Annotated in this window: 51 protein-coding genes and 1 pseudogene; 25 read left to right on the top strand and 27 right to left on the bottom strand. The window is 74.9% G+C overall.

From position 1 onward, the window contains the following. Positions 1-17 precede the first annotated feature (17 nt). A complete protein-coding gene (locus ABZ793_RS20445; protein ID WP_357459596.1) occupies positions 18-923 on the bottom strand; it encodes a Gfo/Idh/MocA family oxidoreductase in 906 nt (301 codons plus the stop codon). A gap of 186 nt (positions 924-1109) precedes the next feature. Here ABZ793_RS20445 and ABZ793_RS20440 point away from each other — a divergent pair, with 186 nt between their 5' ends. After that, entirely contained in the window at positions 1110-1505 is a 396-nt protein-coding gene (locus ABZ793_RS20440; RefSeq protein WP_350703661.1) for a hypothetical protein, read from the top strand. Next, entirely contained in the window at positions 1498-1917 is a 420-nt protein-coding gene (locus tag ABZ793_RS20435; protein ID WP_357459465.1) for a hypothetical protein, read from the top strand. Before ABZ793_RS20440 ends, ABZ793_RS20435 begins: the two co-directional genes overlap by 8 nt. A 42-nt stretch (positions 1918-1959) precedes the next feature. On the opposite strand, the gene fabG is transcribed toward ABZ793_RS20435, so the two are convergent. Then, positions 1960-2718 carry a 3-oxoacyl-ACP reductase FabG gene (gene fabG, locus ABZ793_RS20430; protein WP_357459463.1) on the bottom strand — a complete coding sequence of 253 codons (759 nt, stop codon included), beginning with the start codon at positions 2716-2718 and terminating at the stop codon, positions 1960-1962. A gap of 143 nt (positions 2719-2861) precedes the next feature. Between fabG and ABZ793_RS20425 the strand changes: the two genes are divergently transcribed. Beyond that, a complete protein-coding gene (locus tag ABZ793_RS20425; protein ID WP_357459460.1) occupies positions 2862-4451 on the top strand; it encodes a DUF4139 domain-containing protein in 1590 nt (529 codons plus the stop codon). Positions 4452-4500: 49 nt separating this feature from the next. Here ABZ793_RS20425 and ABZ793_RS20420 read toward each other — a convergent pair whose 3' ends face one another. Further along, positions 4501-6153, bottom strand: coding sequence for an alpha-amylase family protein (locus ABZ793_RS20420; RefSeq protein ID WP_357459458.1), 1653 nt, complete (start codon positions 6151-6153; stop codon positions 4501-4503). 88 nt (positions 6154-6241) lie between these two features. Here ABZ793_RS20420 and ABZ793_RS20415 point away from each other — a divergent pair, with 88 nt between their 5' ends. Both ABZ793_RS20415 and ABZ793_RS20410 read left to right on the top strand, forming a co-directional pair. Continuing rightward, positions 6242-6844, top strand: coding sequence for a DUF1349 domain-containing protein (locus tag ABZ793_RS20415; protein WP_357459455.1), 603 nt, complete (start codon positions 6242-6244; stop codon positions 6842-6844). A gap of 88 nt (positions 6845-6932) precedes the next feature. Next, complete coding sequence (locus ABZ793_RS20410; RefSeq protein ID WP_357459452.1) at positions 6933-7604, top strand: DedA family protein; 672 nt, start codon at positions 6933-6935, stop codon at positions 7602-7604. A 9-nt stretch (positions 7605-7613) separates the two neighbouring features. Here the strand turns inward: ABZ793_RS20410 and ABZ793_RS20405 are convergent, their stop codons facing one another. The 4 genes from ABZ793_RS20405 to ABZ793_RS20390 all read right to left on the bottom strand — a co-directional run bounded on the left by ABZ793_RS20405 (position 7614) and on the right by ABZ793_RS20390 (position 11745). Next, positions 7614-8990, bottom strand: coding sequence for a cellulose binding domain-containing protein (locus ABZ793_RS20405; protein ID WP_357459449.1), 1377 nt, complete (start codon positions 8988-8990; stop codon positions 7614-7616). A 130-nt stretch (positions 8991-9120) separates the two neighbouring features. Next, complete coding sequence (locus tag ABZ793_RS20400; protein ID WP_357459446.1) at positions 9121-10533, bottom strand: carbohydrate-binding protein; 1413 nt, start codon at positions 10531-10533, stop codon at positions 9121-9123. 72 nt (positions 10534-10605) lie between these two features. Next, positions 10606-11355 carry a membrane protein insertase YidC gene (locus ABZ793_RS20395; RefSeq protein WP_357459443.1) on the bottom strand — a complete coding sequence of 250 codons (750 nt, stop codon included), beginning with the start codon at positions 11353-11355 and terminating at the stop codon, positions 10606-10608. A 96-nt stretch (positions 11356-11451) separates the two neighbouring features. Next, entirely contained in the window at positions 11452-11745 is a 294-nt protein-coding gene (locus tag ABZ793_RS20390; protein ID WP_357459441.1) for a DUF6412 domain-containing protein, read from the bottom strand. Between the two features lie 315 nt (positions 11746-12060). Between ABZ793_RS20390 and ABZ793_RS20385 the strand changes: the two genes are divergently transcribed. The 6 genes from ABZ793_RS20385 to ABZ793_RS20360 all read left to right on the top strand — a co-directional run bounded on the left by ABZ793_RS20385 (position 12061) and on the right by ABZ793_RS20360 (position 18306). Continuing rightward, complete coding sequence (locus tag ABZ793_RS20385) at positions 12061-12528, top strand: hypothetical protein (protein WP_357459438.1); 468 nt, start codon at positions 12061-12063, stop codon at positions 12526-12528. A gap of 38 nt (positions 12529-12566) precedes the next feature. Next, a complete protein-coding gene (locus ABZ793_RS20380; protein WP_357459593.1) occupies positions 12567-12914 on the top strand; it encodes a hypothetical protein in 348 nt (115 codons plus the stop codon). Between the two features lie 249 nt (positions 12915-13163). Then, positions 13164-14312, top strand: coding sequence for a glutamate--cysteine ligase (locus tag ABZ793_RS20375; RefSeq protein WP_357459435.1), 1149 nt, complete (start codon positions 13164-13166; stop codon positions 14310-14312). A 13-nt stretch (positions 14313-14325) separates the two neighbouring features. Beyond that, positions 14326-15705, top strand: coding sequence for an FAD-dependent oxidoreductase (locus ABZ793_RS20370; protein WP_357459433.1), 1380 nt, complete (start codon positions 14326-14328; stop codon positions 15703-15705). Between the two features lie 137 nt (positions 15706-15842). Further along, positions 15843-17264 carry a WGR domain-containing protein gene (locus ABZ793_RS20365; RefSeq protein ID WP_357459430.1) on the top strand — a complete coding sequence of 474 codons (1422 nt, stop codon included), beginning with the start codon at positions 15843-15845 and terminating at the stop codon, positions 17262-17264. A 145-nt stretch (positions 17265-17409) separates the two neighbouring features. Then, complete coding sequence (locus ABZ793_RS20360; protein ID WP_357459427.1) at positions 17410-18306, top strand: aminoglycoside phosphotransferase family protein; 897 nt, start codon at positions 17410-17412, stop codon at positions 18304-18306. A gap of 12 nt (positions 18307-18318) precedes the next feature. On the opposite strand, the gene ABZ793_RS20355 is transcribed toward ABZ793_RS20360, so the two are convergent. Then, positions 18319-19128, bottom strand: a complete 810-nt coding sequence (locus ABZ793_RS20355; RefSeq protein WP_357459424.1) for a DNA-formamidopyrimidine glycosylase family protein — start codon at positions 19126-19128, stop codon at positions 18319-18321. Between the two features lie 138 nt (positions 19129-19266). Here ABZ793_RS20355 and ABZ793_RS20350 point away from each other — a divergent pair, with 138 nt between their 5' ends. The 3 genes from ABZ793_RS20350 to rocD all read left to right on the top strand — a co-directional run bounded on the left by ABZ793_RS20350 (position 19267) and on the right by rocD (position 22490). After that, a complete protein-coding gene (locus ABZ793_RS20350) occupies positions 19267-20064 on the top strand; it encodes a UbiA family prenyltransferase (protein ID WP_357459421.1) in 798 nt (265 codons plus the stop codon). A 399-nt stretch (positions 20065-20463) separates the two neighbouring features. Further along, positions 20464-21279 (top strand): dimethylargininase, encoded by an 816-nt coding sequence (gene ddaH / locus ABZ793_RS20345; RefSeq protein ID WP_357459589.1) that lies wholly within the window; start codon positions 20464-20466, stop codon positions 21277-21279. Then, complete coding sequence (gene rocD, locus ABZ793_RS20340) at positions 21276-22490, top strand: ornithine--oxo-acid transaminase (RefSeq protein ID WP_357459417.1); 1215 nt, start codon at positions 21276-21278, stop codon at positions 22488-22490. The genes ddaH and rocD overlap by 4 nt, the downstream gene beginning before the upstream one ends. 61 nt (positions 22491-22551) lie before the next feature. Here rocD and ABZ793_RS20335 read toward each other — a convergent pair whose 3' ends face one another. Further along, complete coding sequence (locus ABZ793_RS20335; protein WP_357459414.1) at positions 22552-23697, bottom strand: FHA domain-containing protein; 1146 nt, start codon at positions 23695-23697, stop codon at positions 22552-22554. Then, positions 23694-23987, bottom strand: a complete 294-nt coding sequence (locus tag ABZ793_RS20330; protein WP_357459411.1) for a 4a-hydroxytetrahydrobiopterin dehydratase — start codon at positions 23985-23987, stop codon at positions 23694-23696. The genes ABZ793_RS20335 and ABZ793_RS20330 overlap by 4 nt, the downstream gene beginning before the upstream one ends. A 185-nt stretch (positions 23988-24172) precedes the next feature. Here ABZ793_RS20330 and ABZ793_RS20325 point away from each other — a divergent pair, with 185 nt between their 5' ends. Then, entirely contained in the window at positions 24173-24940 is a 768-nt protein-coding gene (locus ABZ793_RS20325; RefSeq protein WP_357459409.1) for a hypothetical protein, read from the top strand. A 56-nt stretch (positions 24941-24996) separates the two neighbouring features. Here the strand turns inward: ABZ793_RS20325 and ABZ793_RS20320 are convergent, their stop codons facing one another. From ABZ793_RS20320 to ABZ793_RS20255, 14 genes and pseudogenes are all read right to left on the bottom strand, one after another. Beyond that, positions 24997-26046 carry an acyl-CoA desaturase gene (locus tag ABZ793_RS20320; protein ID WP_357459407.1) on the bottom strand — a complete coding sequence of 350 codons (1050 nt, stop codon included), beginning with the start codon at positions 26044-26046 and terminating at the stop codon, positions 24997-24999. A gap of 153 nt (positions 26047-26199) precedes the next feature. Beyond that, the gene (locus ABZ793_RS20315; RefSeq protein WP_357459404.1) at positions 26200-29934 is read right to left on the bottom strand and encodes a hypothetical protein; all 3735 of its coding nucleotides are present in this window, start codon (positions 29932-29934) and stop codon (positions 26200-26202) included. A gap of 47 nt (positions 29935-29981) precedes the next feature. Beyond that, a complete protein-coding gene (gene cutA, locus ABZ793_RS20310) occupies positions 29982-30302 on the bottom strand; it encodes a divalent-cation tolerance protein CutA (RefSeq protein WP_350703705.1) in 321 nt (106 codons plus the stop codon). 9 nt (positions 30303-30311) lie between these two features. Further along, entirely contained in the window at positions 30312-31328 is a 1017-nt protein-coding gene (locus tag ABZ793_RS20305; RefSeq protein ID WP_357459401.1) for a 1-acyl-sn-glycerol-3-phosphate acyltransferase, read from the bottom strand. Further along, complete coding sequence (locus tag ABZ793_RS20300) at positions 31328-32161, bottom strand: patatin-like phospholipase family protein (RefSeq protein WP_357459398.1); 834 nt, start codon at positions 32159-32161, stop codon at positions 31328-31330. The genes ABZ793_RS20305 and ABZ793_RS20300 overlap by 1 nt, the downstream gene beginning before the upstream one ends. Positions 32162-32285: 124 nt before the next feature. Beyond that, complete coding sequence (locus ABZ793_RS20295) at positions 32286-33347, bottom strand: glycosyltransferase family 4 protein (protein ID WP_357459587.1); 1062 nt, start codon at positions 33345-33347, stop codon at positions 32286-32288. A gap of 187 nt (positions 33348-33534) precedes the next feature. Beyond that, on the bottom strand, positions 33535-34206 hold the full coding sequence (locus tag ABZ793_RS20290) for a BON domain-containing protein (protein WP_357459394.1): 672 nt from the start codon (positions 34204-34206) through the stop codon (positions 33535-33537). A 173-nt stretch (positions 34207-34379) separates the two neighbouring features. Beyond that, positions 34380-36086: a trypsin-like peptidase domain-containing protein gene (locus ABZ793_RS20285; protein ID WP_357459391.1), complete on the bottom strand. Its 1707-nt coding sequence runs from the start codon at positions 36084-36086 to the stop codon at positions 34380-34382. Positions 36087-36148: 62 nt separating this feature from the next. Next, on the bottom strand, positions 36149-37708 hold the full coding sequence (locus tag ABZ793_RS20280) for a HAMP domain-containing sensor histidine kinase (RefSeq protein WP_357459388.1): 1560 nt from the start codon (positions 37706-37708) through the stop codon (positions 36149-36151). Next, positions 37705-38406, bottom strand: a complete 702-nt coding sequence (locus ABZ793_RS20275) for a response regulator transcription factor (RefSeq protein ID WP_091103329.1) — start codon at positions 38404-38406, stop codon at positions 37705-37707. Before ABZ793_RS20275 ends, ABZ793_RS20280 begins: the two co-directional genes overlap by 4 nt. A gap of 75 nt (positions 38407-38481) precedes the next feature. Further along, complete coding sequence (locus tag ABZ793_RS20270) at positions 38482-39099, bottom strand: PadR family transcriptional regulator (RefSeq protein ID WP_357459385.1); 618 nt, start codon at positions 39097-39099, stop codon at positions 38482-38484. Next, positions 39096-39926, bottom strand: coding sequence for a DUF4097 family beta strand repeat-containing protein (locus ABZ793_RS20265; protein WP_357459383.1), 831 nt, complete (start codon positions 39924-39926; stop codon positions 39096-39098). The genes ABZ793_RS20270 and ABZ793_RS20265 overlap by 4 nt, the downstream gene beginning before the upstream one ends. 360 nt (positions 39927-40286) lie before the next feature. Then, positions 40287-41108, bottom strand: a pseudogene (locus ABZ793_RS20260) (lysophospholipid acyltransferase family protein); the annotation flags it as partial. Then, entirely contained in the window at positions 41105-41878 is a 774-nt protein-coding gene (locus ABZ793_RS20255; protein ID WP_357459381.1) for a GNAT family N-acyltransferase, read from the bottom strand. The pseudogene ABZ793_RS20260 and the gene ABZ793_RS20255, both read right to left, overlap by 4 nt. 161 nt (positions 41879-42039) lie before the next feature. On the opposite strand from ABZ793_RS20255, the gene ABZ793_RS20250 reads away from it, so the two are divergent. The 7 genes from ABZ793_RS20250 to ABZ793_RS20220 all read left to right on the top strand — a co-directional run bounded on the left by ABZ793_RS20250 (position 42040) and on the right by ABZ793_RS20220 (position 52433). Then, entirely contained in the window at positions 42040-42702 is a 663-nt protein-coding gene (locus tag ABZ793_RS20250) for a hypothetical protein (RefSeq protein ID WP_357459379.1), read from the top strand. 131 nt (positions 42703-42833) lie between these two features. Continuing rightward, on the top strand, positions 42834-43769 hold the full coding sequence (locus tag ABZ793_RS20245; RefSeq protein WP_357459376.1) for an ABC transporter ATP-binding protein: 936 nt from the start codon (positions 42834-42836) through the stop codon (positions 43767-43769). Beyond that, positions 43766-44578 (top strand): ABC transporter permease, encoded by an 813-nt coding sequence (locus tag ABZ793_RS20240; protein WP_357459374.1) that lies wholly within the window; start codon positions 43766-43768, stop codon positions 44576-44578. Before ABZ793_RS20245 ends, ABZ793_RS20240 begins: the two co-directional genes overlap by 4 nt. Positions 44579-44860: 282 nt before the next feature. Continuing rightward, positions 44861-48598: a multifunctional oxoglutarate decarboxylase/oxoglutarate dehydrogenase thiamine pyrophosphate-binding subunit/dihydrolipoyllysine-residue succinyltransferase subunit gene (locus tag ABZ793_RS20235; RefSeq protein WP_357459371.1), complete on the top strand. Its 3738-nt coding sequence runs from the start codon at positions 44861-44863 to the stop codon at positions 48596-48598. A gap of 137 nt (positions 48599-48735) precedes the next feature. Continuing rightward, positions 48736-48915, top strand: coding sequence for a DUF6104 family protein (locus ABZ793_RS20230; protein ID WP_350680287.1), 180 nt, complete (start codon positions 48736-48738; stop codon positions 48913-48915). A gap of 141 nt (positions 48916-49056) precedes the next feature. Next, positions 49057-51126, top strand: a complete 2070-nt coding sequence (gene pta / locus ABZ793_RS20225) for a phosphate acetyltransferase (protein ID WP_357459368.1) — start codon at positions 49057-49059, stop codon at positions 51124-51126. A gap of 188 nt (positions 51127-51314) precedes the next feature. Continuing rightward, the gene (locus ABZ793_RS20220; RefSeq protein WP_357459365.1) at positions 51315-52433 is read left to right on the top strand and encodes an acetate kinase; all 1119 of its coding nucleotides are present in this window, start codon (positions 51315-51317) and stop codon (positions 52431-52433) included. 14 nt (positions 52434-52447) lie between these two features. On the opposite strand, the gene ABZ793_RS20215 is transcribed toward ABZ793_RS20220, so the two are convergent. Then, positions 52448-52618, bottom strand: a complete 171-nt coding sequence (locus tag ABZ793_RS20215) for a hypothetical protein (protein ID WP_357459362.1) — start codon at positions 52616-52618, stop codon at positions 52448-52450. Positions 52619-52774: 156 nt separating this feature from the next. On the opposite strand from ABZ793_RS20215, the gene ABZ793_RS20210 reads away from it, so the two are divergent. The 3 genes from ABZ793_RS20210 (at position 52775) to ABZ793_RS20200 (ending at position 55489) form a co-directional block, all read left to right on the top strand. Further along, positions 52775-53665, top strand: coding sequence for an alpha/beta hydrolase (locus ABZ793_RS20210; RefSeq protein WP_357459359.1), 891 nt, complete (start codon positions 52775-52777; stop codon positions 53663-53665). An 82-nt stretch (positions 53666-53747) separates the two neighbouring features. Next, complete coding sequence (locus ABZ793_RS20205) at positions 53748-54287, top strand: aminoglycoside adenylyltransferase (protein ID WP_357459356.1); 540 nt, start codon at positions 53748-53750, stop codon at positions 54285-54287. A 233-nt stretch (positions 54288-54520) separates the two neighbouring features. Next, complete coding sequence (locus ABZ793_RS20200) at positions 54521-55489, top strand: chlorophyllase (protein WP_357459354.1); 969 nt, start codon at positions 54521-54523, stop codon at positions 55487-55489. A gap of 48 nt (positions 55490-55537) precedes the next feature. Here ABZ793_RS20200 and ABZ793_RS20195 read toward each other — a convergent pair whose 3' ends face one another. After that, a complete protein-coding gene (locus ABZ793_RS20195) occupies positions 55538-56500 on the bottom strand; it encodes a zinc-binding dehydrogenase (RefSeq protein ID WP_357459352.1) in 963 nt (320 codons plus the stop codon). Between the two features lie 103 nt (positions 56501-56603). After that, the coding region (locus tag ABZ793_RS20190) for an NAD-dependent malic enzyme (protein ID WP_357459349.1) at positions 56604-57291 on the bottom strand (688 nt) is incomplete at its 5' end.

The following is a 57291-nucleotide window of genomic DNA, read 5'->3' as shown; positions in this document are numbered from 1 at the left end:
GGTCGACGGTGCGGCCCTCAACCCGGGAGGTCGACGGTGCGGCCCTCGGCGCGGGCGGTCTCGGCGGCGGCGAGCACGGCGACGACCTCGCGGCCGAAGCGCACGTCGCAGCGGTGGTCCCGGGTGCCCGACCCGATCTCCTCCAGCAACTGGTCGATCGCCACCCCCAACGCGGTGGCCGAGTCGCCCTCGCCGGCCGGGACGGTCTCGATGCCGTTCTCGCCGTAGAAGACGAACTCCCGGCTCACCGCCTCGGGCGGGGCGTCCAGGGTCAGCGAGATCGTGCTCGTCGCTCCCCCGTCGTGGGTGAGCAGCAGGTGGACGAGCCCGCGCGGCCCGTCCATCGCGGCGACCCGGGTGACCCGGCCGAGCACCGGCAGGATGACCGACAGCGCGTGCGGGCCGATGTCCCAGAGCGCGCCGTGCTGCCGCCGCCAGGGCGAGGCGCCGTACGGGCTGCTCGGCTGGAAGATCGAGCCGAACCGGACCGCCTTCGCGGTGTGCCACCCGCCGACGGCGGCGGTCGAGGCCAGGAAGGCGGCGATGTCCGGCTGGTAGCGGCCGGTGAAGAAGACCACCGAGGCGACGCCGGCCGCCTGCGCGGCGTCGACCACCCGGTCGGCGTCGGCGACGCTCAACGCGAGCGGCTTGTCCAGCAGCAGGTGCCGACCGGCGGCGGCCGCGCGGACCGCGATGTCAGCCTGGATGTCCGGCGGGAGGGCCACCGCGACCGCGTCGCAGGCGTCGAGCAGCGCGTCGACGTCGGTGAACGCCGGCGCCCCGTAGCGGTCGGCCAGGCCGGCGGCCTTGCGCGGGTCGCGGCCCCACACCCCGGCGATCGTGGCCCCCGGGTGCGCGTGCAGCGCCGCGCCGTGCGTCTCCGCCGCCCAGTGACCGGTGCCGAACAACCCGAACCGCACCACGAGAACCCCCACCGTCGTCGTCGCGCCACGGCAGCACCCCGCGGCCCCGGTCCACGCTAGTCGCCCGCCCCGGCGCCCGCCGGCGTGACCGGGCCTATTCCGGGTGTCCGGGGCGGCGGGTGGCGGGGTGTACTACGCGGGTTAGTAGGCTGTGCCGGTGACCGAACCGAGCCCCGGGTGGCCCCGATGACCAGCGCAGCCTCGGCCGGTTCGCCGGTGGACGGGCTCCTCGCGACCGCCTCGATCGTGCTCTCGCTCCTCGTCGCCGCCTGGGCCCTGGTGGCGACGCTGCGCCATCGCGCGCCGGACCGGGTGCAGTTCGCCGGTCTGGCGCTGCTGGAGGCGGCGCTGCTCGTGCTCGCGGTGGTGGCGGGGGTCGCCCTCGGCGGCGGCGAGCGCCCCGGGGAGCCGGGGGCCTTCTTCGGCTACCTGGCGACGCTGGTCTGCCTGCCGCCGCTGGCCTGGGTGCTGGCCCGGATGGAGCCGACCCGCTGGGGCTCGGCCATCGTCTGCGCGGTCTGCCTGGTCACGCCGGTGGTCGTCGTGCGGCTGCAACAGACGTGGGAGGTGCTGGGTGGCTGAGGTGCGGGCCCCGGAACGGACGCGGACCAACGCCGGCCCGGGTCGGCTGCTGATCGCGGTCTACCTGCTCTTCGCGATCGCCGCCACCAGCCGCGCCGGCCTCCAGATCGCCACGAGGTTCGACGAGGCCCCGGTGGCGTACCTGCTCTCGGCGCTCGCCGCGGCCATCTACATCGTCGCGGCGGTGGGGCTGGCGCGCGCGGGTGCCGCCGGCCGGCGCGTCGCCCTGGCGTGCTGCACGGTGGAACTGGCCGGGGTGCTCGGCGTCGGCATCCTCAGCGTGGCCGACCCGGAGCTGTTCCCGGACGAGACGGTCTGGTCGCGGTTCGGCAGCGGGTACGGCTACATCCCGCTGGTCCTGCCGGTGCTCGGCCTGCTCTGGCTCTGGCGCACCCGCACCGCCCGCACCTGACCCACCCCGCCTCGCCGGACGGGGTGGGACGTGGGGGCGCGGTCAGTCCTTGGGGCCGCCGGCGACGTAGATGACCTGGCCGGAGACGAAGGACGCTCCCTCGCTGACCAGGAACGAGATGGTGTGCGCGACGTCCTCCGGCCGGCCGGGGCGGCGGACCGGGATCTCCGCCGCGGCGTGCTTCTGGAGGTCGTCGAAGTCGACCTTCATCCGGGCGGCGGTGGCGGCGGTCATGTCGGTGACGATGAAGCCGGGCGCGACCGCGTTGACGGTCACCCCGAACGGGCCCAGCTCGATGGCGAGCGTCTTGGTGAAGCCCTGGAGGCCGGCCTTCGCGGCGGAGTAGTTCGCCTGGCCCCGGTTGCCCAGCGCGGAGGTGCTGGAGAGGTTGACGATCCGGCCCCACTTCTGCTCGACCATGTGCTTCTGGGCCGCCTGGCTGAACAGGAACGCGCCGCGCAGGTGCACGCCCATGACCGTGTCCCAGTCGGTGTCGCTCATCTTGAACAGCAGGTTGTCGCGCAGCACGCCGGCGTTGTTCACCAGCACGGTCGGCGCGCCCAGCCCGGCGGCGACCCGCTCCACGGCCGCCTCGACCTGGGCCCGGTCGGACACGTCGGCGCCGACGCCGAGCGCCCGGCCACCGGCGGCGGCGATCGCGTCCACCGTGTCCTTGGTCGCCGACTCGTCGATGTCGACCACCGCGACCGCGAGGCCGTCGGCGGCCAGCCGGCGGGCGGTGGCCGCCCCGATCCCCCGCGCCGCCCCCGTGACGATGGCGACGCGCTGCTCCTCCGACATGCCTACCTCCCGGTAACTTCCGCTCGATCGGAGGAGCTTAACCCAGGCGTACGGCGTGCCGGCCGGGCGCGGGACGCCGGTCCTGCCGACACCCCGCCGCGGCCTGCCGGGGTTACGAGCACGGTTCGGCTACCGTCGCCGCCGTGAACGCAGTGGAGATCGAAGCACCCGTCGTCGGTGTCACCGTCTACCCGGACCGGGCCCGGGTCACCCGCCGGGGCAGCACCCGGCTGGCCGCCGGCGAACACCGCGTACGTGTCGCACCGTTGCCGCTGGGCCTGCGGCGGGACTCGGTACGGGTCGGCGGCCGGGGTGCGGTCACCGTGCTCGGCGTGGACGTGACGACGTGGCGGCAGGCACGCAGCACCGACGGACAGGTCCGCGAGCTGGAGCAGCGGAGCCGCGAGCTGGCCGACGAGCTGGCCGAGGTCGACGACGCGGACGAGATCGAGGCGCAGCGGGGGCAGTTCATCGGCCGGCTGGCCGAGCGGGCCGGCGGCACGTACGCCCGCGCGTTGGCCTCCGGTGACGCCGCCCCGACCGACGTCGCCAGCTTCGCCGACTCGGTGGCCGGCCAGCTCGCCGACTCCCGCAGCCGCCGGCGCGGGTTGGCCCGGCGACGTGCCGACCTGACCGAGGAGCTGGCGGCCGTCGAGCGGCAGTTGGCGGCGGCGAACGGCAAGCGGGAACCGGACCGGCTGGCCGCCGAGGTGACCGTGGCGGTGGACGCCGACGACGCCGAGCTGGACCTGGAGCTGACCTACCTGGTCGACGGGGCCCGCTGGCAGCCCTCCTACGACCTGCGGCTGGTCGACGACACCATGACCGTCACCTGGTTCGGCCTGGTCAGCCAGGACACCGGCGAGGACTGGCCGGAGTGCGAACTCCAGCTCTCGACCGCCCGCCCGGCAGCGGCGACCGGCGTACCCGAACTGTCGCCCTGGTATCTCGACCGGGTCCGGCAGGTACCGCGGATGCCCATGTCGGCGGCGAGCTTCGGCGCGCTGCCGCCACCGCCGGCGCCCGGCGCGGCACCGGCCGCCGCGGGTGGTACGGCCCGGTCCGCCCCGCCGCGCCCCACGGTGCGGGAGAGCGTGGCCACGGTCGAGCAGGGGGTCACCGCCGCCACGTACCGGCCGGCCCGCCCGGTCGCGGTGCCGGCGGACGGCAGCGCGCACCGGGCCACCATCGCCGTGCTGGAGCTGCCGGCCCGGCTGGACCACGTGACCGCGCCGGTCCGCGCGGCCGAGGCGCACCTGCGTGCGACGGTCCGCAACACCTCGGCACACACGCTGCTCCCCGGCCCGGCGGCGGTCTTCCACGGCGCCGACTTCGTCGCGGCCACCCAACTGTCGACGTGGTCGCCCGGCGAGGAGACCGAACTGGCGCTCGGGGTGGACGACCGGGTACGGGTGGAGCGGAAGCTGGGCCGGCGCGCCGACACCCGGGCCACGCTCGGCTCGACCCGGCGACGGGAGGTGGAGTACCGGATCAGCGTCGCCAACCACACGCCCCAGACGGCGACGGTGGAGGTACGCGACCAGCTTCCGGTGTCCCGCGACGAGGCGGTGGTCGTCCGGGAAGCCACGGTCGTCCCGCCGCCGGCCGAGCGTACCGAGCTGGGCGAGCTGACCTGGCGGCTGCGGCTCGGGCCGGGCGAGAGCGGCGAGATCACCATGGGCTTCCGGGTCGAACTCGCCAAGGGGGTCGAACTGGCCGGCTGGCGGGAGTGACCGGTCGTCCGCCGAGGTGGGGTGGACGACCGGTCGACATGGGGCCGGGCTACAGGCCGCGGCCCCGGCAGAGGCGGATCCACCGGTAGCCGTGGCCGGCCAGCTTGAGGCGGTCCAGCTTGCCGACCCCGCCGTAGTTGCGGTCGGCGAGGACGTCGACGGGGAGGTCCGCCTCCGGCTCCAGCGTGCTCAGGTCCACCTCGGCGTCGCAGGTGCCGAGGTTGTGCAGGAAGACCATCGTCCCGGTCCGCCCGTCGGCCCGGTGCGCCAGCACGCCCGGCGGCATCGCCACGTCGATGTGCGTGGTCGAGCCGGAGCCCACCTCGGGGGCCTCGCGGAGCGTACGGATCATCCGCTCGAACCAGGCGAGCAACGACCTGGGGTCGCTGCGCTGGGCGGTCACGTTGACCTTCTCGTAGCCGAATTCACCCTTGTCGACCACCGGGCGGACCAGCTTCTCCGGGTCGGCGGTGGAGAAGCCGGCGTTCGGCTGGTACGACCACTGCATCGGGGTGCGGATCGCCTCCCGGCCGGGCAACGACAGGTCCTCCCCCATGCCGATCTCCTCGCCGTAGCGCAGCACCGGCGTGCCGCGCAGCGAGAACTGGAGCGAGTACGCCAGCTCGATGCGCCGGCGGTCGTTGCCGAGCATCGGGGCGAGCCGGCGGCGGATGCCCCGGTCGTAGATGCGCATGTTCTCGTCGGGGCCGAACTCCGCGTACACCTGGTTGCGCTGTTCGGCGGTGAGCCGGGACAGGTCGATCTCGTCGTGGTTGCGCAGGAACGTGGCCCACTGCCCGCCCTCGGGCAGCGCGGGGGTGTCCCGCAGCGCCTCGATGATCGGCTCCGGGTCCTGCCGGGCCAGGGCCAGCATCAGCCGCCCGTTGAGCATGAAGTCGAAGAGCATGTGCAGGCGGTTCGCCGAGCCGCCGGCGTCGGCGAAGAAGGTCGGCAGCTGGTCGGGCTCCACGTTGGCCTCGGCGAGCAGAACGGCGTCGCCCCGGCGCCACTGCACGTGCTGGCGCAGCTCGGTGAGGAAGTCGAAATCCTTCGGGGAGTTCGGGTTGCCCGCCTCGGTCAGCTCGATGATGAACGGCACGGCGTCCATCCGGAAGCCGGAGACGCCGAGCTGGAGCCAGAACGAGACGATCTTCTTGATCTCCTCGCGCACCTTCGGGTTGGCGAAGTTGAGGTCCGGCTGGAACTTGTAGAACCGGTGGTAGAACCAGGCCTTGGCGGTCCGGTCGTAGGTCCAGGTCTCGTTCTGCTCGCCGGGGAAGACCATGCCCTGGTGGCGGTCGTCCGGCTCGTGGTCGGACCAGACGTACCAGTCGCGGTACGGCGAGTCCGGCGAGGAGCGGGCGGACTGGAACCAGGGGTGCTCGTCCGAGGTGTGGTTCACGACCAGGTCGATGATCACCCGGATGCCGCGGTTCTGCGCCTGGTGCAGCAGCTCCGCGAAGTCGCCGAGGGTGCCGAAGCGGGGGTCGACGTTGTAGAAGTCGGTGGCGTCGTAGCCGTCGTCGCGGTTGGGCGACGGGTGGACGGGGTGCAGCCAGAGGCAGGTGACGCCCAGCCGGGCGAGGTAGTCGAGTCGGCCGATCAGGCCCCGGATGTCGCCGACGCCGTCGCCGTCGGAGTCCGCGTACGTGTCGATGTCGAGGCAGTAGACGACGGCCTCGGAGTACCACCTGTCAGCCATGCCGACCTAATGTCTCCGATCCCCGCGTCCGGCAAACGCGGGACCGGGCGGCAGCGCGCGTGAACCGGGCGGCGGTACGGTCGCCGGCATGGGTGATGCGGAGCAGCCGGTCGACTGGGCCGAGGGCGAGTGGTGGAACGAGCCGGTGCGGGTCGAGCACGGGCCGGCCGGCGAGCTGCTGGTGGAGCCGGCCGGAGGCAGCGACCTGTGGCGGCACACCTCGTACGGCTTCGTGCACGACGACGCCCCGGCGTTGCTCGCGCCGCTGCCCGTCGGCGACGCGGTGGAGGTGGCCTTCCACCTCGACTACGGCGCGCAGTTCGACCAGGCCGGCGCGCTGGTCCGCGTCGACGAGCGGAACTGGGTGAAGGCCGGGGTGGAGGTCAGCGACGGCCTGCCGCAGGTCGGCGCCGTGGTGACCCGGGAGGTGTCCGACTGGTCGGTCGCCCCGGTGCCGGAGTGGGCCGGGCGGGAGGTCACCGTCCGGGTCAGCCGCGACCGGGACGCGCTCACCGTGCGGGCCCGGGCCGGCGGCGAGCCGTGGCGGCTGGTCCGGCTCGCCCCGCTGCCGCCGGAGGCGGTGGCGACGGCCGGGCCGTACTGCTGCTCCCCCACCCGGGCGGGGCTGCGGGTCCGGTTCACCGGGTGGCGGCGGGGGCCCGCCGACGCGGCGCTGCACCCGGAGGGCTGAGCCGGCGTGGCTCCGGACACGGGCAGGTGTGACCGGCGGGTCGCGGGGTAGAGGACTCTGATCCCCCGGACCCGGCGAAAGGATCGCGATGGCACTCGCCGAGAACGTCGACCCGACCCGGCTCGGCGGGCTGACCGGATGGGTGGCGGGGGTCATCGATGCCGCCGGCGCGTTCGGTGTGGCGCTGCTGGTCGCCCTGGAGAGCATCATCCCGCCGATCCCGAGCGAGATCGTCCTGGCGATGGCCGGCTACCTGGCCGGCGAGGGACGGTTCAACGTGGTGCTGGTGGTGCTCGCCGCCACCGCCGGCTCCCTGGTGGGGGCGCTCGTCCTCTACTGGCTGGGCGCGGTCGCCGGCGAGGACCGGCTCAAGCGCTGGCTGGACCGGCTGCCGCTGGTCGACCGGGACGACCTGGAGAAGGCGGACCGCTGGTTCGAGCGGCACGGCCGGTGGGCGGTGCTCTTCGGCCGGATGATCCCGGTGGTGCGCAGCCTGGTCTCCATCCCCGCCGGGGCCAACCGCATGCCGCTGCCCGAGTTCGTCGCCTTCACGACGCTGGGCAGCGGCGTCTGGAACTCAGTCTTCGTCGGCCTGGGCTACGCCCTCGGCTCCCGCTGGCAGCAGATCGAGCGGTACAGCGACTGGTTCGACTACGGCATCGTCGCCGTCCTCGTGGTGATGATCGTCTGGTGGGCGGTCAAGAAGGCCCGCCGCCGGCGCGCCCGCCACCGCGACCGCGCCGGCGCCGCCACCCGCTGACCGGGGCCGTCAGGGCAGGGTGGCGAGGTGGGGGGCCACCGTGCGGGCGAAGGCGTTGCCGTTGGTCACGTCCCAGTTGACCGACCAGGTCATCGCGCCACGGATGCCCGGGTAGGTGCGCGGCGGGCGGAAGCTGCCGCAGTTGGTGCCGCGGGCCAGGCAGTCCAGCGCCGCGTTCACCACGCTCGGCGCGACGACGCCGCCACCGGCCGCGCCCGGCCCGGCCGGCAGGCCGAGACCGACCTGGTCGGGACGCAGCCCGGCCTCCAACTGGATGCAGGCCAGCGCGACGACGAAGTTCACCGTCCCCTGGGTGTACGCGGCGTTGCGGTCGCAGCCGAGCATCGCCCCCGAGTTGTAGAACTGGGTGTTCACGACGGTGAGGATGTCCTTGATGTCGAGCGCGAGCTTGAAGTAGCTGCTGCCCGGGGACTGCATGTCGATGGTCTGCGGGGCCATCGCGATGATCAGCCGGCTGCCGACCTTGGCCCGCAGCGAGCGCAACGCCTGCGCCATGTAGGTCGGGTTCAGCCCGTTCTCCAGGTCGATGTCGACGCCGTCGAAGCCGTACCGCTGGATCAGGGCGTGGACGCTGTCGCTGAACGCCGCGGCGGAGGCGGCGTCGTTGACCGCCACCCGGCCCGTCTCGCCGCCCACCGAGATGATCACCTTCTTGCCCCGGGACTGGAGGGCGCGCACGTCGGCGGAGAAGTCCGCGTCGGTGTAGCCGCCGAGGGCGGCGGAAAGCCCCGGGTCGACGGCGAAGGTGACGGCGCCGGGAGTGGCGGTGGCCTCGGCGAACGCGACCGCGACCACGTCGTACTCGGCGGGCACGTCGCGCAGCCGCAGTTCCACGGCGGGGTTGTCGAAGTTGTGCCAGTACCCGGTGAGGATGTGCTTCGGCAGCCCGGTGTTCGGCGGCGGGCTGGTCGGGGGCGGCGTGGTCGGCGGCGCCGTCGTCGGGGGCGCGGTGGTGGGCGGGGCGGTGCCGTCACCGCACGACGCGCCGTTGAGCTGGCAGTTGGCCGGGGCGCCTGGCCCGTTGCCCAGGAAGCCGAACGAGACGGAGGCGCCCGGGGCGATGCTGCCGTTCCAGGACCGGTTGGTGAAGGTGTAACGCTGGCCCGACGAGGTCAGCAGGGCGTCCCAGTACGAGCCGACGGTCGTTCCGGCCGGCAGGTCGAAGGTGACGGCCCAGCCGTCGACGGTGGTGCCGCCGGCGTTGGTGATCGTGTACTTCCCCTCCCAGCCCGACCCCCAGTCGGACGTCTTGACGAAGCTCGCGGTGGCCCCGGCGGCGAACGCCGGCATCGCCACCCACACCGCCCCGACCGCCGCGACCACGGCGGTGACCAGCGACAACACCAGAGATCTGGACCGTTTCACAGCACCCTCCACACCCGGACGACATCCATAAGCATCAACATTGACGCCCATTATTAGGACTGTTAACTGTTTCTGTCCAGGGGTGGTGGGGCGGGGAACCCGGGCGGCGACCGCCCGGGTTCCCCGCGGCTCAGCGGCGGAAGGTGAACCAGTTGACGTTGACGAAGTCGGCGGGCTGGCCGCTGGTGAAGGTCAGGTAGACCGTCCGGCGGCCGGTCGGGCCGGCGACGTTGCCGGGCACCGAGCGCCAGCTCTGCCAGCCCCCCGTGTTGGCGATCGCGAAGCTGCCGATCGGCGGGCCGGTCGGGCTGTCCAGCCGGACCTCCACCAGGCCGCTGACCCCGCCCGCCGCGCCGGAGGCGACCCGGGCGACGAAGTCGCGCGGCGGGGTGGCGCCGAACTCGACGTTGTCGAAGCGCACCCAGTCGCCGTCGCGCAGCGCGCCGATGTTCTGGCCGCCCTCGGCACACGCCTCGACGATCACTCCGCTCTGCGCGCTGAACGACTCCGCCTGGATCGTCGCGTACGCGTCCCGCACGCCACCGGGAGGCGGGGTCGTCGGCGGCGGGGTGGTGCCGCCGCCCCGGCTGTAGACGGCCACGTAGTCGACCAGCATCGGCCGGCCGGGGACGGTGGCGGCCGTCGGCGTGGCCGAACCCGCGACCCCGTTCGGGAAGGCCCCGCCCATCGCCACGTTCAACAGCAGGAAGTAGCCGGCATGGCCGGTCATCTGCGACCAGTACGGCTCGCCGATCCGGGACTGGCTCACCGTGTGGTAGAGCTGGCCGTCGACGTACCAGCGCAGTTGCTGCGGGCTGACCGAGGCGTCCCACTCGAAGCGGTAGGTGTGGTACGCGGACTGGCAGGTGCTGCCGGGACAGGGCCGGGACGCGCCGATGCCGTTGAACTCGTCGCACGGCCCGCCGGGGGCCAAGCCGCAGTGCAGCACGCCCCAGACCGAGTTGATCCCGTTGACGTTCTCCATCACGTCGAACTCGCCGATGCCCGGCCAGTTCTGGTAGTTGCCCCGGTAGGGCGAGCCGAGCGCCCAGAACGCCGGCCAGTAGCCGGCCGCCTGGGCCCCGGTCACGTTCGGCATCTGGATCCGGCCCTCGATGGCGAGCACGCCGCCGGAGGGGGGCTTGAAGTTGCTGCGTACGGTCTCGATGCGGGCGGAGGTCCAGCGGCCGGAGGCGTCGCGCAGCGGGGTGATCCGCAGGTTGCCGCCGCCGTCGTGGCTGACGTTCGCGGTGCTGTCGGTGTAGGTCTGGATCTCGCCGGTGCCCCAGTTGGGCGGGCCGCCGGGGTAGCTGGTGCCGGTGTCGATGATCCAGTTCGCGGCGGACGGCAGCGTGCCGGCCGCGCCGGTGAAGTCGTCGCTCCACACCAGACTCCAGCCGGGCGCGGGCGCCGGCACGGCGGCGTTCGCGGTCACGGTCACCCCGGCCAGGGCGGTGGTGGCGACAACGGCGAGCAGGGCCGACGCCAGGGCCGGCCGGCGTCGTGGGGGCGGGGCGGCGGGGGCCGCCGGGGCAGGTGTCATGGACGTGCCTCTCTGCGGTGACGGGTCGAGAGAGCGCTCTCTCACGAGTTGTACGTGCCGACCCGACAGATGTCAATGTCGATCGATGCCTGCCGGCTCGACCTGCGGACGGCGCAGCACCGCCTGCTCCAGCGCCGACCAGGCGGTCGTGGTGACCAGGTAGATCACCGCGGCCAGCGGCAGCACCAGCGCCACCAGCACGGTCGCGTACGGCAGCAGCGGCAGCAGCCGGCCGAGCACCGCCGCCCCCGGTCCCTCCGTCGGCGTACCGGCCACCGTGCCGGTCGCGGCCGCGGCACGCCGCATCCGCCGCGACGTCCACCACGCGAGGGTGAGCAGGGCTGCCAGCAGCACGCCGAACAGCGGCAGCACCGCGCCGCCCAGGCCGTCGCCGAGGTGGTGACCCAGCGGCACCCCGGCGAGCCGCTCGGCGAGCAGCCCCGTGCCGCCGTCGGCGGTCGTGAAGAGCCGGTACATGACCAGCAGGACCGGCGCCTGGAGCAGCATCGGGAGGCAGCCGGCGACCGGGCTGGCGCCGTTGGCCCGGTAGAGCGCGAACAACTCGCCCTGCAACCGGGCGGGGTCGTGCGCGTACCGCCGCTGGAGGTCGCGGACCTCGGGGGCGAGCGCCGCGCGACGCCGCTCCCCGCGAACCTGCGCGAGGGTCAGCGGCGAGATCAGCAGCCGGACGGCCACGGTGAGGACGACGATCGCGGCGGCGGTGGCCGCGCCGCCGGCCAGCGGTTCGAGCAGGGTGGTGAGCCAGGAGAGCGCGCGGCCGGCGGCGCCGACGGCGTCGTGCAGTGGTGCGAAGGCGAGCATGGTGATCCCTCGTTCCGATTCCGGTAGCGGCCCGACGGGACGACAGGGCGTCGCCGGGCCTCGGGTGACGGCGGAATCGGCCGCGCGGCGGCGGCGCTACGCGGCCGAGGGAACGGCCCCGGGCGCCCGGGGGCGGGGACGCCCGGCGGCGTCCGGATCGACCTGCCGGGGCACCCGGCGGCCGCGGGCCCGGGCCCGCAGGGCGGCGGCGCGGCCGGCCCGGGGAGCGCCGACGCCGCCCGCCGCGTGCAGCGCGAGCACGGCGGCGAGCAGCACGACGGCGGTCAGTGCGGCCCCGGCGAGCAGCCCGGCCGGACGGTCGGCGAGCAGGGCCAGGTGGGTGAGCGCGTACGCCCACGTCCCCAACACGATCCGCCACGCTCCCGGCACGTCGACCAGCCTAGGGCCCGCTGTCACGCCGGCCGGCCCGATCGGCGACTCCCGAACGCCCTGACCTGCTGTTTTACGACAGATCCGGGGTGGACGGAGCCTCCGTGGGAGTGGTACGACTTGGGGCATCGACGGGCCAACGCCGGCCTGTCGTCACTCCCGGTCACCGATCCGCCGCCCGATCCGTCGGGCAGGCCGCCGAGCCGACCGGGCCAGCGGGAGCGGGCCCTCCCGGCACACCCCCTCACGGCCGGGCGCCCGCCCGGCCCGACGGGCCGCCTCGACGAGGTGGTGGGCCACCACCAAGGAGCCACCGTGCCCCACAACCGCATCCGCCCGCGGCACCAGCCCTTCGAGATCGCCGTCATGGCGACCACCCCCGTCTGCGGGGTCCTCCTGATCTCGCTGGGCGTCCGGCCGCAGTCGGTGGAGATGGCGATGCCGGGCCCCATCCAGGTGGGGTGGGAGTTCGGTCTCGTCGTCGCCGGCGTCGCCGGGCTGCTCGGCATCTTCTGGCCCGGCCGGCTCTCCACCGCCCTCGGCACCGAGCTCGCCTCGGTGCTGATGCTCGGCACGATCACCGGCATGTACGCCGTCGCCGTGGCGGTGGTCGCCGGGCAGCAGGGGGTCGCCGCGACCTCCTTCGTCGGGGCGGTGTCCATCGGCTCGGGCTGGCGCGCCGCACAGATCGTGCGCGACCTGCGCGCCCTCACCCGGGCCGCCCAGGCGGCCCAGCCCGCCGGACTGGGCCGCGGCGTGGCCTCCACCGGAGGTGGAACGTGAACGTGTCCGCGTCGAGCGCGCCGCAGTGGGTGCAGGTCCTGCTCTCCATCCTCGGGGTCCTCGGCGGCGCCGGCGGTCTCGCCGCCATCGCGACCGTCGTGGTGCAGCGCGGCAAGTTCAAGGCGGACGCCGCCGACACCCTCACCGACGCCGCCCTCACGCTGGTGCAGCCGCTGCGCACCCGGGTCGCCGAGCTGGAGGAGACCGCCCTGGTCACCCGGGCCCAACTCGAAGCGACCCGCGAACAGGTGCAGCAGCTCCGGGCCACGGTCTGGGACCTGCGCCGGACGCTGGACCGGTGGCGGGAGGCCATCCTGGCCCAGGACGCGACCCTGCGCCGGGTCCGCGCCATGGTGCAGGACGGCGAGGGCGACCGCAGACGGTGACGGCCGGGCGGCGAGGACGGCCGCCGGCGACCGCTCCGCGCGGCCTGCCGCCGGCAGCGGTGACACCGGACCCGCGCGGCCTGCCGCCGGCAGCGGTGACGCCGGCAGGGGGCCGGGCGGGCCCGCACGCGACGGGCGACACGCCGGTCGACGCGCCGGGCCGCGTTTCCCGGCGTCGGCACGGTGGGTAACCACCGGCCGACCCGGCACGGACGGACCGCGGCCGGGCGCGAACGGACGGTGGTGGCGATGACCGGCCAGGTGGCGGAGGCCCCGAGCGCGGCGGCCGAGGGGACGGATCTGCTCACGGTGGGTGTCGAGGAGGAGTTCCTGCTCGTCGACCCGCACACCGGGGCCGCGGTGCCCGCCGTCGACCTCGTCATGGAGCAGGTGCCGCCCGAGCTGCGCGGCCAGGTGGAGCGGGAGTTCCAGACCAGCCAGATCGAGATCGGCAGCCCGCCCGGCCTGGAACTCTCCTCCATCCGGCACTCCCTCGGGGTGCTGCGAGCCGCGCTCGCCGACGCCGCCGAGCGGGCCGGCGTACGGCTGCTCGCCATCGGCACCGGGCCGGTGGACGGGCCGGTGCCCCCGGTGGTCGACAAGCCGCGCTTCGACCGGATGGTCGAGCGGTTCCGCCTGCTGGTTCCCGGCCCCGGCAACAACGGCATGCACGTGCACGTCGGGGTGCCCGACCCGGAGACCGGGGTGCAGGTGCTCAACCACGTCCGGCCCTGGCTGCCGGTGCTGCACGCGGTGACCGTCAACTCCCCGTTCGCCAAGGGCGAGGACACCGGGTACGCGAGCTGGCGGTCGATCGAGTGGGAGCGCTGGCCGTCGGTGGCGCCCACCCCGTTCCTGGAGTCGCACGAGCACTACGAACGGCTGATCCGGCAGCTCGTCGCCAGCGGCGTGATGCTCGACGAGGGGATGCTCTACTGGTACGCCCGGCTGTCGGCCAGGTACCCGACCGTGGAGATCCGGATCGGCGACGTCTGCCCGTCGGTGGACGACGCGGTGCTCGTCGCCGCGCTGGTCCGGGCCATGGTGGCGACCGCGCTGGACGACATGGCCGCCGGCCGGCCCGCCATCCGCACCGACCACCACCTGCTGGTCGCCGCGCACTGGCGGGCGGCGCACGACGGGCTGGAGGGCGACGGCGTCGACCTCACCGACGGGGAGCTGCGCCCGGCGTGGGAGCTTTTCGACCAGCTCGTCGAGCGGCTGCGCCCGGCGCTGGAGCGGCACGGCGACCTGGACGAGGTGACCGACCTGGTCGGCGGGCTGCGCCGGCACGGCAGCGGGGCGGCCCGGCAGCGCGCCGTCCTCGCCCGCGGCGGCACGCTCGTGGACGTGGTCTCCGACGTCGCGCGACAGACCCGCGGGGCGGGTCGCCCGTGACAGGATGGTCCCCGTGGCGCAACGGCTGATCATCATCGGTGGCGACGCGGCGGGCATGGCGGCGGCGTCCCAGGCGCGCCGCCGCCGCGACCGCGGCGATCTGGAGATCGTCGCGTTCGAGCGCGGGCACTTCACGTCGTACTCGGCCTGCGGCATCCCCTACTGGATCAGCGGGCTGGTGCCCGAGCGGGACGAGCTGATCGCCCGCGACCCGGCGACGTTCCGGGAGAAGTTCGCCATCGACGTCCGGATGCGGCACGAGGTCACCGCCATCGACACCGAGCGGCGCGAGGTGGTCGCGCGGGACCTCGGGAGCGGCGGCGAGGTCCGCGAGCGGTTCGACACCCTGGTGTACGCGACCGGCGCGGTGCCGACGAAGCCGGACTGGGCGCGTACCGACACCGGCGGGATGTTCGGCGTGCAGACCCTCGACGACGGCGCGGCGCTGCGCGCCTGGCTGGAGTCCGAGCCCCGGCCGCGCCGGGCGGTCGTGGTCGGTGGCGGCTACATCGGCGTGGAGATGGCCGAGGCGCTGATCCAGCGCGGGCTCTCCGTCACGCTGGTGGAGCAGGCCGAGCAGCCGATGTCCACCGTCGACCCGGACATGGCCGAGCTGGTCACGGACGCGATGCGCGCGATCGGCATCACCATCCGCACCGGCCTCGCCGTCACCGGGCTGGAGGAGACCGACGGCCGGGTCTCCGCGGTGGTCACCGCCGAGGGGCCGATCCCCACCGACCTGGTCGTCCTCGGTCTCGGCGTACGCCCCAACACCGCGCTCGCGGAGGCCGCCGGCCTGCCGCTGGGCGTCACCGGCGGGGTCCGGGTGGACCGCCGCATGCGGGTGGCCGGCGTGCCGGGCGTCTGGGCAGCCGGCGACTGCGTGGAGACCGTGCACCGGGTCACCGGGATGCCGGTGCACGTGCCGCTGGGCACCCACGCCAACAAGCAGGGCCGGGTGGCCGGCATCAACATCGGCGGCGGGTACGCCACCTTCCTCGGCGTGATCGGCACGGCCGTCACCAAGGTCTGCGACCTGGAGGTGGGGCGCACCGGGCTGCGCGAGCGGGACGCCAGGGCGGCCGGCTTCGAGTTCGTCTCCGTGATCGCGCAGTCCACCAACCGCGCCGGCTACTACCCGGGCTCCCGCCCGATGACGGTGAAGCTGATCGCGGAGAAGCCCAGCGGCCGGCTGCTCGGAGCGCAGATCGTCGGCTGGTCCGAGGCCGCGAAGCGGATCGACACGCTCGCGGTGGCGCTGTGGAACGGCATGACGGTGGACGACATGACCGCCCTCGACCTCGGCTACGCCCCGCCGTACGCCCCGGTCTGGGACCCGGTGCTGATCGCCGCCCGCAAGGCCGTCGACGCCCTGTCCGCCTCCGACCGGTAGGCGTACCTTCCCGCACGCCTGAGGTGGAGGAGGCTTCTTCCCTGCCTCGGGCAGCTTGTCGGGGGTGGCGGTTACCGTGTGCCCGCTGTCGCCGCGCCGGCCACGTCGGGCCGGTCGCTGATCCCTCGGAGGCCCCCTTGTCGCAGGAGACGACCTACCTCGAACTGTCCGAAGTGGACGGTGGCGCGCACAAGTTCTACGAGGTCGTGGTCGACGACGCCGCGCTGACCGTCCGCTACGGCCGGATCGGCGACCAGGGCCAGGTCAAGACCACGGCATACCCGGACAACGCCCGCGCCCGCGCGGCCGCCGCCAAGAAGATCGGCGAGAAGGTCCGCAAGGGATACGCGCCGGCCGTGCGCGGCGCCCGGCAGAAGCGCGCCGTCTCCCGGCGACAGATCGTCAGCACCCGCTCCACCGCCCGCACCGCCCCGGTGCTCTGGCGCTACGACTCCGGCGCCCCGGCCTTCGGCATCTTCGTCGACGGGCAGACCTGCATGGTCGGCAACGAGCGCGGGGTCATCACGACCCTCGGTCACGACGCCCGGGTGCTGGACCAGGTCCGCCTCCCCGACGGGGTGAAGTGCATCGTCGCCGACGACGCCTGGATCTACGCGGGGTGCGACGACGGCAACGTCTACGACCTGTCCGGCAAGGTGCCCCGGGTGGCGTACGCGATCGCCCCCGACATCGACATCTACTGGCTCGACATCCACGACGGGGTGCTGGGCGTCTCCGACGCGGACGGCGGAATCGCCGCCGTCGACCACGAGGACGAGTTCCTCTGGCGCCGGGCGGGGCGCGGCCGGTCGGCCTGGATGGTGCGCTGCGACGCCGACGCGGTCTACCACGGCCACTCGCAGGGGGTGACCGGCTACGACTGGCGCACCGGGCAGGAGCTGTGGCACACCCGCACCGGCTCGGTGCTCTTCGGCTGGCAGGAGCCCGGCGCGGTGTTCGCCGGCACCGGTACCCGGGAGGTGGTGCGGCTGGCGAAGGACGGCCGCACCGAGCGCACCTACCGCTGCGACGCCCCGGTCTTCTCCTGCGCCACGGCCGAGGGCGGCCGGTTCGTCTTCGCCGGTGACAGCCAGTCCTCGATCTACTGCTTCGACGCGGCCGGCAACCGGCTGTGGAAGCTCGGCACCGGCTGCGGCTCGGCCTACTCGATGCAGTACCACGAGGAGCGGCTCTACGTGGTCACCACCGGCGGCTACCTGGCCTGCGTCGACGCCAGCGAGCCGGCGATCCGGGCGGCGGAGGCCGGCAGCGTGCCGGAGGTGGTCGACGTCAAGGCCCCGCCCCGGCTGCCGGAGCCGGCGGCGTGGACGACAGTCGAGGTGACCAGCGACGTCGACGGCGGCGTGGTGGTGCAGTGCGTCGAGGACCGCGGCCGGCTGCGCGTGCACGTGCTCTCCCCCGGCTACCGCCAGGACTGGTCGGTGCAGTTCCCCAAGGGCATCCGCGAGCCGGGCGCGCGCTACCTGGTCACCCAGGTCCGCGAATCCGGCCGGGGCGGCTTCTACCGGGCGTACGGCGACATCCGCCGGCTGCGCTGACGACTCCGGTCCGGGGGCGGTGCGGGACCGCCCCCGGACCGGTTCAGCGGCAGGCCGGCGGCCCGTCAGCGGCAGCTCGGGCGCACCGCCCAGCCCCTGTTCCAGACGGCCCCGGCCCGGAAACGGTTGTACGCGACAAGCCGGCGTGGCCGAGGATGACCGGATGGCCGTGGACCTGGAGATCCCCGACGGGCTGCGCTGGACCGAGGAAGTCGAGGCGGGCCGGGCATGGCGGGCGGTGCTGCCGGCCCGGCTGGCGGAGTGCGTCGAACGCTGGCAGTTACGGGTGGGACGCCCCTTCCCGTACGCCTTCGCGTCACTGGCCCTGCCGGCCGCGCTGCCCGACGGCACGCCGGCGGTGCTCAAGCTCCAGTACCCGGACCCGGACAGCGTGCACGAGGCGACGGCGCTCGGACACTGGGCCGGGGCGGGGGCGGCCCGGCTGCTCGCGCACGACCCGGACCGGCGGGCGCTGCTGGTGGAGCGGTGCGTGCCCGGCACGCCGCTGCACGAGCTGCCCGCCGACGCGGCGCTGGACGTGGCGGTCGGGCTGCTGCCCCGGCTGTGGCGACCGGCCGGCCCACCGTTCACCCCGCTCGCCGAGGAGGCCGCCGGGTGGTGCGAGCGGCTGCCGGCGAACTGGGAACGGGCCGGCCGGCCGTACGAGCGGCGGCTCCTCGACGCGGCGCTCGGGCTCCTCGGCGACCTCGTCGGCAGTCAGGGCGAGCAGGTGCTGGTCAACCAGGACCTGCACGCCGGCAACGTGCTGCGGGCGACCCGGGAGCCGTGGCTGGTGATCGACCCGAAGCCGCTGACCGGCGAGCGGGAGTTCGGCGTCGTGCCGCTGGTGCGCGGGGCGGAGCTGGGGCACTCGCCGGTCGCCGTCCGGCGCCGGCTGGACCGGCTGAGCGCGGAGCTGGGGCTGGACCGGGAGCGGGTGCGGGGCTGGACGGTCGGGCAGACGCTGGCGTGGAGCATCGGCGAGGGGCAGGTCTTCCCGCAACAGGTCGAGGTGGTCCGCTGGCTGCTCGGCCCGGGGTGAGCGCGGCGGGCGTCAGGCCGGTTGGCAGGTGGGGCACCAGTAGAGGTTGCGGCCGGCCAGCTCGCCCCGGCCCACGGGCGTGCCGCAGACGTGGCAGGGCGCGCCGGGGCGGCGGTAGACGTACACCTCGCCGCCGTGCCGGTCGACCCGGGCGGCGCGGCCCATCGCCTCGGGCAGGTGCGCGTCGCGGACGGTGTCGATCCGGCCGCGCGTGACGGCTTGCCGCATCAGCGTCACCAGGTCGGCCCAGAGTGCGTCCCAGCCGGCTCGGGGCAGCCGCCGCCCCGGCAGCGTCGGCGGCAGCCCGGCCCGGAACAACGCCTCGGTGACGAAGATCAGCCCGGTGCCGGCCACCACCGACTGGTCCAGCAGCAGCGCGGCCAGCGGCGTGGGGCTGCGGGAGATCCGGGCGTACGCCCGGTCGGGGTCGGCGTCGGCGCGCAACGGGTCGGGGCCGAGCCGGCCGCGCAGCGCCGCCACCTCGGGTGGGGTGAGCAGTTCGCAGGCGGCCGGGCCGCGCAGGTCGAGCCAGTGCCGGTCGCTGGTCAGCCGCAGCCGCACCTGGCCGACCGGCTCCGGCGGTTCCCCCGCGCCGTCGGTGAACTTGCCGTAGAGCCCGAGATGGACGTGCAGCGTCAGCTCGCCGGCGTGGTAGTGCAGCAGGTGCTTGCCGTACGCCTCGGTGGCCTCCAGCACCGTGCCGGCGAGCCGGGCCGCGCCCTCGGCGAAGCGGCCCTGCGGGCTGGCGGCGTGCAGCTTGTCGCCGGCGAACAGCTCGGCGTGCCGCGCGGCGAGTCGGTGGATGGTGTGTCCCTCGGGCACGCCGGCAACGGTATCCGGGACGGGGCCGGCGCCGGCGCGGCCGGGTGTCGCGGCGGTCGCGGCTGGGTACCTCGGGTTCGTTACCGCGCGGGCGCCACCCGCTCCATCGGCCGCCGCGCATTCATCAGGAGGTGTGTTGTGGTCAAGATTCCTTCCCTGTCGCGCCGGACGGAGCCGGTGCCGACGGACGACGACGCGGGCGGCCGGGACCGGGCCGAGGACGCGGGCCGGGCCGACCGCCCGGTGGTGTCCGACCGGGACAGCGACCAGGCGACCTACCGCAGCAGCGCCGCGGCGGGAGCCGACGGTCGGGCGACCGGACCCGACGGGCGGGGCGGCGACGCCGAGCGGCGGGCGGCCGAGCGCGCCGCGGTCGCGCGGGCGGCCACCGCCCGGCCGGCCGACGACGACACCCGGCGCAACCCCCGGATCGCCGACGCGGACCCGGCCCTCGAACGGACCGTCGACGGCCGGACGGTCGACCTGGACCGGGACGCGGCGGCGGCGCGGGCCGCCGGGACGGACCGGGACCGCCGGGTGGACCACCCCGTCGACCGGGACGGCGACGGCGTCGCCGACCGCGCCCCGGAGCGGCCGGTGGTCGCCGGCCCGAAGCCCCGGGCCAGCCTGCTCGCCACGCTCGGCCTCGTCGTCGGTGTCGCCGGCGCCCTCTTCGTGCTCACCGGCACCCTCGCCGGGTACGGCATCGGGCTCGGTGCGGTCGGCGCGGTCCTCGCCGTGCTGGGTCTCGTGGCCACCCGGCGCCGGCACATCGCGGGCAAGACCGACGCCCTGCTGGGCATCGCGTTCGGCCTCGGCGCGGTGGTCCTGGGCGTGCTCGCGATGACCGGCCAGTTCGACTGGCCGACCACCGACGGCGACTGGGTGGGGCGCCTGCGGGAGTGGCTCGACTCACAGTTTGCGGACCGCCTCTAGCGGGCACTGTCGGGCTCGCCGGCGGTGCGCCGGCATTGCCGGTGGTTCATCGGCGGCGCCCGACCAGCCTGGTGGTTCACCAGCCGGGCACATCCTTTCGGGGGCGGCGGTTCGCCGCCCCCGAAGTGCGTCCGGGGTCGATCGGTCCCGCACCGGGTCCGACCTCGCACCGGTCCGCCCCGGGCGGCCGACGGACGGGCGGGCGGCGACCGCGGCCCTCTCCCGCCAGGACGCAATGATTCGACGGCTGCACGGTCTCATACGCAACGATCGTCCGCCCCACGCAACCATCACCGGTGGATCCTGTCGGCCCGGCCCGCATAGCGTTGACGGACGGCGCCAGCCCCGTGGGCCGAAGATGGCCGGGGCGCGCCCGACCCTGGGAGCAGGACAATGACGATGGACGCCACCAGCCAGCGCTTCCTGATGTGCCGGCCGACGTACTTCGCCGTCGACTACGCGATCAACCCGTGGATGGACCCGACGGCCCCGGTCGACGCCGACCTCGCCGTCCGGCAGTGGGAGCAGCTGCGCCAGATCTACCGGGACCTGGGCCACACCGTCGAGGAGATCACTCCGGTGCCCGGGCTGCCCGACATGGTCTTCGCCGCCAACGGCGGCACGGTGATCGACGGCAAGGCGATGGCGGTGCAGTTCCGCGACCCGCAGCGCGCCGACGAGGCCCCCGCGTACCGCGCCTGGTTCGAGGCCGCCGGCTTCGAGATGCACGACCCGAAGCACGTCAACGAGGGCGAGGGCGACGTCCTCCTGGCCGGCGACTTCCTGCTGGCCGGCACCGGCTTCCGCACCGCGCACGCCTCGCACGCGCAGCTCCAGGAGGTCTTCGGCTACCCGGTGGTCACCATGCAGCTGGTCGACCCGCGCTTCTACCACCTGGACACCGCGCTCACCGTGCTCGACGAGCGGACCGTGGCCTACCTGCCGGAGGCGTTCTCGCCCGGCAGCCGGGCCGTGCTGCGCCGGCTCTTCCCGGACGCGGTGCACGCCACGCTGGCCGACGCCGAGGTCTTCGGGCTGAACGCGGTCAGCGACGGCCGGCACGTGGTGCTGCCCGCTCAGGCCACCGGCCTGGCCGCGAAGCTGCGCGACCGGGGCTACGAGACCATCGGCGTCGACCTGTCCGAGCTGCGGAAGGCCGGCGGCGGGCCGAAGTGCTGCACGTTGCGACTCCGTCAGGGAAAGGCGAGCAAGTGATCGAGGACATGCTGCGGACGCCGGAGGCGGTCCGCGACGCGGAGCGGTGGACCGCGCACAACTACCACCCGCTGCCGGTGGTCATCTCCTCCGCCGAGGGCTCCTGGTTGACCGACGTGGACGGCCGCCGCTACCTCGACTGCCTGGCCGGCTACTCCGCGCTGAACTTCGGGCACCGGCACCCGCAGCTCGTCGCGGCCGCGCACGCGCAGCTCGACAAGCTGACCCTCACCAGCCGGGCGTTCATCCACGACCAGTTCGCCGACTTCTGCCGGGAGCTGGCCGAGCTCTGCGGCAAGGACCTCGTGCTGCCGATGAACACCGGCGCCGAGGCGGTGGAGACCGGCATCAAGGTGGCCCGCAAGTGGGGCTACCAGGTCAAGGGCGTGACGCCGGGTCAGGCCAACATCGTGGTCGCCGAGGGGAACTTCCACGGCCGCACGACCACCATCGTCAGCTTCTCCACGGATGAGGACGCCCGCGCCGACTTCGGGCCGTACACCCCGGGCTTCACGGTCGTGCCCTACGGCGACCTGGACGCGCTGACCGCCGCCATCGACGAGAACACCGTCGCGGTGCTGCTCGAGCCCATCCAGGGCGAGCAGGGTGTCGTCGTGCCGCCGGAGGGCTACCTGCCGGGCGTACGCCGGGTCTGCACCGAGCGGAACGTGCTCTTCGTCGCCGACGAGATCCAGTCCGGCCTGGGCCGCACCGGCGCCACCTTCGCCTGCGAGCACGAGGGCGTCGTGCCGGACATGTACCTGCTCGGCAAGGCGCTGGGCGGCGGCATCGTGCCGGTCTCCGCGGTGGCCGCGAACTCCGACGTGCTGGGTGTGCTGAAGCCGGGCCAGCACGGCTCGACCTTCGGCGGCAACCCGCTGGCCTGCGCCGTCGCCACCGAGGTGGTCCGGCTGCTGGCCACCGGCGAGTTCCAGCGCCGGTCGACCGAGCTGGGCGCCCGGCTGCACGCCGGCCTCCGGTCGCTGGTCGGCAGGGGCCTGGTCGCCGTGCGGGGCCGCGGACTGTGGGCGGGGCTGGACATCGACCCGGCGCTGATGAGCGGCCGGGAGGCGTGTGAGCGGCTCGCCGAGCGCGGCGTGCTGGCCAAGGACACCCACGGCTCCACCATCCGGCTCGCCCCGCCGCTGGTGATCACCGAGGAGGAGATCGACCACGCGGTGGCCCAGCTCGCCGCCGTGCTGGCCGGCTGACCGTACGACAGCGGCGGGCGTCGGGACCACGGTCCCGGCGCCCGCCGTCGTCTGCCGGCGGTCAGCGGGGCAGGCGCATCGCCATCGTGGGGGCCTCGGCCATCACCGAGTTCGGCGTGTACGGCGCGCCGGCGGGAAGCTCGCCGGGCCGGCCGATCTGCACCCCGGGATAGAGCTCGACCATGTCGCCCTCGGCCACCACCCGCGACTGCTTCGGCGCCAGCGGGACGCGGTCGCTCTCCGCCATCGACCCGCCCGGCCGGATGCCGGAGCCGTTGGTGCTCACGTCGGTCACGATCACCTCGCCGACCCGCAGCTCGAACCGGACGTGGCTGCGGCTGATCCAGCGGCGCGCCTCGTCGTTGAGCCACTGGCCGAGCACGATCCCGCCGGCCTGGTCGGGCGCCCGGCCGACCAGCGCCGGCTGGTCCTCGGTGAGCACGAAGCGGCGCCGGATCAGCCCGCCGACGCGGACGGCCAGGACCTCGCTGCGCGGTCGCGGACCGGCGTCGCCGAGCCGGACGCCGTGCCGCGGGCAGGTGGGCGCGCCACCGCGCAGGGAGGGCGGAGGCTGGGCGGCGGGGCTGCGCTCCACCCGGGCCAGGTCGGCGAAGGACCCGCCGCCCCCGCCGCCGAAGAGCGCGCAGCCCGGCTCCGGGCAGCGCCACTGCCGGGAGAGCAGCTTCACGCCGGCCGGCGACCGGTCGCCGGCGACCGGGGTGTGCCCGCCGCCGACGTGGGCGACGAAGGCCGGCCCGCCGGCGCCCGGCACCGGGGCGAGCACGCGGCCGGGCTGCTCGACCAGCCACGGGTAGCGCCCGCGCAGGCCGTCCGTCCGCACCCGGGTGAGCACCGGCAGCCCGAGCAGGTCGGCCACCTCCAGCATCCGGTCGCCCGGGTTGTCGAGCACCTCGACCAGCCCGTCGTCGGCCCACCGGCGGACCACCATCCGCTCGTTGGAGGTGAGGTCGGCGTCGGAGAGCAGCGCCCGGTGGACGACCGCGTAGACGGGGACGCTGTCCTCCTCCAGCTCCCGGGCGAGGGCGTCGATCACCATGCCGAGGCGGAGCAGGCTGGCCGGCCGGCCGCCGTCGAGGTCCTGGTAGCGGATCACCTCGGCCAGGTCGAGGACGGCCCGGGCCAGCGACGGGTCGGTGCAGACCCGCCCCTCGATGGCGTCGAGCACCTTGCTGATCTCGAATCTCATCGGACGCTCCCCACGATCTCGTCGATCCGCCGGGCCAGTTCCAGATCACGCCGGGTGACCCCGCGCGCCGAGTGCGTCACGCAGCGGAACGTCAGGGTGCGCCAGCGGATGTCGATGTCGGGGTGGTGGTCCAGCTCCTCCGCCGTCACGGCGACCCGGTCGACGACCGCGATGGCCTCCGGGAAACTGGCCAGCTCCACGGTGCGGGTGATCCCGGTCGGGTCTCCCGACCAGCCCGTCAGCCCGCCCAGCTCGTCTCGCACCGCCTCGGCGGTGAGCACGTCTGCCATGGGGAGACCCTACCGGGAGGGGCCGGAACGACGCCGACCAGCGGCGGGAGGTGTGTCCCACCCGGCAGGCGGCGGGGCGGGGCATAGATCCGCGGCTGTGGACGGCGGACGTTAGGCTGACCGGCGGCCCGGCCGGGCCGCGACCGGCGTCGCCCCGGCCCACCCTGCCAGAGGAGATTCTCAGCATGAACACTCGACGGCTGGCGACCACGGGGGTCGCTATCGTCGCCGCGCTCAGCCTCGGTCTCACCGGGTGCGGCACGAAGACGGACGCGGACGCTCCGGCCGGCAACGGCACGGGCGCGGCACCCGCCAGCTCGGCCCCGGCGGACGCCCGCGCCGAGCTGAGCGCCGCCGCGCAGAAGCTCAACCAGCAGAGCGTCCGGATGGAACTGAAGTCGGCGGTCGTCAACGGCAGCGGTGTGATGGACCCGGCCACCAAGACCGGCGACATGACGATGAAGCTGGGCGCGGAGGGCACCTTCCGGATCCTGCTGCTCGGCGACGACGCCTACCTGAAGATCACCGGTATGCAGGGGATGCCGAAGAAGTGGCTGCACATGGACACCACCAAGCTCGGTAAGAGCGGCCAGTTCAACCTGATGCCCGAGGGCGACCCGGGCGGCGCGAAGCAGATGATCGAGAGCGTGGTGGACGTCGAGAAGACCGGCACGGGCAGCTACGCCGGCACCCTCGACTACACCCGCACGAAGGCCGACGACCCGTCCATCAAGGCCCTCGGCGAGAAGGCCAAGGCCGTCCCGTTCACCGCCAAGGTGGACGACCAGGGCCGGCTCGTCGAGTTCGCCATCGACACCAGCGTGCTGCACGAGTCGCTGGGCATGATGACCACCACCTACTCGGACTTCGGCGCCCCGGTCACCGTGAAGAAGCCCGCCGCGAGCGACACGCAGGAGGCCCCGCAGGAGCTGATCGAGTCCATGGGCTCCTGAGCCCGACCGCACGGAGGCGGGGGCGGCGCCGGTCGGCGCCGCCCCCGCCGCGTGTCTCAGCCGCGCAGCGGCCGGCCCACCTCGTGCAGGTGCGCGAGCGCCTGGCGGTACGACTCCACCAGCCCCGTCTCGGCGTACGGGATGCCCCGCTCGACGCAGTACGCGCGCACGATCGGCTGGGCCCGGCGCAGGTTCGCCCGCGGCATGTTCGGGAACAGGTGGTGCTCGATCTGGTAGTTGAGCCCGCCGAGCGCGACGTCGACGAACCGGCCACCCCGGACGTTGCGGGAGGTCAGCACCTGCTTGCGCAGGAAGTCGAAGTCGTCGTCGGCGGTCGGCATCGGCATGCCCTTGTGGTTGGGGGCGAACGAGCAGCCCATGTAGAGGCCCCAGAGTCCCTGGTGGACGGCGACGAACAGCAGCGCCTTGCCCGGGGACATCGCCAGCAGCAGCCCGCCGAGGTAGCCCACCGCGTGCAGGCCCAGCAGCAGCGCCTCCACCCTCCGGTGCCGCATCGGGGTGCGGAACCCGCCGTCCGGCTCCCGCCCGACGACCGCCTGCACGCTCGCCACGTGCAGGGCGAGCCCTTCCAGCAGCAGCATCGGGAAGAACAGCCACGCCTGTCGGCGGGCGAGCCAGCGGTTGACGCCGCGCGTCGCGGCGGCCTGCTCGTACGTCCAGACCAGCGCGCCCGCCCCGACGTCCGGGTCCTCGTCCTCGTGGTTCGGGTTGGCGTGGTGCCGGTTGTGCTTGTCGACCCACCAGCCGTAGCTGAGCCCCACCGCCAGGTTGCCGGTGAGCAGGCCCACCGCCTCGCTCGGGCCGCGCCGGCGGAACATCTGCCGGTGGCCGGCGTCGTGGCCGAGGAACGCGACCTGCGTGGTGGCGACGGCCAGGAACACGGCGACCAGGAGCTGCGCCCACGAGTCCCCGACCAGCCCGACCGCGACCCAGCCCGCCGCGAAGACGCCCAGGGTGAGCACGATCCGCGTCACGTACCGGCCCGGGCGCCGCTCCAGCAGCCCCGCCCCGCTGATCCGCCGGGACAACTGCGAGTAGTCACTGCCCCGCCTTACCGGCGGGTCCGCCACCGCTGCGAGCACCATTGCGGCTCCCGTTCCTCGATCCGGATACCGCGCCGGCCGGCGCGCCCCTGCCGTCCAGTCTCCCGAGCACGGTTGCGCTGAGTAACCCTGTCCACCCCCCGAGCGGGGGTAGGGCAGGCCCTACCCCCGGCCGCCGGGCGCGGATCCCGGCGGTCAGCCCATCCGGCCGACGGCGGCCCGGAGCCGGGCCAGGTCCCGTCGCCGTCGCTCGTACGTGGCGGCGAGGCCGATCAGCGCGAACCCGCCGACGGCCAGGAAGATCCACCGGGGCAGCAGGTCCCACCCGCGGACCAGCTCGTGCAGCGCGAGCAGCGCCAGGGTGACCCCGCCGAGCAGCACCGGCGCCTGCCAGCGACGGGTCGCCCCGGCGAGCACCGTGCCGAGCGCGGCGGCCCCCAGCAGCAGCCGCCGCCACGGCTGGGGATCCGGCGCCACCAGCACCGACACCAGGCTCGGCAGCAGCGCGGCCGCGAGCCCCGGGCCGAGCGCCAGCCAGCTGGTCAGCCCGGGCCGGGTGCGCAGCGCCGCCACGCCCGCCCCGAGGGCCAGCGCCGCCGCCGGCACCGTGTACGCCTCCAGGACCGCCACTCCCCCGGCGGCCAGCAGCAGCCAGCCGCCGAGCAGCTCGCTGCCGCCGGCGATGCCCGCGAACGCCCAGCGGCGGCCCGCCGGCTCGCCCGGGCGCAGCACCCGCAGCGCGACGGCGGCGCCCCACAGCACGCAGACCGCCGCCGCGTGCCGGAGCGCCCCGACCGCGAGCAGCAGCGCGACCAGCGCCACCGCCTGGGCGGCCGCGTCCAGCACCGCCGCCGGGGCGGACCCTTGGCGGGCCGGGGCGGCCCCGACCGGTGCCCGGTGGCCGCCGAGCAGCGCGGCGGCGGCCAGCGTGAGCACCGCGACGGCGAGCACGCTGAACGCGGCCGCCCGCAGCGGCAGCCCGCCGGCCAGCGGTGCGGTGACCGCGAGGCCGGTCGCGGCGGCGACCGCGACCAGGCGACCGACGAGCCGGGCGTCGTCCCGGCGGGCGGCCACACCGACCACGGTCGCCGCCATCACCAGCACGCCCAGGCCGGCGAGCGTGCCCGCCCTGGTGGCCAACAGCCCGAGCAGCCCGGAGGCCGTCAACGCCAGCCCCACCGGCACCCCGACCGGGGCGAGCAGCGGGCGCGGCGCGGCCAGCGCGGCGACCAGCACCGCGACCACCCCGACGGCCAGCGTGGCGGCCGGCGCCACCGGCCACGGCGCGCCGGCGGCGACCAGCAGCACCGGCAGGGCGGTCGCCGCGAACGGCAGCGCGACGAGCGCGGCCCGCCACCACCCGCCGCGCGCCGATGCTCCGCCGCCGGCCCCGGCGGCGCCTGGCATGCCGGCACCGGACCCGAACGCACCCGGCGTGCCAGCACCGCCCCCGACGGCGCCAGATTTGCCGGCACCGGTCCAGACCGCGCCCGGGACAGTTCGATCGGGCCTTGCCGCCAGCAGCGCGGCCACCGCCAGCGCGGCCAGCGCCACGCCGACCGGGAACGCCTCCGGGACGGGCTCGACCGCGGGCGCCCCGGACCAGGGCGACACCCCGCCGTACGGGGCAAGGAGCACCGTCAACGCCACCGGCGCGGCGGCGGCGAGGGAGACCACCAGCAGCCCGACGCCGGCCACCCGCAGGACGGTGTCGGAGCGCGCCGCACCGCTCAGCGTCACCAGCAGGACCGCCACGGCGGCGTAGAGCGCCACCGATTCGTCGGCCGGTACGACCACCGGCGCCAACCCGACCGGCGCGACCGCGACGGCGAGCCCGACGGAGGCGTACGCCCGCAGGTCGGGCCAGTGTCGGCGGACCGCGAGCAGCCCGACCGGCAGCACCGCGACGGCGGCCAGCGCCGCCCGCGCCTGCCACCAGGCCGGCGCTCCGGCCGCGATCAGGGCGACGGCCGCGACGGCCGGCACCGCGGGCGACGCGACGGCCAGGGACACCCCGGCGATCCCGCGCTGGACGGCCGTGCCGCGCCGCCCGGCGGCGGCCACGGCGAGCCCGGCGGCCAGGACCACCGCGAGCGCCGCCCCCGCCCCGCCGGGGGCGGCGAACCCCACCAGCAGCCCGTGCCCGAGCAGGAGGGCTCCGGACGCCGCCGCCGTCACCGCCGTCCCGGACCGGGCGCCGGGCCGCCCCACCCCGACGGCCAGCAGGCCCACCCCGGCCGCCAGGTCCAGGGCCACCACGGCGGGCCACGGCGACGGCCAGCCGGCGGGCACGGCGAGCACGGTGGCCGCCACGGCGAACGCGGCCAGCGCCGACCGGGCGGCCCGGGGCAGCAGCAGCCCCACGGCCGCCAGGGCCAGCGCGATCACCACCGGCAACTGCCAACCCCGGGCGATGTCCGGCCCGGCGGCGGCGCCGTGCCACGGCGGCAGCGACCGACCGACCGCACCGCCGGCGAGCACCACGGCCCCCAGCACGGCGAGCTGGGCGGCCCCCCCGGCCACCAGCAGCGCGCCGACCCGGGGACCGGTCCGCCAGCCGGCGGGCAGCAGCCGCACCGCGCCGGCCAGCGCCACCACGACCAGCGCCGTGAGCACCGGTGCCGCCCCCAGCTCCGCGACGGGGCGGACGACCGCCCCGGCCAGCACCGGCACCAGCAGCCCGGCGGCGACGGCGCGGAACACCCGACCGCCGGTGAGCACCGCCGCGCCGAGCAACGTCAGCGCCACCAGCAGCAGCGGCCCCCCGGCCAGCAGCGGGGTGCCGGCGGCCCGGCCGAGGGCCAGCGGCACCAGCGCGCAGCTCGCGGCCACGGCCAGCGCGCCGGCGTACCCGATCCAGGCGACGACGCGCCCGGCGGTGACCGCCGGACGCTCCCCCGATCCGCCCACCGCACCGGGTGGCGCGACGGCCGGACCGGGCGGCGCGACCGTCGGCACCGCCACCGCCGGCGTGGGTGCCCCGGCCCCGGGGGACGCGGCCGTCGGTGCCCCGCCGGCCCGGGTCGCGGCGCCACCCGCCGGGCCGCCCCGAGGCCGCAGCGCGACCAGCACCGCCAGGTCGAGCAGCGCCACCCCGACGAAGACCACCGCCCAGCCGGCGGCGTCCGGCCGGGCCCCGACGGCGAGCAGGGGCAGCACCGGATGCGCGGTCACCAGAGCCGCGAACCACGGCACGGTCAGCCCGCTGAGCCGGGCGTAGCCGGCCGCGACCGCCGCGCCGGCCCCCCCGACCAGCGCGGCGTAGCGGGTGCCGGGCCAGCCGGCCACCCCGAACAGGTCCACCGTCCACGCGGCGTACCCGTCGAGGAGCACCAGCAGCAGCCCCACCGCGGCGAAGGTCTCCGCCGTGCCGCGCAGCCCCCGCCGCACCGCCACCAGCGGCGCGGCCAGGGCGAGCGCGGTGAACGCGGCCAGGATCAGGGCCCGGCCGGCGACCCCGACCGCCGCCCAGGCGACCGCCGTGAAGACCACCGCCGCAGTGCCCAGCAGCAGTCCGCCGAGGACGAAGAGCAGGCTCTGGACCGTCCGGGTGGAGGTCTCCGCCCCGCCCACGGCGGCCGGCGCGGGAACCGGCGCGACCGGCCCCCCGACGGGCCACGCCGGCGCCGGGCGGGCCGGCGCGGATGCCGGGACGGCGGCGGGAACCGGACGCGCGGCGGGGCCGGGGAACTCCGCCCGGATCGCGGCGGCCAGCTCCGCCCGGCGCCGCCGGCTCGCCGCCAGCCGGTCGACGAGCCCCTGGTACGTCGCGCGGGCCCGCTCGACCTCGCCGCCGAGCGCGACGATCTCCCGGTCGAGCCGAATCACCTCGGCGGCGGCCGGGTACGGCGGTCGCCCGCAACCGGAGCAGCCGGAGCCGAGGGAGGCCGGCGCGCCGCAGGCGGGACAGGGGTAACCGGTGTTGTGCACCCGGCCATTGTCGGCCGGCTCCCGTCACCGCCCCAGAGTGCGCGTACTCAGGGCCGGGTGTGCTCGTGCACCCAGGCGGCGTACGCGGGGTCGCCGCTGTCCACCCGGGTCACCAGGATCTCCGGCACCTCGTACGGATGGCTGGCGCGGATCTGCTCCACCAGCGCGGCGGCCCGGTCCGGCGCGGTCTTGAACTGCACCGACCACTCGGTGCTGGTCTCCACCCCGGAACGCCACCAGTAGGTGCTGTCCACCTGGCCGCCCACCTGCGCGCAGGCCGCCAGCCGTCCGGCGACGGCCGCGGCCGCCAGTACGTCGGCGACCGACCGCGCGTCCACCACCGTCGTCACCACGCAGATCTGGTCCACCAGCGCACCCTACGCGGCGCCGTCCCGATTGGCCGCGATCCACTCGTCGATCCGCGCCCACCAGTCGAAGAGCCAGTCGATCCGCTCCTGCCGGCCGGTCGGCACCTCCTCGGGCGGCACCGACCAGAAGCGCATGACGATCCGCTTGTCCATCGGCAGTTCCCGCCACACGTCGGCCACGGTGAGCATCCGGTCCAGGCCGGTGTGCGCCACGAAGATCACCCCGGCGTCGGGGGCGGCGTCCAGGGCCGCGAGCAGCCCGCCGGGCTGCGGGGCGAGCACGTGCCGCATCCGTTCCGCGCGCAGCGCCATGCGCTCCAGGCCCAGCGCGCGCAGCCGCGCGATGGCCCGCAGCCGGCGGCGCGGGGTGAAGTTGCCGCCCTCCGGGAAGATCACGAAGGCGTCGTCGTCGTCCAGGCCCTCGGCCAGGTGCCCGATCTGCTCGGTCACCGAGCCCCGCCCGTCCGGGCCGGGCGCGAGGAAGCGGTTGGGCAGCCGGTTGAGCAGCACGTCGATCGCCGGATCCCACTGGAGGCTGTCCTTGAGCACGATCCGCGGCTCCCGGTTGAACCAGTTCACCAGGGCGTGGATCAGGATGAACGAGTCGCCGGGGCCGGCATGCCGGCAGAGCACCAGTTCCGGCCGGCCGGGCAGGGCCGTGTCGGGGTCGGTGCCCACCACGTCGATGCTCAGGTGCAGCGTCCAGCGGGCCTGCCAGAAGAGCACCCGCAGGAACCAGCCGGCGAGCACGTAGTGGGCCCGCTGGAAGGCTGGCGAGCGGGCCCGCCAGCCGAAGCCGGAGGCGACCCAGAGCCCGAAGAGCGCGAGCAGCGCCGCCGCGTCCCAGACCAGGTAGACGCAGCCGATCCAGAGCAGTCGCAGCGGCCGAAGCCGGCCCGGGACCAGCGGCGAGGCGGCCGCCGCGAGCAGCGCCCAGACCGGCAGGGTGGTCACCACCAGGAAGGCGAGCAGCACCACGCCGGGGGCCAGGAGCACTCGACGCACCCACCGCGGCGGCAGGGGCATCAGCGCTCCACCTGGGTGGCCAGGTAGTGCCGCGAGGCCGTGTAGGCGCGGCTGATTCGCCGCCCCACCGCCGCCATGTCCCGGTACGCCCACGGCGTGTCGTCGCGCGGGTTCAGCCCGCCGGTGGGCAGCACGTGCACCTCCACCCCGTCGGGCAGGGCCGCCATCTCCCGGGCGAACCGGTGCCGCCGGGCGATCTCGAACGCGACCTGGGCGATCTCCCAGGGTCGCCGGGGCGGGGTCAGCTCCCGCTCGATCCGCCCCACCTGGAGTACGAAGATCCGCCCGGCGCCGGCGGCGACGGCCTCGCCGATCGGGATGGAGTTGACGATCCCGCCGTCGACGTAGTGCTGGTCGCCGATCTGGGCGGGCGGCAGCAGCCCCGGCACCGAGGCGGAGGCCAGCACGGCCGGCACCAGCGGACCGCTGTCGAACCAGTGCTCGGCGGCCCGCTCGATGTTCGCGGCGCAGCAGCGGAACGGCACCTGGAGGTCGGCGAAGGTGGTCTCCGCGCCCAGCTCGCTCTCCAGCAGCTTGCGCAGCGGGCGGGGCGAGTGCAGGTGGGTCCGGGCGGCGAACCGGCGCAGTTGCCGGGCCACCGAGTCGCCGTACACCTCACTCGCCTCCGGCGAGGCCCAGAGCCGGACCAGCCGGTCGGTGACCGCCTCGGACGGTTCGGCGGCGACCAGGGCGCCGTTGACCGCCCCGATCGACGTGCCGAGCACCATGTCGGGCCGGATCCCGGCCCGGAACAGGGCCCGCAGCATGCCCACCTCGACCGCGCCGAGGACTCCCCCGCCCCCGAGCACGAACGCCACCGGTCCCCGCGCCATGGCCTCATCCTGGCACGGGCCGGAAAGCGGCCGTCCGGTGCCGGTGCCGGCCGGGACCCGGCGCGCCGGACGGCGCGGGCTGAGCGGGCCGCCGGAGAGGCCGGTCAGGTACGGCCGACCGGGGTCAACGCCCGGCCACCCGGGCCGGCTCCCGGACCCCGGCTGACCGGGCCGCGTCGGCGATGAAGCGGCGGTACACCTGCTCGTAGCCGGCGGCCATCTGGGCGGTGGAGAAGTTCTGCGCCACGTGCGCGACGCAGTCCGCCGGGTCGAGGCCGGGCACGGCACGCAGCGCGTCGGGCAGGTCGTCCACGCCCTCGCAGATCAGGCCGGTCACCCCGGGCCGGACGAGTTCCGGCACGGCCCCCCGGTTCAGGGCCACCACCGGGGTGCCCGTCGCCATGGCCTCCACCATCACCATGCCGAACGGCTCCTCCCACTGGATCGGCATGATCAGGCACCGGGCCTCGACCAGCAGCCGCAGCGCCTCCGCCCGGTCGGCGTCGAGCACCACGTGGACGTCCTCGCCGAGCAGGGGCCGGACCGCCTCGTCGAAGTAGCGACGTTCGGGCGGCTCGTTGCACTTGCCGGCGAGCACCAGCGGCAGGCCGGCCACCCGGCACGCCCGGATGGCGACGTCGGGGCCCTTGTCGGGGCTGAACCGGGCCAGCCAGAGCACCGGGCCGTGGCTGGGCGCGGTCTTGTGCGGGATGCCCTGGACGTCCATCGCGTTGTGCACCGTGCCGACCCAGGGCAGTCGCGGGTTGAGCCGGCGCTGGGCGTGGGAGATGGCGACCAGCCCGACGCCCGGGTCGGTGTCGCTGAGCACGGCGCCGTACTCGCCCACGGGGTTGCCGTGCACGGTGGCCACGGTGGGGACCGCCCGGCGGCCGGCGACCAGCGGGCCGATCGTGGTGTGGTCGTGGACGACGTCGAAGTCGGCCGCGTCGACGAGGTGGTTGACCCGGGCCAGGTGGGCCAGCTCGGGCAGCGCCTCGCCGAGCCGCTCGTACTGCAGTTCCGGCACGGTGGAGACGAAGTCGGCGGGGGTGCCGTGCTCCTGGCCCGCCCCGAACACGGTCACCGCGTGTCCCCGTTCGGTCAACGCCTCCACCAGGCCGGTCACCACCTGTTCCAGCCCGCCGTAGCCGGGCGGGGGCATCGACAGCCACGGCGGCACCACCATCGCGATCCGCAACGGCCGTTCCGCCGCCCGGTCGGTCGGCAGGTGGTTCACGGCCACGAGTCCTCCCCGTCGGTCGGCGGTGCGGGTGGGCGGCCGGCGCCGGATGCGCTCCGGCCGGTCACCCCACACGGCGGGATCGATGGCGGTTTCCCGGTGACGGCACGGCTAAACCGGACAAGCCGGGCGTTCACCCGCCCACGAGGAGCCGGTCCCGCACCGCCCGCACTCCCGCGGCGGACCAGGCCAGCCGCTCCGCCTCGTCCCGTTCCCACCAGGAACGGACCACGCCCCCGAGGATCACCGTGTCCCCGTCCAGCTCGACGGTCACCCGTTCGGTGCCGATCCCCCGCAGCAGCGCCCGCTGCAGGTCGCGCCGGATCCGCTCGGCGTCCGGACGGGCGGCGGGGCGCACCTCGACCAGGTTCGTCACCCCGCGTACGCCGCGCAACCGGCGCACCTCCCGTTCGGCGGTACGCCGCTGCCAGCCGAACTCCACCTCGCCGCGCAGCATCACCCACCCGTTGGCCACCGTGACGTCCAGCAGCTCGGCGGGGACGAAGCTGTCCCACTCCAGCGCCCGGCTCACCGCGATCGCGATCTCGGCGTCCGTATGCCCCGCCTCGCCGGGCAGGCGCACCTCGATGTCGTCGGCGACCGCCCGCACCCCGCGCACGCGCTGCGCGCAGCGGTGCGCCGCCCACTTGCGGGCGGCGCCGTCCACCCAACCGGTCAGCGTGACCACGCCGTCGGCGACGGTCACCCCGATGTCGTTCGGCTGCACCTGGGCGTCCCAGGCCAGCTCGTCGAGCACGTCCCGTTGGATCCGATCGTCGGTCCGGACGGCCGCTGCCGTGGTCATCGCATCCCTCCGTACGCCTCGCCGGGTCTGCCACCGACGATGCCGGCCCGACGGGTGACGGCGGCTCACCCGCACCGGGCGAACCGCCGTCAGAGGAAGCGGCGGGTGACGGAGCCAACCCCCTTGGCCCCGCCACCCGCCGCCGGAGGGAGGAGGAAAGTCTCGGTTACGGGTTACGACGTCTCGGCGAGCGTCACGGTTGCCGTGGATTCGGCGCCGTTGCGCTTGTAGGTCACCGCCACCCGGTCGCCGACCTTGCCGGCCTGCACGGCGCCGACCAGGTCGTCCGAGTCGTTGACCGCCTTGTCGCCGAACCGGATGATCACGTCGCCGCGCTGGAGCCCGGCCTTCTCGGCGGCGCTGCCGGAGGTGACGGCGGCGACCAGCGCCCCACCGCCCTCGGCGGCCGTCACGCTGACCCCGAGCGACGGGTGGCTGACCTTCTCGCCCCGCTGGAGCTTGCCGGCCACGTCCTTGGCCTTGTTGCTGGGGATCGCGAAGCCGACGCCGATGTTGCCGGTGCTGCCCTGACCGGCGGTGGCGATCGCGGTGTTGATGCCGATCACCTCGCCCCGGGTGTTGACCAGCGCGCCACCGGAGTTGCCCGGGTTGATCGGCGCATCGGTCTGGAGCAGCCCGGCGATCGAGCTGGCGCCCTGGCCCGGCTCCTGCCGTTGCTCGCCGCTGCCGGCCTGGATGGTGCGGTCGCGGGCGCTGAGGATGCCGGCGGTGACCGAGCCCTGGAGGCCCAGCGGGCTGCCGAGGGCGAGCACCTGGTCGCCGACCTGCATCGCGTCGCTGTCGCCGAACGTGGCCGGCTTCAGGTCGCTGACGCCGGCGGCCTTCACCACCGCCAGGTCGGTCTTCGGGTCGGTGCCGACGATCCGGGCCTGGGCGGTCTTGCCGTCGGCGAAGACCACCCGGACGCTGTCCTGGCCGGCCGAGGCGACGACGTGGTTGTTGGTGAGCACGTAGCCGTCGGCGGTGAGGATCACGCCGGAGCCCTCGCCGCTGTCGGTGGCGATGGAGACGACGCTGGGCTGCACGGCGGCGGCGATCCGGGGCAGGTCGGCGCTGTTGATCACCGGCGCGGCGGAGTAGGTGCGGGTGGTCCCGGAGTCGCCGTCCACCGCGAGCGCGAGCGCCCCGCCGGCGACGCCCGAGCCGAGCATCAGGGCGAAGACCGCGACGCCGGCGCCGGCGAGCTTGGCGATCCGGCCGGGCCGGGGGCCGACCGCCGGCGCGGGGGCCCAGGGCGGCACCGGCTGGCCCGGGTGGTGCGGGTGCTGGCCGTAGTGTCCCGGCTGTCCCCCGCCGCTCCAGCCGGACTGCTGGCCGTACCACGGCGCGCCCGGGTACGGCGTGCCCTGCGGCTGGCCGGGCTGCCCGGCCGCGTGCGGCTGGCCGAGCTGACCGGCCGCGTGCGGCTGGCCACCGGGGGCCTGGGCGGACACGGGGTAGGGCGGGGCGGACGGGCCAGCCGTGGCGGGCGGGAACGGGCCCGCCGGGGTGGGCTGCCCGGCCGGGACGCCGGGGCCACGGGCCGGGTCCGGGGCGGCGACGCCCTCGGGGGCCCGGGCCTGCTCCGGAACGCGCGGGGCGGCGTCGCCCGCGAGCGGGGCGTCGACGGTCGGGCCCATCTCGGCGGTACGGACGGCGTCGCCGCCCGTCGCCGCCAGAGCGGCGGGTGCGGCCGGAGCGGCGGGTGCGGCGGGTGCAGCCGGCTCCGGGGCGGCGGTGTCGCCGGGGGCGGCCGGGGCGGGGTCGGGGCGGGAGTCGGACTGGGCGCGCTCGACGCGCGGCAGCTCGGCGGTGGGGTGCGACGGCTCGGCGTCGGTGGCGGCCGGCCGGCGCTGCGGGTCGGACTCGTACTCGGTCATGGATCCACCTTCGCTCGGACCACTGCGACCAGCCTGGAACCGGCCTGAATGTTGGCTGAAAGTCACTCGCCATCACCCTCGATGTCGGGCACGAGCGGCAGCCGGACCCGGAAGGTCGCGCCCCCGCCCGGGGTGTCGGCCACCTCGACGGTGCCGTGGTGCGCGCGCACCAACGCCGCCACGATGGCCAGGCCGAGCCCGGTGCCGGTGTTGCCGCCGGCCCGCCGGGTACGCGCCGCGTCCACCCGGTAGAAGCGCTCGAAGACCCGCTCCGCCTGGTCGGGGGTGAGCCCGGGGCCGGTGTCCGCCACCTCCACCACGGCCAGGTTGCCCGACTCGGCCCGCAGCCGCAGGGTCACCGAGGCGTCCGGCGGGGTGTGCGTGAGGGCGTTGGTCATCAGGTTGCCGATCACCTGACGGAGCCGGGCGTCGTCGCCGTAGACCACCAGCGGGCCGGACCCGGGCTCGATCTCCAGCTCCACCCGGCGCTCCGGCGCCACCACCCGGGCGGCCTCGACCGCGTCGCTGGCCAGCACGGGCAGCTCCACCGGGGCGAGGGCGAGCGGCCGTTCCCGGTCCAGCCGGGCCAGCAGCAGCAGGTCCTCCACCAGCAGCCCCATCCGGGCCGCCTCCTGCTCGATGCGGCGCAGCAGGTCGGCGGTCTGCTCCGGCGCGCTCGCCGCGCCCTGCCGGTACAGCTCGGCGAAGCCCCGGATGGTGGTCAGCGGCGTCCGCAGCTCGTGCGACGCGTCCGCGACGAACTGCCGCATCCGCTCCTCCGAGCGCCGGGCCCGCGCCTCGGACGCCCGCGCCGCGCCGGCCGCGTCCCGCGCCGCGGTCTCGGCGGCCCGGGCGGCGGTCTCCGAAGCGGCCCGGGCGGTGAAGGCGGCCTCGATCTGCGTCAGCATGGCGTTCAGCGCCCGGGAGAGCCGGCCCAGCTCCGAGGTCGGGACGAGTTGCCCCTCCTCCGGGTCGGGCACCCGCCGGGTGAGGTCACCGCCGGCGATGGCGGCGGCCGTACGCTCGATCTCCACCAGCGGCTTCAGGCTGGTCCGGACGATCGCCGCGCCGATCGAGGCGAGCAGGATCAGCACCGCCCCGCCGACCAGCAGGTCAATCCAGATCAGCTGTTTGACGGCCTGGTCGACGTCGGTGAGGTGCTGGCCGACGGCCAGGATCTCGCCGTCGTCCAACTGGGTGTAGAGCATCCGCCAGCGAGACCTGTGGTCCTGCGCGAGCACCGTGCGCGGCTCGCCGGTCAGCGCGGCGAACCCCTCGGTGGTGCTCGGTAGCCGCGGCAGCTGTTCCGGGCGGATGTTGCGGCTGTCGTACTCGGGCGACATCACCCCGGCCGGCTGGGCCAACGAGATGATGAAGTCGCTGGGCAGCGTGGTGGTGCTTTTCCGGCCTTCCTTGTACAGGTTCAGCACCGCGGCCACCGAGCCGGTGGTGCGGCTCAGTTCCTCGTCCACCTGCTCGATGAGGTAGCCCCGAAGGAAGACGGTGGTCAGCGAGCTGATCACCAGGAGGGCGGCGGCGACCAGGGTCAGGACCGCGGCGACCAGCTTCACCCGCAGCGGGACGCCGCGCAGCCATGCCTTCCCCTGGTGGACCGGGTTCACGCCGCCGGCTTGCGCAGCACGTACCCGACGCCCCGCAGGGTGTGGATCAGCCGGGGCTGAGTGTTGTCCACCTTGCGGCGCAGGTAGGAGATGTAGGACTCGACGATGTTGTCGTCGCCCCGGAAGTCGTAGTTCCACACGTGGTCGAGGATCTGCGCCTTCGACAGCACCCGGTTGGCGTTCAGCATCAGGTAGCGCAGCAGCTTGAACTCCGTCGGCGACAGCTGCACCCGCTGGCCGGCCCGGTGCACCTCGTGGGTCTCCTCGTCCAGCTCCAGGTCGGCGAAGGTCAGCCGGGAGGGCGCCTGCTCGCCGGTGCTGGTCCGCCGCAGCACCGCCCGGATCCGGGCGGTCAGCTCCTCCAGGCTGAACGGCTTGGTGACGTAGTCGTCCCCGCCCAGGGTCAGCCCGCGGATCTTGTCGTCGGTGGCGTCGCGCGCGGTGAGGAAGACCACGGGCGTGCGCGTACCGCCCTCGCGGAGCATCCGGATGACCTCGAAGCCGTCCAGGTCGGGCAGCATCACGTCGAGCACGACCAGGTCGGGCCGGTGGTCCTTGGCGGCGTGCAGGGCGGCGCTGCCGCTCGTCGCGGTGGCCACGTCGAAGCCCGCGAAGCGCAGGCTCGCGGAGAGCAGTTCGAGGATGTTGGGATCGTCCTCGACGACGAGCAGTCGCGCCTCGGTCTGGGTAGCGGCCATGCGCCCATCATCCGCGCTCTCGCTGCGTCCGCGCTGGGCACTTCCTGGAAAAAGCCTGTGAGCCGACCGCCGTGGTCAGCGCAGGAGCCGCCGCAGCCCGTCCAACGCGCCGTCGAGCAGCCGGATCGCCGTACGCAGCTGCGAGTCGGTGAGCCTGCGGGCCCGCACCAGGGCGCCCACCTCGACGGCGAAGGCCGCCAGCCGCTGGTCGAACTCGGCGAGCGGTGTCGTTTCCGGCCCTGCGGCGGGGCCGGGGGCGGGCGCCGGACCGGGCGCCGGGGGCGTCCAGCGGGCCCGTCGGGTCTGCCGCGCCGCCTCGCGCAGCTCCCGCTTCAGGTCGCGGACCGAGCCGCGTACCTCGTCGCGGATCTCCCCGGCCAGCGCGGACAGGTCCTCGACCGAGGCCGCGATGTCCGACTCCAGGGCGGCCAGCTCGCCGGCCCGCTGGCGCAGCTCGGCCCGGCCGGCCTCGGTGATCTCGTAGACCTTGCGGCCTCCGACGGCGGTGTGGGTGACGAGCCCGTCGGCCTCCATCCGTTGCAGCCGGGGGTAGATGGTGCCGGCGCTGGGCGCGTAGTGGCCGAGGAACCGCTCCTCCAGCAGGCGGATCAGCTCGTAGCCGTGCTTCGGGCCGTCGTCGAGGAGCTTGAGCAGGTAGAGCCGGAGCCGCCCGTGACTGAACACGGCGGTCACGGCAGCTCCTCTTCCTGGTCGTCCACCCGGCGGGCGAGCAGCGCGATGCTGCCCGAGGTGGCGGAAGCCCAGAGCTTACCCTCGCCCGCGCCGAGCACTCCCTCGCTGTCGACCACCGCCCCGGGGGCGGCGCTGCCCCGCACCTGGGCGAAGCCGCTGGTGATCCGGCCCGACGTGGTGTGCAGGCGCACGGCGAGGTCGCTGTCCTCGCGGACCCGGACGGTGATGCCGCCGGAGATCGTGCTGAGCCGGATGTCGCTGCGCCGGGGATTGTCCAGGTCGCAGGTGATGGCGCCGGAGACGGTGGCCGCGCGCACCTGCCCGGCCGCGCTGTCGGCGAGGGTCACCTCGCCCGAGATCGTCTCCAGGTCGAGGTCGCCGGACACGCCCAGCGCCTCGACCGGACCCGACGTGGTCTTCGCCGACGTCGGGCCGCGCAGCCCCATCAGCGTGATCCGCCCCGCCGTCACCTCCACCCGGGTCCGACCGCGCAGGCCCGACGCGACCAGCGAGCCCTCGACCAGTTCGAGGTCGGCCAGCACGTCGGCGGGGACCGCGACGGAGACGTCGACGCGGGCCAGCCGGGACAGCGGCCCCACCCACCAGACGAACTCCGACCACCGCCGGCGCCGCTGCTGGCGTACGGAGAGCCGACCGTCCCGGTGCTCGACCAGGACCGGCCGGCGACCGACCCGGGTGACGTCGACCCGGGCCGGGCCGTCGGTGGCCACCACGTTGAGGCGGCCGCTGAGCAGGTGGACGTCCAGCCGGGTGACCGGCCCGTCCAGGGTGAGCCGCTGCGGGGCGTCCACGGTCCAGCCGGTCATCGGTCCTCCCTCCGGTGACGCGCCGGCCCGGCGCGTCCCACGACAGGACAGTAACGCGATACATCGCGATAGGACAAGGGTGCCGCTGGACGGCGAACGGTCGCCGTCCGGGGGTCAGGCGGCCAGGTCGAGCCTCCGCTCCGGTCCGGCCGGCCCGGCGGGCGGCCCCGGTTCCGACGGCGCGGCGAGCGGCGGGAACGGCACCGGCGCGGCGACCGGCGGGAACGGTGCCGGCGCGGGGACCTGCGCGGACAGCGCCGGCACGGCGACCGGCGCGGACAGCGCCGGCACGGACAGCGCCGGCGAGGCGACCTGCGCGGACAGCGCCGGCGCGCCCGGGGCCGCCGACCCGGCCGGCGGCGGCACGAGGTGCACGGCCGACTCGGCCGTCCGGGCGAGCAGTCGACGGTCGGCGTCCCGCGCGGGGTGCAGCGCGGCGGAGACGGTCACCCGGACCTCCAGGTCGCGGGCGGCGAGCACCCGACCCAGCGAGCGGAACAGGTTGTCGTCGCCGACGAAGGCCGCGGTCGTGGTCGGCACGCCGGTCGCCGCGCACGCGTAGCCGATCCGTAGCGGCACCACCGGCGCCCCGGCGTCGATCGCCGCCTGGAACAGGGCCGGGCGGAACCCCCGGCCGGGGCGGCAGCCGACCGCGCCGGCCCCGCACCACGTCGTACCCTCCGGGAAGACCGCCACCGGGCGGCCGGCGCGCAGCACGGCGGCGACCCGGGCCACCGTCACCGGCAGGTCGCGCGGCCGGGCCCGGTCGACCAGGACGGCGCCGGACGCGGTCGCGAGCAGTCCGATCAACGGCCAGGACCGCACCTCCCGCTTGGCCACCATCCGGGCCGGCTCGACGGCCAGCAGCGCCAGCACGTCCAGCCAGGAGACGTGGTTGGCAACCAGCAACGCCGGCCGCCGCGGCGCCCGGCCGCGCACCACCAGGCGTACGCCGAGGGCGCGCAGCGTCCCCCGGGCCCAGCCACGCACGGCCACGGCCCGCTCCCCCGCCGGCAGCACCGGCAGCAGCGCGGCCAGCACCGTGCCCGCCAGCAGCATCCCGAGCACCGCCAGCAGCCGGGCCACCCGCCGGGTCGCCGGCGCGGCACCGGCCGCGCCGGCGACCGGGAGGCAGGCCGGCCCGCAGCCCGACGCGGGCAGCCAGAGAGGTGCCGCACTCACCGCTCGGCCCCGCCCAGGAAGTGCCGCAGGTAGCGGGGGTTCATCCGGTCCAGGGAGAAGAGCACGTAGAAGTCGGCCACCCCGAAGTCCGGGTCGTACGCGGGTTCCCCGCAGACCCAGGCGCCGAGGCGCAGGTAGCCGCGCAGCAGCGGCGGCAGCACGGCCCGCCCCGCCGGACCGTCGGCCGGCCCGGTCGTCGCGCCCGGCTCGGCGAACCAGGGGCGGCGTGGACGCACCCGCAGCGGCGGCGGGGCCAGGTGCCGGGCCCGGACCTCGTCCCACACGGCGGCGGCGGCCCGGCCCCCGTCGGCCACCGGCACCGACGCGCAGCCGCCGAGCCAGCGCGACCCGCGCAGGTGCAGGTAGCGGGTGATGCCGGCCCACATCAGGTTGATCACGGCGCCGGAGCGGTGGCCGGGGTGCACGCAGGAGCGGCCGGCCTCGACCAACTGCTCCCGGAGCGGGTCCAGCGCCGCGAGGTCGAACTCGGTCTCGGCGTACCGGCGGTCGGTGCGGTCCGGCGGGAGGAGCCGGTACGTGCCGACGACCTCGCCCGTGCTCTCCTGCCGGACGATCAGGTGGTCGCAGTACGGGTCGAGCTCGTCGACGTCGCGCCCGGCGGAGTCGGGGCGGAGGGTGGCGCCGAGCTCGGTGGCGAACACCTCGTGACGGAGGCGTTGCGCGGCCGCGACCTCGCTCGGGTCGTCGGCGATCAGCAGGGTGTATCCGCTGGTCGTCAGGGGTGCGCCAGCGGCGTGCAGAACGGCCATGGCACCTGTGTAGGCGGCTCGGGTTGCCGGGCGTTGGGGTGAGGAGTGTCGATGAGGTGAACGGCGGTCGGCGACCCGTGGCGGGGCCGGCCGGCGGGCGTGCGAGGCTGCCGGGGGCGGGCCGGCGACGGGGCCGGACGCCGCGCCGCGGGAGGTGTCTGATGATCATCGAGTCGCGCCACAACGGGCCGCCCGGCTCGGGCAACGGCGGTTGGAGCGCCGGGGTCTTCGCCGCCGCGTCCGGCGCCCCGGGGCCGGTCGAGGTGACGCTGCGCCGCCCGCCCCCGCTGGAGACCCTGCTCACTCTCGTCGACGGGGAGGTCCGCGACCCGGAGGGCCTGGTCGTCGCCCAGGTCCGCCCCACGGAGGATCCCCGCGCGGTCGTGCCGCCGGTGGACCTACCGGCCGCGCGGGCCGCGTCGGCGGCGTACCCCGGACTGGTGGACCACCCCTTCCCGGGCTGCTACGTCTGCGGCCCGGACCGCCCCGACGGCCTGCGGATCTTCCCCGGCCGGCTGCCGGACGGCCGGACCGCCGCGCCGTTCCGCGCGCCGGGGTCGGTCACTCCCGCCACGGTCTGGGCGGCGCTGGACTGCCCCGGCGGCTGGGCCGTCATCGCGCCCGGCCGGCCGTACGTCCTCGGCCGCATCGCGGCGGTGGTCGCGGCGCTGCCCGAGCCGGGCGACGAGTGCGTGGTGACCGGCGCGATGGTCGACGGCGAGGGCCGCAAGGCGCTGGTGCACACCAGCCTGTACGCCCCCGACGGCACCCTCCTGGCCTGGGCCCGGGCGACCTGGATCGCCGTGGCGGGGGCCGGCGGGTAGTCGTTCCTGGGGAGGAGGGCCTCCTGCCTGAGGCGGAGGTGGATCTACGGAGCGCGCCTGATTGACCTCGTTGCGCCCGCCCGCCACGCTGTGTCACGGCGTACCCCGACGCCCCCGCACGAAGGAGAGCAATGACTGACGGGCAGCGAAGCCCCACGAGTGACGGTCAGATCGTCGTGTCCGGCCTGACGAAGCAGTACAAGAACGTCCGGGCCGTGAACAATCTGTCCTTCACGGTCGAGCCGGGGCGGGTGACCGGGTTCCTCGGCCCCAACGGCGCCGGCAAGACCACCACCCTGCGCATGCTGCTGAACCTGGTCACCCCGACCGGCGGACAGGCGACCATCAGCGGCCGCCGGTACGTCGACCTGACCGACCCGCTGCGGCACGTCGGCGCGGTGCTGGAGGCGTCCAGCGCGCACAAGGGCCGCACCGGTATCAACCACCTGCGGGTGCTCTGCGCGGCGGCGGGGCTGCCGAAGCAGCGGGCCGACGAGGCGCTGGCGCTGGTCGGGCTCACGCCGGCGGCGAAGCGCAAGTTCAAGGGCTACTCGCTCGGCATGAAGCAGCGGCTCGGCATCGCCGCCGCCATGCTCGGCGACCCCCGGGTGCTGATCCTCGACGAGCCGGCCAACGGCCTGGACCCGGAGGGCATCCGGTGGATGCGCGGGTTCCTCAAGAACCTCGCGCACGAGGGCCGCACCGTGCTGGTCTCCAGCCACCTGCTGTCCGAGATGCAGCTGCTCGCCGACGACGTGGTGATCATCGCCGCCGGCCAGCTCGTCCGGCAGGGCACGGTCGAGCACGTGATCGGGTCGATGGCGCAGGGCGTCCGGGTGCGGGTGCGTACCCCGCAGGCCGACGCGCTGACCGTGGCGCTGAAGGACGGCCCGGCCACCGTCGACGTCGACGAGCACGGCACCCTGCTGGTGGGCGGGGTGGACGCCCCGACCGTGGGCCGGGTCGCCCTGGCCGCCGGCGTCGAACTACACGAACTGACCACGGAACGGCCTGACCTGGAACGGGTCTTCCTGGAGCTGACGGCCGGAAAGGCGGGCATCCGATGAACCTCGTCCGATCCGAGCTGCTCAAGATCCGCACCACCAGCACGTGGTGGTGGCTGGCCATCGGCGCGTTCCTGTCGATCGCGCTGGCGTTCGCGTTCAACGCCTGGGTCGCCGACGAGACGCTGAGCGGCAAGGGCGAGAGCCTGGGCGTCACCGGCGACATGGCGTCCGCGGCGGCGCAGGCCGCCAACCTCTACACCTCCGGGCAGTACCTGGGCCTGATGTTCGTGATGCTGATCGGCATCCTGATGGTCACCAACGAGTTCTTCCACCAGACGGCGACCACGACGTTCCTGTCCACGCCGCGCCGCACGTCGGTGATCCTCAGCAAGCTCGTCGCGGCGAGCCTGCTGGGCTTCGGGTTCTGGCTGGTGACCACCGTGATCGACCTGGCCGCCGGGGCGATCTTCCTGTCGATCAACGACTACGGCACCCTGCTCGACGAGTGGGCCGTGCAGCGGGCGCTGCTGCTCAACCTGCTGGCGTACGCGATCTGGACGGTCCTCGGCGTGGGGATCGGCACGCTGATCACCAACCAGCTCGGCGCGGTGATCACCGCCGCGGTGCTCTACCTGGTCGGCACGCAGGTGGTGGGGCTGCTGTTCATGCTGCTGGCGAACGTGCTGGAGAACCAGGCCGTGGCCAAGTGGCAGGTGATCTGGCCGGCCGTCGCCTCGACCGTCATGGTCAGCGAGGGCCAGACGGACTTCACCCCCGAGTGGTGGGTCGGCGCGCTCGTGCTGATCGGCTACGCGGTGGTCAGCGGGGTGGTCGGCGTCGCGATCACCCGCCGTCGCGACATCTCCTGACGGGTTCGGACGACGGGGGGCGGGGGTGGTGCCGGGCACCGCCCCCGCCCCCCGTCGTACCGGGCGCCGGCGGCCCGACGGGCCTTACCAGCAGTCGGCGGAACACGCAGCGTTTGGCCAACTTCTGGCATCTTCTGTGAAACGGACCACGCGGCGGAGGCGGAAATGCCTGCGGCATCCGCACGGCGTAGCCTGGGAGCCGTCTCGTGGGCGCTCGCAGACAGGGCGGCACGGGGACACCGCGTGACACACAAACCCGCGTGAAAGAGGCGATTACCGGCCGTGTCGACCCAGCAGACTTCGCAGGAGAACCCACTGGCGGGTTTCGGTCCGAACGAGTGGATCGTCGAGGAGATGTACCAGCGCTACCTCGCCGACCCCACCAGCGTCGATTCGGCCTGGCACGACTTCTTCGCGGACTACCGTCCGGCGCCCGGCGCCGGCACGCCCCGCGCTGAACAGCAGCCCCCGAAGCCGGCCGCCGCGCCGGAGCCCGCCGGGCAGCAGGAGGCGACCACCTCGGTCGCGCAGCCGGCCGCCGCCAAGCCGGCGGAGAAGAAGCCGGAGGCCAAGCCGGAGAAGCCGGCCGCCAAGGCCGCCCCGGCCAAGCCGGCGCCCGCGAAGGCCGCCCCGGCCAAGCCCGCGCCGACCAAGCCGACCGCCGCCGGCCCGCAGACCACGCCGCTGCGCGGCGTGGCGGCGAAGATCGTCCAGAACATGGACGCCTCGCTCGCCGTGCCGACCGCCACCAGCGTGCGCGCCGTCCCGGCCAAGCTGCTGGTCGACAACCGCATCGTGATCAACAATCACCTCACCCGTGGGCGCGGCGGCAAGGTCAGCTTCACCCACCTCATCGGGTACGCGATGGTCCGGGCGCTGGTCGCCCACCCGGAGATGAACAACTCCTTCGCCGAGGTCGACGGCAAGCCGGTCATGGTCCGGCCCGAGCACGTCAACCTGGGCATCGCGATCGACCTGGTCAAGCCGGACGGCAGCCGCAACCTGGTGGTCCCGTCCATCAATGCCTGCGAGCAGATGGACTTCCGGCAGTTCTGGCAGGCGTACGAGGACGTGGTCCGGCGCGCCCGCCGCAACGAGCTGACCATGGAGGACTACTCCGGCACCACGATCTCGCTGACCAACCCCGGCGGCATCGGCACCGTGCACTCGATGCCGCGGCTCATGCAGGGGCAGAGCGCGATCATCGGCGTCGGCGCGATGGAGTACCCGGCCCCCTACCAGGGCATGTCCGAGGCCACCCTGGCCGAGCTGGCGGTCAGCAAGGTCATCACCCTGACCAGCACGTACGACCACCGGATCATCCAGGGCGCGCAGTCCGGCGAGTTCCTCAAGGTCATGCACGAGCTGCTGCTGGGCGAGCACGGCTTCTACGACCAGATCTTCACCTCGCTGCGCATCCCGTACGAGCCGGTGCGCTGGATGCGCGACGTCGCGGTCAACAGCGAGGGCCAGATCAACAAGACGGCCCGGGTGCACGAGCTGATCCACGCCTACCGGGTGCGCGGGCACCTGATGGCCGACACCGACCCGCTCGAGTTCAAGATCCGCAAGCACCCGGACCTGGACGTCCTCCAGCACGGGCTGACCCTGTGGGACCTGGACCGCGAGTTCCCGGTCAACGGCTTCGCCGGCAAGCAGCGGATGAAGCTGCGCGACATCCTCGGCGTGCTGCGCGACTCGTACTGCCGCCGGGTCGGCATCGAGTACATGCACATCCAGGACCCGGAGGAGCGGCGCTGGATCCAGGAGCGGATCGAGCGCAAGTACGAGAAGCCGTCCCCGGACGAGCAGAAGCACGTGCTCAACCGGCTCAACGCCGCCGAGGCGTTCGAGACCTTCCTGCAGACCAAGTACGTCGGGCAGAAGCGCTTCTCGCTGGAGGGCGGCGAGTCGCTGATCCCGCTGCTCGGCGAGGTGCTGGAGGCGTCCGCCGAGGGCGGGCTGGACGAGGTCGTCATCGGCATGGCCCACCGCGGCCGGCTCAACGTGCTGGCGAACATCGTCGGCAAGCCGTACGAGAAGATCTTCTCGGAGTTCGAGGGGCACCTGGACCCGCGCTCCACGCAGGGCTCCGGCGACGTGAAGTACCACCTGGGTCAGAACGGCAAGTTCACCACGCCGGACGGCGACCACGCGGTCAAGGTCTCGGTGGTGGCGAACCCGTCGCACCTGGAGGCCGTCGACCCGGTGCTGGAGGGCATCGTCCGGGCCAAGCAGGACCGGATAGACCTCAAGCTGGAGGGCTACACCGTGCTGCCGCTCGCGGTGCACGGCGACGCCGCCTTCGCCGGCCAGGGCGTGGTGGCGGAGACGCTCAACCTCTCCCAGCTGCGCGGCTACCGCACCGGCGGCACCGTGCACGTGGTGGTCAACAACCAGGTCGGCTTCACCACCGCCCCGGAGTACAGCCGCTCCAGCCTCTACAGCACCGACGTCGCCCGGATGATCCAGGCGCCGATCTTCCACGTCAACGGCGACGACCCCGAGGCCGTGGTCCGGGTCGCCCGGCTGGCCTTCGAGTACCGGCAGGCGTTCAACAAGGACGTCGTCATCGACATGGTCTGCTACCGCCGGCGCGGGCACAACGAGGGCGACGACCCGTCGATGTCCAACCCGCAGATGTACAAGATCATCGACTCGAAGCGGTCCGTCCGGAAGCTCTACACCGAGGAGCTGATCGGGCGCGGCGACATCACCGTGGAGGATGCGGAGGAGCTGCTGCGCGACTACCAGTCGCAGCTGGAGCGGGTCTTCAAGGCCACCCGCGACGCGGCCACCATGCCGCGCCAGCTCAGCCGCCCCAAGCGGGAGGACGAGCCGGAGCCGCAGGTGGAGACCGCCACCGACGCCGCCGTCGTCAAGGCCATCGGCGAGGCGCACGTCAACCTGCCGGAGGGCTTCACCCCGCACAAGCGGATCCAGCAGCTGCTCGACCGGCGGGCCAAGATGTCCGTCGAGGGCAACATCGACTGGGGCTTCGGCGAGATCATCGCGTTCGGCTCGCTGCTGCACGACGGGGTCACCGTCCGGCTCGCCGGTCAGGACTCCCGCCGGGGCACCTTCGTGCAGCGGCACGCCGCCGTGGTCGACGCCGTGACCGGCGAGGACCACCTGCCCCTGCAGTCGCTGACCGGCGACGGCGAGCGGTCCCGGTTCTTCGTGCACGACTCCCTGCTCAGCGAGTACGCGGCGATGGGCTTCGAGTACGGCTACTCGGTGGAGAACATCAACGCGCTGGTCTGCTGGGAGGCGCAGTTCGGCGACTTCGTCAACGGCGCCCAGTCGGTGATCGACGAGTTCGTCTCCTCCGGCGAGGTGAAGTGGGGGCAGCGCTCCGCGGTCACCCTGCTGCTGCCGCACGGCCACGAGGGCCAGGGCCCGGACCACACCTCCGGCCGCCCGGAGCGGTTCCTGCAGATGTGCGCCGAGGACAACATGCGGGTGGCCATCCCGACCACCCCGGCGAACTACTTCCACCTGCTGCGGCGCCAGGCGCTCTCGCCGAAGCGCAAGCCGCTGGTGGTGTTCACGCCGAAGTCGCTGCTGCGGCACAAGCTCTGCGTCTCCTCCGTCGAGGAGTTCACCACCGGCACCTTCCAGCCGGTGCTGCGCGACCCGGGCGCCCCGGCGCCGGAGGCGGTGAAGCGGGTGCTGCTCTGCTCGGGCAAGGTCTACTACGACCTGTTCCAGGCCCGGCAGGAGCGCGGCATCACCGACACCGCGATCATCCGGCTGGAGCAGCTCTACCCGATGCCGGTGGAGGAGATCCGGGCCGCGCTGGCGGCGTACCCGAACGCCGAGGACTACGCCTGGGTGCAGGAGGAGCCGGCCAACCAGGGCGCCTGGTCGTTCGTCGCGCTCAACCTGCTGGAGCACCTGGCCGACGTCCGGCTGCGCCGCATCTCCCGCCCGGCCGCGGCCGCCCCGGCCGTCGGCTCGGCGAAGATGCACGACGTCGAGCAGACCGCGCTGATCGAGGCGGCTCTCCCCCGCCCGTGACCTGAGCACCGCACCGACAACCGGGGCAGGGACCGTCGCGCTGACGGTCCCTGCCCCGTCGGCGTCCCGGCCGGCGTCCGTCCCGGGACGATCCGAACGCCCATCGACAGCAGACTGACAAGCGAGGAACGGACAGCATGTACTTCACGGACCGTGGGATCGAGGAACTGGTGCAGCGGCGGGGCGAGGAGTCCGTCAGCGTCGAGTGGCTCGGCGAGCGCCTCCGCGACTTCGTCGACCTGAACCCCGAGTTCGAGACGCCGATCGAGCGCTTCGCCACCTGGCTGGCGCGCCTCGACGACGAAGACGACGAGTAACCCGACCGTCCACCTCGCGTTGATCGTGAGGTTGTTGTCGCGACACGCCGAGGAGGGCGACAACAACTTCATGATCAACGGCCCGGGCGGGTGGGTCCAAGGTCCCGGGCGGACGGCTACACGATCTTCTAGGGTGGGTGCGTGGCCCGGAGTGTGTACCTGACCAGCGTGGGATCCGGCGGGGGCAAGTCGACCGTCGCGCTCGGGCTGGCGGAGCTGTTGTCCCGGCAGGTCGAGCGGATCGGCGCGTTCCGGCCGCTGGTCGGCGGGCACGGCCCCGACCCGATCCTCGCCCTGCTCAGCGACCGGTACCGGATCGGGTTGCCGCTGGCCGACCTGAGCGGCACCACGTACGCCGAGGCCACCGCGCTGGTCGCCGACGGGCGGCGGGAGGAACTGATCGCCGGCATCGTCACGCGCTACCGGGAGGTCGAGCGGCGCTGCCCGGCGGTGGTCGTGGTGGGCAGCGACTTCGCCGACGGCGGCGACGGCGCCGGGCCCCGCGAGTTGGCCTTCAACGCCCGGCTGGCCACCGAGTTCGGCAGCGTGGTGGTGCCCGTGGTCGACGGTTTCGGGCAGGAGCCGGCGGCGATCGCGGCGGCGGCGCGCGGGGCGTACCACGATCTGGAGGATCTCGGGGCGACGGTGCTGGCGGTCGTCGCCAACCGGGTGCCCGGCCCGATGGCCCTGCCGGACCTGCCGGTCCCCGCGTACGCCATCCCGGAGGTGCCGACCGTGTCGGCGCCGACGGTGGCCGAGGTGGCGACGGCGCTCGGCGCCACGCTGCTGGCCGGGGACGACGACGCGCTCGGCCGCGACGTGCTCGACTACGTGGTCGGCGCGGCGCACGTGCCGACGCTGCTGGACCACCTGACCGAGGGCGCCCTGGTGATCACCCCCGGGGACCGGGCGGACCTGCTGGTGGCGGCGAGCGCGGCGCACGTGGCCGGGCAGGTCTCGATCGCCGGGGTGGTGCTCACCCTCGGCGAGCAGCCGGACCCGCGCGCGATGCGGCTGGTGGAGGGGCTGAGCACCGGGCTCGCGGTGCTCTCCGTGCCCAGCGACAGCTACGACACGGTGGCCGCGTCCAGCCGGATCGAGGGCCGCCCCAGCGCGGCCAACCCGCGCAAGGTGGAGGCCGCACTCGGCGCGTTCGAGCGCTGCGTCGACACCGACGACCTGGCCCGCCGGCTGCGGGTCAGCCGCTCCGGGCGGGTCACCCCGCTGATGTTCGAGAACGACCTGATCGACCGGGCCCGGGCCCGGCGCCGGCACCTCGTGCTGCCCGAGGGGGCGGAGGAGCGGATCCTGCGGGCGACGGAGATCCTGCTGCGCCGGGGCGTCGCCGACATCACCCTGCTCGGGCGCCCCGACGACGTCGTGCGGCGGACCCGCGAGCTGGGCATCGACATCACCGGCGCACGGGTGGTCGACCCGGTCACCAGCGAGTGGCGCGACGAGTTCGCCGTCGAGTACGCGAAGCTGCGCGCCCACCGGGGGGTCACCGCCGAACTGGCGCACGACATCGTCGCCCAGCCGAACTACTTCGGCACCCTGATGGTGCAGACCGGGCACGCCGACGGGATGGTCTCCGGGGCGACCCACACCACCGCCGCCACGATCCGGCCGGCCTTCGAGATCATCCGTACGGTGCCGGGGGTCTCGGTCGCCTCCAGCGTCTTCTTCATGCTGCTGGCCGACCGGGTGCTGGTCTACGGCGACTGCGCGGTCAACCCCGACCCGGACGCCGCCCAGCTCGCCGACATCGCCATCTCCTCGGCGGACACCGCCGCCCGGTTCGGCATCGAGCCGCGGGTCGCCATGCTCTCCTACTCCACCGGCAGCTCCGGGGCGGGCGCCGACGTGGAGAAGGTCGTGGCGGCCACGGAACTGGTCCGGGAGCGCCGCCCCGACCTGCTGGTCGAGGGGCCGATCCAGTACGACGCGGCGATCGACCCGGCGGTCGCGGCGACGAAGCTGCCCGGCAGCACGGTCGCCGGCCGGGCCACGGTCTTCGTCTTCCCCGACCTGAACACGGGCAACAACACGTACAAGGCGGTGCAGCGTTCCGCCGGTGCGGTGGCCGTCGGGCCGGTGATGCAGGGCCTGCGCCGGCCGGTGAACGACCTGTCCCGGGGAGCCACCGTGCCGGACATCGTGAACACCGTGGCGATCACCGCCATCCAGGCCGCGGCCGAGGAGTCGTCATGAGCGAGCGAATCAGCAGGCTCAGTGCGGCGGTGCCTCATGGCGGCACGCAGCGAAGCGGAGTGTCGTCATGAGCGAGCGGAGCGAGCGAATCAGCAGGCTCAGTGCGGCGGTGCCTCATGGCGGCACGCAGCGAAGCGGAGTGTCGTCATGAGCGCCCGGGTCGGCCCGGCCGCCGGAAGGAGGCGCCCGTGAGCCGGGTGCTCGTGCTCAACTGCGGATCGTCGTCGGTGAAGTTCCGGCTCTTCGACGGCGAGCGGGTGCTCGACAGGGGCACCGTGGAGCGGGTCGGCGAGCCGGGCGGCGGCCCGGCCGACCACGAGACCGCCGTCCGGGAGATCCTCGCCGGGCTCGACCTGGCCGGGCTGGCCGCCGTCGGGCACCGGGTGGTCCACGGCGGCAAGAGGTTCGGCGAGCCCGTCCTGCTCGACGACGCGGTGCTCGCCGCGATCCGCGACCTGATCCCGCTCGCGCCGTTGCACAACCCCGCCAACCTGACCGGCATCGAGGTCGCCCTGGCCGCGCTGCCGGACGTGCCGCAGGTCGCCGTCTTCGACACCGCGTTCCACACGACGCTGCCCGAGGCCGCCGCGACCTACGCGGTCGAGCGGGCCACCGCCGAGCGGTACGGCATCCGGCGGTACGGGTTCCACGGCACCTCGCACGCGTACGTGTCCCGGCGCGCCGCCGAGCTGCTCGGCCGCCCGTACGCGGAGGTGAACACGATCACCCTGCACCTGGGCAACGGGGCCAGCGCCTGCGCGGTCGCCGGCGGCCGGAGCGTGGCCACCTCGATGGGGATGTCCCCGCTGGAGGGCCTGGTGATGGGTACCCGCAGCGGCGACCTCGACCCGACCGTCATCTTCCACCTGCGCCGGGAGGGCGGGCTCTCCGTCGACGAGATCGACGACCTGCTCAACCACCGCAGCGGCCTGCTCGGGCTGACCGGCGCCAACGACATGCGCGAGGTCCTCCGGCGCCGGGCGGACGGCGATCCGGCGGCCACGCTCGCCTTCGACGTCTACTGCCGGCGGATCACCGGCTACGTCGGGGCGTACTACGCGCTGCTCGGGCGGGTGGACGCGATCGCCTTCACCGCCGGGGTCGGCGAGCACGCCGCGCCGGTGCGCGCCGCCGCGCTGGCCGGCCTGGACCGGCTCGGCATCGCGGTGGACCCGGAGCGCAACGCCGGCAGTGGCGACCGGGTCATCTCCCCCGAGGGTGCCGAGGTGACGGTCTGCGTCCTCGGCACCGACGAGGAGCGCGAGATCGCCCTCCAGACGCGGGCCGTGGTCGGCGCCGCCGGCTGACCCGGGCCCGGGCGTCAGCTCAGGGCGAGCCAGGCGAGGAGAGCGACCAGCACGACGGCGGCCACCGCCGCGCCCACCAGCAGCGGCGTGCGGGAGGCGGCGGCCGGCGCCTCCGGCTCGGCGGTGTTGGCGAAGGCGCGGAACGCCGCGGTGTTGCCGCTCGGGTCGGTGTGGTTCTCAGGCATGCCGGTGACCCTAGCCAAGTCGCTACCGCCCCGTAGTCCGCCACGCGCCGCCCGACCGAGGTCGGGCCGGCCGGTGGACGGGATCCGCCCGGCCGACGGGAGTGTCCGGCCGGACGGTGGGGACGGTCCGGACGACCCGGCACCTACCGTGGAACGGTGGGGGTGAAGCGGCTGGTCGCCGTGCTGATGACGGCGCTGCTGGCGGGCTGCGCGCCGGCCACCGCCGCGCCCGGGAGCGGCGCGCCGCCGGCCCGTCCGGCCCCCGAGACGACGTACGCCGTCGGGGTGCGGACGTTCACCGTCGACCCCACCTCGACTCGGCCGCTCCCGGTGACCGTCTGGTACCCGGTGGACGGGGACGCGGTGGCGGCGGGCCGGTTCCCGGTGGTGGTCTACAGCCACGGGCTGCACAGCCTCCCCGAGCTGCACGCCGGGCTGACCACGCGCTGGGCCGCCGCCGGCTTCGTGGTGGCCGCCCCGGCCTACCCGCACACCCGGCGCGGGACGCCCCGGTTCAGCCGCGCCGACGTACGCCACCAGCCGGCCGACGGCTGGCGGCTCGTCCGGCACCTGGTGCGGCTCGACGCCCGGCGCGGTGACCCGCTCGCCGGGCACCTCGACGTCACCCGGTTCGCCGCCGCCGGCCACTCGGCGGGCGGCTTCACCACGGCGGGGATGTTCACCTCCGGACGGTCGGGGCGGCTGCGGGCCGGCATCGTGATCGCCGGCGGCGGCATGGCGGGCAGTTTCGCCGGCCCGGCGGCGCCGCTGCTGTTCGTGCACGGCACGGCCGACCCGATCGTGCCGGCGTCGGTCGGCCGGGCCGCGTACGACCGCACGACCGGCCCGGCCGCCTTCCTGAGCCTGCTCGGGCAGGGCCACGGCGAGTACCTGACCCCGGGGCGGCCCGGCTTCGACCAGGTCCTCGCCACCACCACGGACTTCCTCCGCTGGACCCTCTACGGCGACCCGGACGCCGGCCGGCGCCTGCCCGGCGGCGCCCGCCTTCCGGGCGTGACGGCGTTCGAGACCCGCTCCGCCCGCTGACCGCCGCACCGGCCGCCCTGGACGCCCCCCCGGTACGGGTAACGCTCTGGTGCGGCGAGGGCCGCCGGGCTACGGTGCCGCCGTGGACGGTCTGACGGGGCGACAACTCGACGGCATCGCCGAGCTGGCCGGGCTGGCGTCGGCGGCCGGCGTCGAGGTGTGGCTGCGGGGCGGCTGGGCGATGGACTTCCACCTGGGCGAGGTGACCCGGCCGCACGTCGACGTCGACTGGTACTGCTGGCGTGCCGACGCGGAGCGGCTGGCCGGCCTGCTGCGGGCGCACGGCTGGCGGCCAGACCCGAGGGTGCCGGTCCACCTGCAGCTCGACCTGATCCGCGACGACGTCGAGGTGAGCGTCGCGTACCTGGCGCGGGACGCGGCCGGCCGGGTGGTGGTGGGCGCCGGCCCGTGGGCGGGCAGCCCGCTGCCCGACGGCATGCTGACCGGTCCGCCCGGCCGGATCGGCCCGCTGGCCGTCCCGGTGATCTCGGTGGCCGCCCAGATCGAGTTCAAGGAGATGTTTCCCGTCTGGATGCCGGGGCGCCCCCGCCGGCCCAAGGACGCCGCCGATCTGGCGCGCCTCCGCGCCGCCGTCGCCGACGCCCCGCCCATGACCGGTTGACGCCCGGGCGACCGGCGACCCGGGCGAGCGGGCACGCCTCGGCGGCCGAGCAACCGGCGGCGGCGCCGCGGCGCGGTCCGGGTCGTTCGGTGCCACGACGACGTGCCGCTCCACCCGGTTCGGTCGCGCGTCCGGCACCCGAGTGGGACGAGCCGGCACGAGCCGGTCACGCGGCCCGTGCGCTGCGTCGATCCCGGGCGGGGCTGGTGGCGCGGCGAGGCACAATCGGAGCCATGTCGCGTCGCGCCACCCCCGCCCTGCTCGCCACGGCACTGCTCGCCGCCGGTCTGGTCGGCTGCTCCGCCGACGCCGGTCCGGTCGCCCGCCCGGCCGCTCCCGTCGAATCGCCGAAGGCGAGCACCCCGGCGCCGCTGGTGCCCGCCGGCACCGCCCCCGAGAAGGCGTTCGCCGTCGGCGTACGACAGCTCGAGCTGAACCGCGACGGGGACCGGCCGCTGCCGGTGACCGTCTGGTACCCCGCGTCCGGAAAGGCCGGCGGGGAGCCGGAGCGCTCGGCGGCGGCCGCCCGGGGGAGGTTTCCCGTCGTCATGTTCAGCCACGGCCTGAACGGGCGGCCGGCCGACTACGAGACGCTGCTGACCCGCTGGGCGGCGGCCGGGTTCGTGGTGGCCGCCCCGACCTTCCCGCACACCGCGCGGGGCGGCGACGGCAACGTGCTCGACGTGCTCAACCAGCCCGCCGACGTGTCGTACGCGCTCACCCAGGTGCTCGCCCTCGACGGCCGCAGCGGCGACCCGCTGCGCGGTCGGCTGGCCACCGACCGGGTGGCCGCGGCCGGGCACTCGGCCGGCGGGGTGACCACGATCGGCCTCTTCACCGCCGGCCGCGACGAGCGGCTGGACGCCGGCGTGGTCTTCGCCGGCACCGCGCTCGGTGTCGGCACCGCCTTCGCGGGCGCCGCCGCGCCGCAGCTCTTCGTGCACGGCGAGGCCGACGAGGTGGTCGAGTACGCCGCCGGCAAGGCCGCCTACGACAAGGTGCCCTGGCCGAAGGCCATGCTGAGCCTGCCGAAGGGCGACCACGGCCGGGCCCTGCTCAGCGACGGCGACGCCCTGCGGGTGGTCTCGGACACCACGGTCGAGTTCCTGCGCTGGTCCCTCTACGGCGACGAGGCCGCCAAGCGCCGCATCCCCGCCGACGCCGCCCGCCACGACATCGCCACCCTCGACAACCGCCTCTGAGCGGCCGCGCCCCGCCTGACGGCGAGCGGGCGCGGCCGCCGGGGGCCGTCAGGCGGTGTGGTCGACGACGACCTTGCCGAAGACGTCGCCGGAGTGCAGGCGGGCGAAGGCGTCGGCGACCCGGCTGAACGGGACGACCGTGTCCACCACCGGGCGCACCCCCCGCTCGGCGCAGAACGCGAGCAGGGCGGACAGCTCGTCAGGGGTGCCCATCGAGGTGCCCAGGATCTCCAGCTGCATGGCGAAGACCCGGCGCAGGTTGACCTTCGGCTCGTGCCCGGCGGTCGCGCCGGAGACCACGATCCGGGCCATCGGCGCGGCGGACTTCAGCGAGTGGTCGAAGGTGGCCGCCCCGACCGTCTCGATCACCACGTCGACCCGCTCGGGCAGCCGAGCGCCGGGCTCGACGGCGGTGGCGCCCAGCTCGGCGATCCGCTCCCGCTTGGCGGCGTCGCGGCTGGTCGCGTACACCCGCTTGCCCATCGCCGCGGCGAGCGCGACGGCCGCGGTCGCCACGCCGCCCCCGGCGCCCTGGACCAGCACGGCGTCGGCGTCGTCGACCCGGCCCACGGTGGTCAGCATCCGCCACGCGGTCAGCCAGGCGGTCGGCAGGCAGGCCGCGTCCGTCGCCGCCAGGCCCGCCGGCAGCGGCACCAGGTTGGACCGGGGCACGGCGACCCGCTCGGCCAGCGTGCCGGGGAAGTGCTCGGAGAGGATGGAGACGCCGCGCGGGTCGCCCGGGGTGGCGACCACCGGGTAGACGACGACCTCGTTGCCGTCCGGGTCCACGCCCACGGCGTCGCAGCCGAGGATCATCGGCAGCTGCTCCGCGCGCAGCCCCACGCCGCGCAGCGACCACAGGTCGTGGTGGTTGAGGGAGCTGGCCCGCACCTGCACGGTCACCCAGTCGTCGGCCGGGTGGGCGGGCTCGGGCTGCTCGCCGACGGTGAGCGCGGCGAGCGGGTTGGCGTCGTCGAGACGGGAGGCGAAGGCGGCACGCATGATCGGCACGGTAACAAGCCGAGCGGCCGACAAGAAGGCTTCCTCCTGGGCCGAGGTGTGCGGAGGGGCCCGTCCGTGTCGCCCGGGCGACAGGGAAGGCCCCCTCCGCCGTTCAGCGGGTGACGCCGTCGCGGCGGGCGGCCTCGGCGACCGCCTCGGCCACCGCGGGGGCGACCCGGGGGTCGAGCGGGGACGGGACGATCGCCTCGGCGGTGAGCGACTCGGCCACGACGCCCGCGATGGCGTCGGCGGCGGCCACCTTCATGCCGTCGGTGATGCGGGTGGCCCGGGCGTCCAACGCGCCCCGGAACACGCCTGGGAACGCCAGCACGTTGTTGATCTGGTTCGGGTAGTCGCTGCGGCCGGTGGCGACGACGGCCACGTGCCGGGCGGCCACCTCGGGGTGCACCTCGGGCGTCGGGTTGGCCAGCGCGAAGACGATGCCCCCCGCCGCCATGCCGGCCACCGCCTGCTCCGGGATCTGCCCGCCGGAGACGCCGATCAGCACGTCCGCGCCGCGCAGCGCCTCGGCGATGTCGCCCTCGCGGCCGTCGGCGTTCGTCATCGCGGCCAGCTCGGCCTTCGTGTCGGTCAGCCCGGACCGGTGCCGGCCGATGATGCCCTTGGAGTCGCAGACCACCACCTGGTCCGGGTCCACGCCGCCGGCGACCAGCATCTTCGTCACCGCCACCCCGGCGGCGCCGGCGCCGCTGACCGCCACCCGCAGGTCGCCGAGCTTGCGGTTGAGCAGCGTGGCGGCGTTGCGCAGCGCGGCGAGCACGACGATCGCGGTGCCGTGC

The organism is Micromonospora sp. NPDC047465 (assembly GCF_040643125.1).
Classification (GTDB): Bacteria; Actinomycetota; Actinomycetes; order Mycobacteriales; family Micromonosporaceae; genus Micromonospora.
Note: the sequence above shows the minus strand (reverse complement) of the source record. Positions and strands in the feature narration are given on the sequence as shown.

Bases quoted from the DNA above. Each gene is read 5' to 3' on its own strand.
- ABZ793_RS20320 (WP_357459407.1), bottom strand. From the start codon at position 26,046: ATGGTGCTCGCAGCGGTGGCGGACCCGCCGGTAAGGCGGGGCAGTGAC.
- ABZ793_RS20400 (WP_357459446.1), bottom strand. From the start codon at position 10,533: ATGACACCTGCCCCGGCGGCCCCCGCCGCCCCGCCCCCACGACGCCGG.
- ABZ793_RS20335 (WP_357459414.1), bottom strand. From the start codon at position 23,697: ATGAGATTCGAGATCAGCAAGGTGCTCGACGCCATCGAGGGGCGGGTC.
- ddaH (WP_357459589.1), top strand. From the start codon at position 20,464: ATGGACGCCACCAGCCAGCGCTTCCTGATGTGCCGGCCGACGTACTTC.
- ABZ793_RS20245 (WP_357459376.1), top strand. From the start codon at position 42,834: ATGACTGACGGGCAGCGAAGCCCCACGAGTGACGGTCAGATCGTCGTG.
- ABZ793_RS20255 (WP_357459381.1), bottom strand. From the start codon at position 41,878: ATGGCCGTTCTGCACGCCGCTGGCGCACCCCTGACGACCAGCGGATAC.
- ABZ793_RS20215 (WP_357459362.1), bottom strand. From the start codon at position 52,618: ATGCCTGAGAACCACACCGACCCGAGCGGCAACACCGCGGCGTTCCGC.
- ABZ793_RS20265 (WP_357459383.1), bottom strand. From the start codon at position 39,926: ATGACCGGCTGGACCGTGGACGCCCCGCAGCGGCTCACCCTGGACGGG.
- ABZ793_RS20240 (WP_357459374.1), top strand. From the start codon at position 43,766: ATGAACCTCGTCCGATCCGAGCTGCTCAAGATCCGCACCACCAGCACG.
- ABZ793_RS20410 (WP_357459452.1), top strand. From the start codon at position 6,933: ATGGCACTCGCCGAGAACGTCGACCCGACCCGGCTCGGCGGGCTGACC.
- fabG (WP_357459463.1), bottom strand. From the start codon at position 2,718: ATGTCGGAGGAGCAGCGCGTCGCCATCGTCACGGGGGCGGCGCGGGGG.
- ABZ793_RS20285 (WP_357459391.1), bottom strand. From the start codon at position 36,086: ATGACCGAGTACGAGTCCGACCCGCAGCGCCGGCCGGCCGCCACCGAC.
- ABZ793_RS20295 (WP_357459587.1), bottom strand. From the start codon at position 33,347: ATGGTGGTGCCGCCGTGGCTGTCGATGCCCCCGCCCGGCTACGGCGGG.
- ABZ793_RS20415 (WP_357459455.1), top strand. From the start codon at position 6,242: ATGGGTGATGCGGAGCAGCCGGTCGACTGGGCCGAGGGCGAGTGGTGG.
- ABZ793_RS20420 (WP_357459458.1), bottom strand. From the start codon at position 6,153: ATGGCTGACAGGTGGTACTCCGAGGCCGTCGTCTACTGCCTCGACATC.
- ABZ793_RS20305 (WP_357459401.1), bottom strand. From the start codon at position 31,328: ATGCCCCTGCCGCCGCGGTGGGTGCGTCGAGTGCTCCTGGCCCCCGGC.
- ABZ793_RS20230 (WP_350680287.1), top strand. From the start codon at position 48,736: ATGTACTTCACGGACCGTGGGATCGAGGAACTGGTGCAGCGGCGGGGC.
- ABZ793_RS20395 (WP_357459443.1), bottom strand. From the start codon at position 11,355: ATGCTCGCCTTCGCACCACTGCACGACGCCGTCGGCGCCGCCGGCCGC.
- ABZ793_RS20440 (WP_350703661.1), top strand. From the start codon at position 1,110: ATGACCAGCGCAGCCTCGGCCGGTTCGCCGGTGGACGGGCTCCTCGCG.
- ABZ793_RS20200 (WP_357459354.1), top strand. From the start codon at position 54,521: ATGTCGCGTCGCGCCACCCCCGCCCTGCTCGCCACGGCACTGCTCGCC.
- ABZ793_RS20325 (WP_357459409.1), top strand. From the start codon at position 24,173: ATGAACACTCGACGGCTGGCGACCACGGGGGTCGCTATCGTCGCCGCG.
- ABZ793_RS20300 (WP_357459398.1), bottom strand. From the start codon at position 32,161: ATGGCGCGGGGACCGGTGGCGTTCGTGCTCGGGGGCGGGGGAGTCCTC.
- ABZ793_RS20275 (WP_091103329.1), bottom strand. From the start codon at position 38,406: ATGGCCGCTACCCAGACCGAGGCGCGACTGCTCGTCGTCGAGGACGAT.
- ABZ793_RS20250 (WP_357459379.1), top strand. From the start codon at position 42,040: ATGATCATCGAGTCGCGCCACAACGGGCCGCCCGGCTCGGGCAACGGC.
- ABZ793_RS20290 (WP_357459394.1), bottom strand. From the start codon at position 34,206: ATGACCACGGCAGCGGCCGTCCGGACCGACGATCGGATCCAACGGGAC.
- ABZ793_RS20375 (WP_357459435.1), top strand. From the start codon at position 13,164: ATGACCGGCCAGGTGGCGGAGGCCCCGAGCGCGGCGGCCGAGGGGACG.
- ABZ793_RS20330 (WP_357459411.1), bottom strand. From the start codon at position 23,987: ATGGCAGACGTGCTCACCGCCGAGGCGGTGCGAGACGAGCTGGGCGGG.